The sequence below is a fragment of the Xanthomonas sp. WHRI 1810A genome (assembly GCF_040202885.1).
Lineage (GTDB): Bacteria > Pseudomonadota > Gammaproteobacteria > Pseudomonadales > Pseudomonadaceae > Aquipseudomonas.
The window spans coordinates 170,817-225,031 of the sequence record NZ_JBEGED010000005.1 but is presented as its reverse complement, the minus strand read 5'-3'; the positions used below and the strand labels follow the sequence as shown (position 1 = coordinate 225,031).

Genomic DNA, 54,215 nt, shown 5'->3' with positions numbered 1-54,215 from the left:
AACAAACGAAGAGCCCGCATGAAAATGCGGGCTTTTTGCTGTCTAGCGTTTACCTTTTACGCAGCCGTCTTCGTCGAATGTCACCTGGCTGCTGCGGCCTTTCTTCTCGTTGTAGACGTACCGTACTTCTCCGTTCCTGCTGATGATCTTGTCCGGTTTGCCGAGCATGCTTTCCACGTCTCGCTTGGTCATGCCCGCTGGCGTCTGCAGGTTGATGATTGCGCGGCGTCGTTGATCGGCACTCAGGCGGCTGCCGCAGCCATCATCGTGCTGTCCGACCACCACCAGCTCTTTGGGCGCTATCGCCGGGGTGCGCGTGATGCGCGTCGCGCCTTCGGCCGGGGGTAGGTAGATGGCCGGTGTGCCCGGCGGTGCGTTGAACGCTTCCTGAGCCTGAACTGTCTGCCCCAGCGGGCAGCCGAGCGTGGTAAACGTGATTTTGCCGGCGCTGTCTTCACAGCGATGCACCGTGGTGGCGACCGCTTGAATGGGCAGCAGCAGTAGGGCGCTGATGAGCAAGTGGCGGGTAGATGGCATTTCTGCGTCCTCCGTGACGGGTCTCCCGGCAGACTAGCCAGCCGCTATTTCCAGTGCGAGCGTGTTTTCTTCTCGGGATGTGACGTCGTGGCAGTAACGACTCGGACGCTTGTGAAGATTGCGTTGCAAGCGGTTGTTCCGCGATGAATTTTTAACGTGCAGCGCCACCAAGCGGTGTATGATTGCGCGCGTCAGCCCCGCCGGGGCTTGTGGAAATCCTCCATGGACCTACCCAGTAGTTACTCTGAATTAAGTTGCACCAATCAAGAATCGACTGATTGATCTCTCGGCGTGCTCCACTGCTGGGAGTGGAGTTCGCCTATGACCGAAATAGAAGTAAAGAAAACGCAGGAAAGCCTTCAGGATCGCCTCGCGCAAGTCATCGATTTGCTGCAGCGTCAGCGTATCGTCGAGGACCTGACGCATCGCCAGGAAGGCCAGCACCAGGACCGGGTTGAAAAACTGGTTCACCGGCAGAATCTCGTCGAGCTGCAACGCAAGCTCGAAGATCTTCACTCTGCCGACGTCGCCTATATTCTTGAAGCGCTACCCCTCGAAGACCGTTTGACCGTCTGGCAGCTGGTCAAGGCTGAGCGCGACGGCGACATCCTTCTCGAAGTATCCGATTCCGTTCGTGAAACCCTGATCGCCGACATGGACGATCATGAGCTGCTGGCCGCCGCCAAGGAAATGGACGCGGACGAACTGGCGGACCTCGCGCCGGAATTGCCGCGTGACGTGGTTCATGAGCTGATGGAAGCTTTGGACAGCCAGCAACGCGAACGCGTGCGCTCGGCCTTGTCCTACAACGAAGACCAGGTCGGCGCCTTGATGGACTTCGAGATGGTGACGATCCGTGAGGATGTCAGTCTCGAGGTGGTACTGCGCTACTTGCGCCGTCTCAAGGAATTGCCGGGCCACACCGACAAATTGTTTGTCGTTGATTACGACGGCGTGCTCAAGGGCGTGCTGCCGATCAAGCGTCTGCTCGTGAATGATCCGGAAAAGCAGGTGGCCGATGTCATGGCCAACGACCCGGTCAGTTTTCATCCCGACGGCGATGCGTACGAAGCCGCCCAGGCTTTCGAGCGCTATGACCTTATTTCTTCGCCAGTCGTGGACAAGAACGGCAAGTTGATCGGTCGACTGACCATCGATGAAATGGTCGACCTGATTCGTGAAGAAAGTGAGACCGAAGTCCTGAACATGGCCGGTCTGCGCGAAGAGGAAGACATCTTCGCATCGGTCTGGCGCTCTTTGCGCAACCGTTGGGCCTGGCTGGCGGTCAACCTCGTCACCGCGTTCATTGCGTCGCGTGTGATCGGGCTGTTCGAGGGCTCGATCGAGAAACTCGTCGCGCTGGCCGCCTTGATGCCGATCGTGGCCGGGATCGGGGGCAACTCGGGAAACCAGACCATTACCATGATCGTACGCGCCATGGCGCTCGATCAGGTCAGCACCGGCAATACCTCGCGCCTGATGCGCAAGGAGCTGGTGGTGGGCTTGATCAACGGGCTGGTGTGGGGCGGGGTGATCGGCATCGTCGCCTACCTGCTTTACGGCAGTTGGTCGCTGGGGGTGGTGATGACCGCTGCGATGACGTTGAACCTGTTACTGGCCGCACTGATGGGTGTCTTGATTCCGATGACGTTAGCGCGTCTGGGACGTGACCCGGCCATGGGTGCGAGCGTGATGATCACGGCGATGACTGACAGTGGCGGGTTCTTCATCTTCCTGGGTCTGGCAACTATCTTCCTGCTTTGAATCCAACTACAACAAAACCGCCACCAGGCGGTTTTTGTTTTTCTAGGCTGTATTAAAACCTTCTTTCCACAGTATCTCGCGCACAAAAAAGCCAGCTAAGCGCTGGCATTTAAGTCTCTGGGGAACGACGAGTTATTCGTCTTCGTTAGCCAGGCTAGTGTCATGGGCAATGAGCGAAACCAAAGCATTCTGTTGGCGATGTGCGAGCTGACGGAAGCGTTGCAGCAGTTCGCGCTCGTGGAGGGAAAGCTCAGGGCTGTCCAAGCGCATGCTTAGCTCGTCGCCCAGTGCGCCTTCCTGAATAAGGCTTTGTTCGAGGCGGGCAATAATTTCCGAATTCATGCTGCGGTGGTGTTGTTTGGCGACATCCGCAATACGTTCGCGCATGCCTTCTGGAAGGCGGACAACGAACTTGTCTGCTGTGCGACTTGAATAATTGGCCTGTTTCATAGGGCTCATATAGATAACCGAATTAGTTCAAAGAGGGAGGCGGTTCTTGCATTGGCCGCGAGAGGTGATCCTGTGACTGTCATTTTGGCTAAATGTTCAACCTGCCAACAAATGGCCCGCCATGATGCACCAACATGACGGATCCTTGGCGTCAAATCTGTGACAAATATTGAACGAGATAAAGGCGTTTAGCCAGCACCAATTATCAGGAATGCGCTCCAGTTTGCAAAGTTCCTGCATACCACTGGTCGAAAGCTACCTACAAGAATGCGACTGCATCGCACCATGATGGCTATCTGTCTCCAGCGTAGGTGGGTACGGGGAAATAATCGAGCAAGCGTTTAAGAAAGAGACGAAGGGTCTTTAATGGGTGGCGGGGATTGAGCGAAGAAAGGCGTGTGGCGCGTGTCGGGAAGTGCGTTCAAAGCCTGGACAGTGCCAGACTCAGCGCAGAACTGGGTCGAACTTGAATCGTCTACCCAAGAACAGCGCGACGACAAATAAGCACGCAAAAACACCAGCGGCGGATTTAGCCACCAAATTCAGTGCGCCAGCCGGCGCTGGCAGCAGTTGATCCACAGCAAGGGCCATGATGGCGAGGACAAAAAACGACAGCGCTGTTTTGGACATGTTAAGTCTCTTCAAAGGGGGCGAAACGGCCTGATGCGTGCTTAGAACACCCAGCGTTGTGAACGGTCCACGCTGATTGCTTCGTTGACATCGTTGGCCAGCATCGCGTCAGACCGCTGTACCTGCAGGGTGGCGATGCGTGGACCCTGCTTGAGCAGATAATGAGGCTGAGCCTGTACTAAGACACTCTCGGTTTTATTTCCATCGTCGTGAAAATGGAAAGCGACCAATGTCACCAGCGCCACGGCGTTCAACAGGGAGAGTGTCATATTCATCTCAAGGTACCTTCGCTCTGGCTTGGTGTAATTTTTCTGAAGGAGATTTCTTACAGTGAATATTGCACGGCGCATGCCATTTTTCTTTTATAAAAAAACCTATATAAATCAATGGTTTAAATTTGATTATGGGTTGGCCCGCATTGCACATTGCAATGATGTCATTTTGAACTGTTGCAAATTGCACGATGAAGCGGGGAACTCTCGGCGTCGGGCGGTGTACTACAGCGTTGAGCGTCAATGACGACATGACAAAACAATGGCATGCCGGTACCATGCACGCCGTTCCGTTGGCGCCATCATGCGTGCCGACACCGTGTCCCAGTAGCTCAATTGGATAGAGCATCCCCCTCCTAAGGGGAAGGCTGGCAGTTCGAACCTGCCCTGGGACACCACTCATTCTGCACCGCCCCTCGACAGCATCAGGCAATCATCCCGAAGAATCGGACTATCGTCGCCACGTGACATTTTTCTAGTCTGAACGTGAACGGGCACTCAGCGTTTTTGCCCTCATCCCTCGGAATGGAGCGTCACCATGTCTGATATCTCAGGAAAAGTTGTCGTCATCACCGGTGCCAGCAGCGGCATTGGCGAAGCCACCGCGCGTCTGCTGGCGGAAAAGGGTGCCCATGTCGTGTTGGGCGCTCGTCGTACGGATCTTCTTGAAACGCTCTGCGCCGATCTCGTCGAACGCGGCGCCAGCGCTGTGTACAAGGCCGTGGACGTCACTGTGCGTGCCGACGTGCAGGCGCTGATCGACTATGCCAACGATCAACATGGGCGTGTGGACGTGATCATCAATAACGCGGGCGTCATGCCGCTCTCGAAACTGGAAGCGCTCAAGGTCTCGGAATGGGATCAGATGATCGACGTCAACATCCGCGGCGTGCTGCACGGTATTGCCGCCGGGTTGCCGCTGATGCAGCAGCAGAAATCCGGGCAGTTCATCAATATTGCGTCCATCGGCGCCTACGCCGTCAGCCCTACCGCCGCGGTGTACTGCGCGACCAAATACGCGGTGCGCGCCATTTCCGAAGGGCTGCGCCAGGAGGTCGGAGGGGCTATCCGCGTCACCCTGATCTCACCGGGCGTGACGGAGTCGGAGTTGGCCGACAGCATTTCCGACGAGGGTGGCCGCAATGAAATGCGTGAGTTTCGCAAGATCGCCATCCCGGCCACGGCGATTGCCCGGGCGATCGCGTATGCGGTCGAGCAGCCGGCAGACGTGGATGTCAGCGAGCTGATCGTTCGTCCCACCGCCAGCCCGTTCTGAGGCGGGTGTGTTTGCCGCGGTGCATTCGTGCCGCCGCGTCAGACGTTGTCCTGTTCTCATCTTTGCGTCGCTCCCGCCGATAAACGCTGTAAGCCGCACCTGCCAGGCAACATGCCGCCCGGGTGCAGGCATTTCTTTATTGCCCGGGACATGAATTTCGATGCTGGCATGGAACCAGAGAAGCTTTCTGATCGTTGATGATTTCTCCGATTTTCGCAGCGCTGTGAGGTCGATGCTGCGTGAGCTGGGCGTCAAGGAAGTCGATACGGCAGACTCCGGCGAGCAGGCGCTGCGCATGTGCTCGCAGAAGCGTTATGACTTTATCCTGAACGACTTCAACCTCGGCGACGGCAAGAAGAACGGCCAGCAAGTGCTGGAAGATCTGATGACCGACCGGCTCATCAGCCACGAAAGTGTGTTCGTGATGGTGACTGCGGAAAACAGTCAGGCCATGGTCATGAGTGCGTTGGAGTGGGAGCCCGATGCTTACCTGACCAAGCCGTTCAACCGCGCAGGGCTTGCCCAGCGGCTGGAAAAAATCGTCCAGCGCAAGCACGTGTTGAAACCGATCCTGCAAGCGCTTGATCGCAACAAGCCGGCCGAGGTGCTGGCCGCCTGTGCCCAACTTGTTCAGAACGAGCCGCGCATTGCGCCCATGTGCCTGCGTTACAAGGCCGACGCGCTGCGCGACCTGAAGCAGTACGACACGCTTGAGGCGCTGCTCAAGGCGCTGCTCGCCGATCGTCCCCAGCCGTGGGCGTACGCCGCGTTGGGCAAGTTGTTGTACCGCCAGCAACGTCATCCCGAGGCGATGGCCGTCTACCAGGCAGCGATCAAGGCGTTCCCGATGATGCCGGTGTTGTTTGACGGTCTGGCCGATGTGCTGGTGGCCAGCGGCGACGCCAAGGGCGCGCAAGGGGCGCTTGAAGAGGCGGTGAAATTATCGCCGTACGCGGTTCGCCGCCAGCGCCTGCTGGGCAAGCTGGCATTGGCCAACGAGGACTTCGACAGTGCCTCCAAGGCCTATCGGCAGGCGGTGGCGCAGGGGCAGTTTTCGCGCTTCAAGGACCCGGAAAGCAATCTTGGCCTGGCGCAGTCGCTCATCAGCAAAGGCGGCGAACGCGGGCTGGATGCCCGGTCGCGGATCGAGATCAATCAGACGCTGACCCAAGTCGCCAAGGACCATGCGCAGGACAACGGCCTGCAGGTGCGCGCGCGCTTGATGAAAGCCACCAGTGTGAAAGCCTCCGACCCGGAACTGGCGGCGTCGCTGATCGAACAGGCCGTGGCACGACTCGACGACACCGAGCAGTTTCTGAGCGCCGATGCAGCGCTGGCGGTCGCGTCGCAGCTCACGCAGCTGGGCCGTGAGGATGCCAGTGCAGGCGTTCTGACGAACTGTGCGCAGCGGTATGGCGACGATCCTGCCGTGATGGACCGCATCGCGTTGCAGACCGACGATCCGCACATCCTCAACATCGGCCAGGCGGCCATCGACCTGAACGCCCAAGGTATCCGCCGCTACCGGGCAGGGCATCTCGGCGAAGCGCAGGACCTGTTCCGCCGCGCCCTCGCGTTGCAGCCCAAGAACATCAGCATCGCGTTGAACATGGCGCAGTCGCTGTTGCACATCGGCGTGCAGAATCTCGACGCGGCGGCGTTGCTCGAATGTCAGGCCAGCCTGAAAGAGGTCGGCCAGATGCCTGACACCGACGCGCGCTACTCGCGTTATCAAAAACTGCGGAGCAAGGCGTTCGGCGTATGAAGGAGCAGGGCCCGGGGCTGGATTTTTCGATGGTGATTGCCTCCACCGTCCACGACATGAAGAACGCCCTGGCCAGCCTGATCCATGCCCACGGCCAGTTGCAGGCGCAATTGCCGCAGAACCTGCGCAGAACGCCGGAACAAGGTGTGATCGAGTATGAGTTCGCGCACCTGAACGGCATGCTGGTGCAACTGCTCGGGCTCTACAAACTGGGCGTCAACCAGCTGCCGCTGCGGCCCGATTATCATGAGCTGGATGATTTCCTTGAGGCGCAGTTGGCGCTGCACGAGGAAGTGCTGAACAGTCGCGGCATCACGGCGCGCTATCAGGTGGATGAGCTGGAGTCGCCCGGTTTCTTCGACCGCGACCTGATTGGCTCGGTGGTGTCGAACGTGGTGGTCAATGCGGTGCGTTATGCGCGTCAGCACATCGTGATCGGGGCAGCGCACGTGGGCGGGCAACTGGTGATCAGCGTCAACGACGACGGGCCAGGTTTCCCCGCGCAGATGATCGAGCAACAGACCGAGAGTGAACTGGGCCTCAATCAACGCACGGGCAGCACGGGCCTTGGCTTGTATTTCGCGGCGCAGATTGCCGATCAGCATCAACGTCAGGGCGTGCGTGGCCATATCGAAATCGCCAACGGCGGTGAGCTGGGCGGCGGCCTGTTCAGCCTTTTCCTGCCGTAGCGCTTTATCCAGAGCGGGTGTACGTGTTCGCGCAAGGTCATGAGCAGGTGCACTCAGCAGCATTATTGACGAAGTGGTCAGGACCGCTTCGCCGCGCTTGAAATTCCGGACGCCTGACGTTTAGTGTGTTCGCCTGGCCAATGAACGGCCTGCCACCGAAAAGGATTTGATTCATGAGCAGCGATGGCCACAGTTCACTCGCGCAGCGATTGATGGGCATTGATGAAGTGGAATGCGTGACCCCCGACCTCAATGGTGTACCGCGGGGCAAGGTCATGACGGCTGAGGGGTTCCTCGAAGGTCGTCGGCTGCAGTTGGCGCGGGGTGTGCTGCTGCAATGCATCATGGGCGGATACCCGCCGGCCCGGTTCTATGGCAGCGACGATGGCGATCTGGCGCTGGTGGCCGATCCCGGTCAGATCCACCGCTTGCCATGGAGCGAAGAACCCCGCGCGTTGGCGATCTGCGATGCCGATGAACTGGACGGCGGCCCTTCGCCCCTGTCGACACGCGGCCAGCTCAAGAAGGTCATTGCGGGCTATGCCGCACTGGGTCTGGCGCCGGTGGTGGCGACCGAAATCGAGTTCTTTGTGTTTGCGCCCAATCCCGATCCGACCCAGCCGTTCAAGCCGCCGGTGGGCCTGGACGGTCGCCGCGAGGAGGGCCACAGCGCCTTCAGTGTCAGTTCCAACAGTGGCTTGCGGCCGTTCTTCAGTGAAGTCTATAAATGCATGGCCGCGCTGGGGATGCCCCGCGATACCGTGATGCACGAAATGGGCGTCAGCCAGTTCGAAATCAATCTGCTGCACGGCGATCCGTTACTGCTGGCCGACCAGACCTTTCTGTTCAAGCACCTGCTCAAGGAAGTGGCGCTCAAGCATGGCCTGACGGTGGTCTGTATGGCCAAGCCGCTGGCGCACACACCGGGCAGCTCGATGCACATTCATCAGAGTGTGGTGGACGCGACCACCGGGCAAAACGTATTCAGCGACGATCACGGCGAGCCCACCCCGGTGTTCCGTCATTTCATCGGCGGCCAGCAGGCGGCAATGGCTGACTTCACGGCCTTGTTCGCGCCCAACGTCAATTCCTACCAGCGCCTGTGTCACCCGTTCGCCTCCCCCAATAACGCCTGCTGGTCCCATGACAACCGCGCGGCCGGTCTGCGGATTCCGGCCAGCGCGCCGGTGGCCAGACGGGTGGAGAACCGTCTGCCAGGTGCTGACGCCAATCCATACCTGGCTATCGCAGCGAGTCTGGCTGCCGGGCTGCATGGCATCGAGCACGCGATGGAACCGTGCGAACCGATCCAGGGTGAATTCGTGGTGCCGGACCATTTGTCGTTGCCATGTACCTTGCATGCCGCTCTTGAACGTCTGAAACGCAGTCAGTTGGCCAAGGAACTGTTCGGTTCCGAGTTCATCGAAGGCTACGTTGCATCCAAGACCCTGGAACTGACCAGTTTCCTTGATGAAATCACACCCTGGGAACGCCGCGTTCTGGCGGCTCAGGCTTAAGAACCGTTGTTCGTCCTCTCCTGATGAGAGGGCGATTTTGGAACATTGATGCGCCAAATCTGGAAGTCCTTTCGAGCGCTGTATTTTGCCTCGCTGATGATGTTGATCGGCTCGGGTCTGTTGAGTACCTACCTTGCCTTGCGTCTGGCCGCCGATCAGGTCGATGGCCTGTGGGTCGGTGCGCTGATGGCTGCCAACTATGTGGGGCTGGCCCTGGGTGGCAAGATCGGTCACCGGTTGATCGGCCGCGTCGGGCATATCCGCGCCTACGCCACCTGCGCCGGTATTGTCGGGGCCGCGGTGCTTGGGCATGGCTTGATCAACTACCTGCCGGCGTGGATCTTCCTGCGGATGATTGTCGGCCTGGGCATGATGTGCCAGTACATGGTGATCGAGAGCTGGCTCAATGAGCAGGCCTCGCCCAAGCAGCGCGGCATGGTGTTCAGCGCTTACATGATCGCGTCCTATCTGGGGCTGGTGCTGGGGCAGTTGATCCTGGTGATTCATCCCCAACTCGGCCTGGAACTGCTGATGCTGGTGGCGCTGTGTTTTGCACTGTGCCTGGTCCCGGTCGCCATGACCCGCAGCATTCACCCCGCGCCCATGCACCCGGCGCCGCTTGAGCCGTTGTTCTTCATGCGCCGGGTACCGCAGTCGCTGACCACGGTGTTCAGCGCGGGCATGATCATCGGTTCGTTCTACGGCCTGGCGCCGCTGTATGCCGCGCAGCAGGGCCTGACCACCGAGCACATCGGTGTGTTCATGGGTTGCTGCATCGGTGCGGGGCTGTTGGTGCAATGGCCGCTGGGCTGGCTGTCGGATCGCTACGACCGGGCCTGGTTGATTCGTGGCGTGGCCGGGCTGCTGGTATTGGCCTCGTTGCCACTGGCGATCTTCCCCGATGTGCCGATCGAGGTGCTGTTTGCGGTGGGTTTCGCGGCGTCGTTGCTGCAGTTTTCGCTGTACCCGCTGGCGGTCGCGTTTTCCAACGACCACGTCGAAGGCGAACGTCGCGTGTCGCTGACGGCCATGCTGTTGATGACCTACGGCGTCGGCGCAAGTATCGGCCCGTTGGCGTCAGGCGTGCTGATGAAGATGTTCGGCAGCAACATGCTGTACGCCTTCGTCTGCTTCACGGCGCTGATCCTGACTCTGCGGATCCGTCCGAAAGCGGTCACCAATCTGCACCAGGTCGAAGATGCACCGCTGCACCACATCGCCATGCCGGACAGCATGTCCAGCTCGCCGCTGGTGGTGGCTCTCGACCCGCGTGTGGATGAGCAGGTGGTTCAGGAACAGATGCAGGACACTGTCGAGCCGGAGCCGGAGCCTGAGCCGGAAGTGGAGGGTTCGGAGTACGTGCCGGAGCCACCGCTCAGCGATGACTACATGGCGCCGGCCACCTCGGAAGAGGCCACGACCGAACCGCAACCGGCACGCCCGAACCCCGCGCTCGATGCGTCGCACGATGTGGGGATTGATCGACCGATGTAAGCGGGGGCCGAGCTGCCGCTTTGCGGCAGATCGCAGGCAAGCCAGCTCCCACGCCTTCGGCAGAAGCGGAATTCATTCAGTGTGGTTTTCGGTTCTGGCCGAAGGCCGTGGGAGCGCAACTTGCTCGCGAGGGCTGGCTGCCAGCCCTCGCGGTCGAGATCAGAAGAAGTCGTCGTCTTTGTCGAAGCGGCGGGCTTCGCGCTGGAGCTGGTAGACGAAGCGTTCGACCTGACGCTGCACCAGTCCACTCATGTTGTGGAAGCGCACGCCGGCAAACGTGGTGTTGATCCGCTCTTCGAAGTGCAGATGGCGCAGCTCGACCGGCGCGGTCAAGGCGCCGAAGGGCAGGTCGGCACCGAAGCGTTCGTAGACTTGCCCCAGTTGCAGGCGCTCGGTCACATCGCCCTCGAAGCGCAACTTGCAACCGGTGGCGGAGATGTCCAGCAACTTGCCCTTGAGGGCAGTCCGCAGCCGGTCTCCTGCCAGATCGACGTTGACCAGCGACGCCAGCTTCAAGGCTGCACGAAAGGCACTGCGGCGTTGGTGATAGACGATTTCTTCAGGCAGGGGGCCGCGATAGCCACGCGGTTCGTCAATGACCGTCAGTTGCGCCTTGCATTCCCAGGCGATACGCACACCATCATGGAAACATTCGACCTTGAACGGTTCGCCAGCGGCCAGAAAACGCTCGGCGTCGCTGGGGATCATCTCATCGAACGTCACCTGTTGGCCGTCTCGATCGATGTCAGTGATATAGCTCTGGAAACGCTGGGTGCGCTCGTGAAAGGTGATGATCAGCGGATCATGGCTTTCCAGCAGAAGGCGCAGGCTGGCAGCGACTTCCAGCGGCGTTGTAAGCACCTTCGGGGGCTGCGGAACATCTTCCGCGCTTGAGGCATTCACGGGTAATCATCTCCAGGCAAAATACGACAGCGTAAGGCTTGCAGCATTTTGCCAGCATGTTTCACGCCTTGATACAGGAAGTTACACCTGGCTGAGCGGGCGTGGCCGTGCTTTCCCGGACGTCGATCCGCGGCTGTCATACAGCGTGGGGGTGTCGCCGCCATTGAGGATGGCCAGCTGATGACCGGTCTTGATCTGTTGCATCTGGATCAGCAGACCGTTTTCTTCGTTGATCGCTTTGCACTCATTCATCAACGCGTTCAATTCATCGCCCGCCGTGAGCAGCTCGGCGCCGACCGACGAGTGTTTGGCCACTTCTTCCAACCCATTGCGATTGGTGGGCAGGCCCAGACTGGCCAACAATTTGCTGCGGGCTCGACCGTGCTGGTCCAGAACGATCACCAGCGCCTGCTTCTGCGCCAGGATGTGTTCCATTTCGAGCATATCGCGACCATGCAAAGCGATGGACTCGGCCCTGAGCAGCTCGGCCAGGTGCCGGGTCGGTGCGATATCGTCGTTGATCAGTTGCAGCAAAGTAGTGTCTTGCATCGCATGCTCTGGGATTAAGCGTCCAGAAGCCCCGGCGCGGGCTTAGCGCTGGGCTTCGAAATTGAGAAGTTTGCTGGCAACGCGGTTGCTGTCGACCTTGTAGCTGCCATCTGCAATTGCCGCTTTCAGTTCAGCCACACGGGCGGAATTGACGGCAGGCTGATCGCGCAGCGAATCAGTGATCTTCTGCAACTGTTGAGCTTCACTGCTCAGATGTACTGCCTCACCACTGCTCACACTGGCGGAACTGCTCACCGGCGTTACCGCTTCGGTTTTGCTGGTTTCCTTGGTGGCCGCCGTACGAGTTGTACTGGCGACGGCAGTGGAGCTGTTCAAACGATTGAAGTCGATGACCATGATTGAAAACCTCTGGGTTCTTGGACGCTTGCTTTGCTTTCGGCCCGACTCGGAATAACTTTAGGGCCCATGCGAAACAGTCTCGAATGGACTTCGCACAGGACGCACAGGTCATCAGTCTAGAAAAAGCGCAGGCACAGCGCCAGAGGTCATCGCTTTACATGGGCACCTCCACTTGGCCGGGAGCGGTCACATTGGCCTTGATCACGCGTTGGGAATTCAGGTTTTTCACCCGTATTTGCTCGTTGAAACCGCCATCGGAGAGGGCTTCGCCGGGCATGCGCACGCTCATTGAACCGCTGCGGGCGATGATCACCACCTGATCGCCTTTCTTGACCAATTCCGGTTGTTGGAGGTGTACCGGGGTCAGAATCTGATCGATGACCGTTGGTCGGACAACTTTCTGCCCGACCGCCTGATCGAGGGAATCCAGGAAACCTTGCCCCAGCAGGCCGACATCCCGTTCACGCAGCGCCACGTCGCCGTCGGACACGATCGCATCGCGCTTCATGGGGCGAACCACGGTCACGACGTTGCGAAACAGATGTACCTGCGCCGGTACAAACACGGTCCACGGGGAGCCGCCTTCACAGCGTACGCGCACGGTCACGCGGCCAAGAGGCTGCGCCGGGCTCTCTAGAGATGCCGTCAATTCCTTGTCACAAAACGGCATGCGCAGACGCGGATCCAGCTGTTTGACTTCAATCTCATAGCGGCCGACCGTCTGGCTGGTTGCCAGATAGTCTTCAACCGTGAATTCAAGAAAGCCCTGGGTCACGCCGATAAGTTGTTCAGGCAACGTCACGTTGTCTGCGCGACTGATGCTTGCAACAGCCAACAGGCACAAAGCAGCCATCGCGCAGAGTAATCTGCGGGTCAGGGATGTCAGGCGTCGAAATACTGTCGTTTGTGTCTTCATGACAAGGTAAATAGCAAGGCCCGTGCCGCTTGCCGACAGGTGATGGGTAATTGGTCGTTTTGGGAGGGGTTGGGCATGGCTGGTGTTATGGATTCAGTGAACCAGCGCACTCAACTGGTAGGGCAGAACCGCCTTGAACTGTTGTTATTCCGTCTGGAAGGCAAGCAGTTGTATGGGATCAACGTGTTCAAGGTAAAAGAGGTGCTTCAGTGCCCAAAACTTACCCATCTGCCCAGGTCCAGTCCGATTGTGCGCGGTATTGCCAATATTCGTGGTGGGACCATTCCCATCCTCGATCTGGCAATGGCAACAGGGGCGCCGGCGTTAGCCAGCACGGATAACGCGTTCGTGATCATCACGGAGTACAACACCAAGATTCAGGGTTTTCTGGTGCATTCGGTCGAACGCATCGTGAACATGAACTGGGAAGACATCCATCCGCCACCCCGGGGAACGGGTCGCGATCACTACCTCACGGCAGTGACCCGGCTTGACGACCAGTTGGTGGAAATCATCGACGTCGAGAAAATCCTCGCCGAGGTTGCGCCGGTTTCCGAGAATATTTCGGTGGGTGTGGTCGATGCGGAAACCCAGCACAAGGCGCTGTCGCTCAAAGTGCTGACCGTTGATGATTCTTCAGTGGCACGTAAACAGGTAACCCGTTGTCTACAAACCGTCGGCGTGGAAGTCACGGCGCTCAATGACGGTCGTCAGGCCCTTGAGTTCCTGCGCAAGCTGGTCGACGAGGGCAAAAAGCCTGAAGAAGAATTTCTGATGATGATTTCCGACATTGAAATGCCGGAAATGGACGGCTATACCCTGACTGCAGAGATCCGAAGTGATCCGCGCATGCAAAAGCTGCACATCGTGCTGCATACCTCGTTGTCCGGTGTATTCAACCAGGCGATGGTGAAGAAAGTGGGCGCCGACGATTTCCTGGCCAAATTCCGGCCCGACGATCTGGCAGCCCGGGTGGTCGATCGCATCAAGGCAGCAGACCTAAGCTAGACAAACCGGAGCGTCGTTCCTGGTTGTTCACGAAATTTGAGAGGCGGCATGTCTACAGGTAATTTGGATTTTGAACAGTTCCGGGTCTTCCTGGAAAAAGCCTGTGGCATTTTGCTGGGTGAGAATAAGCAGTATCTGGTTTCCAGCCGCCTCAACAAGCTGATGGAGCAGCAGGGCTTCAAGTCGTTGGGAGAGTTGATTCAGCGTATCCAGTCCCAGCCGCGCAGCGGGTTGCGCGAGCAGGTGGTGGATGCCATGACGACCAACGAAACCTTGTGGTTTCGGGATACCTACCCCTTCGAAGTGCTGAAGAACAAAGTGCTCCCCGAGCAGCTCAAGGCCAGCCCGGGCCTGCGTCCGCGGATCTGGTCGGCGGCGTGTTCGTCGGGGCAGGAACCGTTTTCGCTGTCGATGTCGTTCGATGAGTTCGAGCGCAGCAATCCCGGTCAGTTGAAGGGCGGGGCGCAGATCGTGGCGACGGATTTGTCTGGCGCCATGCTCAATACCTGCAAGACGGGTGAGTACGACAGCCTGGCGATCGGGCGCGGTTTGTCGCCGGATCGGCTGCAGCGTTATTTCGATCAGAAGACGCCGGGTCGCTGGACGATCAAGACGCCGATCAAGAACCGTGTGGAGTTCCGCTCGTTCAATCTGTTGGACAGTTACGCGGCGCTGGGCAAGTTCGATATCGTGTTTTGCCGGAACGTGTTGATCTACTTCTCGGCGGAGGTGAAGAAGGACATTTTGCTGCGTATTCACGGTACGTTGAAGCCGGGCGGCTATTTGTTCCTGGGGGCGTCCGAGGCGCTGAACGGGTTGCCGGATCACTATCAGATGGTGCAATGCAGTCCGGGGATTATTTACCAGGCCAAGTGAGACCGGGTAAGTGATGGATTGAAAGAAACCCTGCTTTGGCGGGGTTTTTTTATGGGTAACCACGGTTCCGTGTAGGAGCATTCGGAGGTTGCGACGGGCGCGATGCGGTCTAGCTGACACGCCTTGGGCCTCGGGTGGTGTGAATATCCGTTATTTGTATGTGCTGTTGTTATGGTTCCGCCCTTACGGCGGGTCACTTTTGTAAAAGCGACAAAAGTAACCAAAAACGCTTTGCTCCTGGTTTGGCCCGACTTCGTCGGGTTCCCTCACTCCGGCGACGCTCCGTGGGCACGCCGCCAACGGCCATCCATGGCCTGGGGCGGCTAGCGCGGCATCCATGCCGCGCTGCCCACTCCGCGCCGCCTGCGTTCGGCCTGCACCCAAGTCGCGATGTGTGGCGTTTGGACTGGCGTGGAAAAAGATCAAAAGCGAAGCGCCCGTTGCGCTTGCTGATCGTTCCAACGCTCCGCGTGGGAATACTGCCCTGGACGCTCTGCGTCCAATGACGCGGAGCGTCATGCTTTTTCTTCTGGCGTGCAGAGATGGTGTGAGCACCACAAATTGCGACTTTGGGAGGCCGAGCGCAGGCATTGCGTAGGGGACAGCGCGGCATGGATGCCGCGCTAGCCGCCCCAGGCCATGGATGGCCGTTGGCGGCGCGTCCCCGGAGCAGTGCCGGAGCGAGGGAACCCCGACGAAGGAGGGGCCGGACACGGGAGCAGGGCCTTTTTGGTTACTTTTTTCTGGGCCGGCAATCCGGGCTCTTGAAAAAAGTGACCCCTTGTAAGAGCGGAACCGATATCAGTCACGCCCCCAATAATGGATATACACACAAACCAACCCTGTCAGACACACTATAGGGGAACGTAGGCAATGCCCAACCCCCCGCAAGCGGCAAAAAAACGGCACGGCCATTGCCGCTTTCCGCCCTGACAGCGGAAATCCCTTGCCGCTTTTCTGGCATGACCGCACCGCACCTGCCCTGCAACCCGCGTAAAACCTGCGTTCCGCGAAGTGGCACGGGGCTTGCTATGACCTAATCATGAAAATCTGGTCAACCGGCAAAGGTTTCCCGACATGAGCATCAGTTTTGAAAACGCCCTGGGCATCCACGAGAAAGCGCTGAACTTCCGCGCCCAACGTGCAGAAGTGCTGGCCAACAACATCACCAACGCTGACACGCCGAACTACAAGGCGCGTGACCTGGATTTCTCCAAGGTCCTGGCCGCGCAGAGCGAAAAGTCCACCAACGGCACCTTCGCGTTGAACATGACCAACAGCCATCACATTGAAGCTGAAGGCTTGAGCGACGACCAGGGCTCGTTGATGTACCGCACGCCGACGCAGCCTTCGCTGGACCAGAACACCGTCGATGCGCAGGTCGAGAACGCCAATTACGCCGAGAACGCCATTGGGTTCCAGGCGAGCTTCACCTTGCTCAACAGTAAGTTCAAAGGGCTGGTTGCAGCCCTTCGCGGAGAATAAGCCATGTCGCTATCCAGTGTGTTCAACATCGCCGGGAGTGGCATGAGTGCCCAGAACACTCGCCTGAACACCGTCGCCAGTAACATCGCCAACGCCGAAACGGTCTCGTCCAGCATGGACGCGACCTACCGCGCACGGCACCCGGTCTTTGCCACCGTGTTTCAAGGGCAGGACGGCAGCAGCAGCGGCTCGTTGTTCGAAGACCAGGGCGCGGCCGGTTCCGGCGTGCAGGTGTCCGGCATCGTCGAGGACGCCTCCAACCTGGAAGCGCGCTACGAGCCTAACCATCCGGCAGCGGACAAGAACGGTTACGTGTACTACCCCAACGTCAACGTGGTGAACGAGATGGCGGACATGATCTCGGCCAGTCGTTCGTTCCAGACCAACGCGGAAATCATGAACACCGCCAAGACAATGATGCAGAAGGTCCTGACCCTGGGTCAGTGATAAGGAACGCCAGCCATGACAACAGTTGATAACAGTACCGGCGCCAGCGCCTACCTCAAATCGCTACAGACCGCCGGTTCTACGACGGCCGGTGATTCGGCCACGGGCGCAAGCAGCCTGGGTAAGGATTCGTTCCTGCAGTTGCTGGTCACCCAGATGCAGAACCAGAACCCGCTCGACCCCCAGGACAACAGTGAATTCGTTGCGCAGCTGGCCCAGTTCAGCAGCCTTGAAACCATGCAGAACCTGAGCACCTCGGTCGACTCGATCAGTGGCATGTATCAGTCGTCCCAGGCCTTGCAGGCGTCGTCGCTGGTGGGCAGTTCGGTGATCGTCGACGTGGGTTCGACCACCGTCGACACCACCGCTGGCCTGACCGGCACGGTCATTGTGCCGGGTGCCGCCACCATGAGTTCGGTCAAGGTGTACGACGCCAGCGGCAACATCGTGCGCACCATCGACATGGGCGAACAGACGGGGGCCAGCAACGCCAAGTTCTCGTGGGACGGCAAGGACGAGACCGGCAACGTGTTGCCGACCGGCACGTACAGCTTCAAGGCGGACGCGACCATCGATGGCACCAGCACATCGCTGGCCACGTACCTGCCAGCCACTGTCAGCAGCGTCACCATGGGCACGGCCACTTCTGCCATGACTCTCAACCTGGCCAATGGCGCGACTATCGCCATGGACAAAGTTAAACAAATCGGAATATAGAGCCGACTCGACGGCGCAGGAGTTTGAAACATGTCTTTCAATATCGGCCTTACAGGGCTCTATGCAGCGAACAAAAGTCTCGACGTCACCGGCAACAACATTGCCAACGTCGCGACCGTCGGTTTCAAATCTTCCCGTGCGGAGTTTGCAGACCAATATTCGCAATCGATTCGTGGCACGTCCGGCAGCACTAACGTCGGCAGCGGCGTGACCACTGCGGCAGTGACCCAGCAATTTACCCAAGGCTCTTTGAGCACCGGTACCGGTCGTGACCTGGACCTGGCGATCAATGGCGGCGGTTTCTTCACGATGAGCAACAACGGCGAGAAGTTATATACCCGCGCCGGTGCTTTTCACACGGACACCGAAGGCAACGTCATCGACAACGCCGGCAATAACTTGCAGGGTTACAGCCTCGATGCCAGCGGCAATCTTGCTACTGGCGTGCTGACCAACCTGCGTGTCGATACCGCCAACATGCCGGCCAAAGCCACGACCACGGTGACGATCGCCTCGAACCTGGATTCCACGTCGCCGGTCATTACCAGCACGTTCAATCCGGACGACGTCACCACTTACACCTCGCCACTGCACACGCCGATCTACGACAGCCAGGGCAATCAGCACACCCTGGATCAGTATTTCTCGAAGACGGGCACCAACACCTGGACCATGTACACGCTGGTCGATGGCCGCAGCATTTCCAACCCGGGTACCACCCCGGTCGTGCCGGACCAGACCACGGTCAGCTTTGACTCGTACGGCAAGCTGGTGACCACCCCTGCGCCAACGTCGACGGCCAACGTCGCGGTCAACGCCGACGGTACGTTCCAGCTCAACAACTGGGTGCCTGCCACGAAGACCACCACCGGCACTACCACCACCTGGACCGCCAATGGCGCCGTCGGTAACCCTGCCGGCATGAAGCTGGACATGTTGGCCACCACCCAGAACAACTCGGCATCGGGCGCCTTGAGCAAGAGCCAGGACGGTAACGCGGTCGGGCAGATGAGCGCGATGAGCGTTGATTCCTCGGGACGTATGTTCGCCACCTACACCAACGGCTCGTCGCGCACGATCGGTCAGGTCGCGCTCACCAACTTCGCCAACGTGCAGGGCCTGTCGCCTGCCGGTGGTACGGCCTGGCGTGAAACCTACGCCTCGGGTATCCCGGTCACCGGCGCGCCGGAAACCGGTACGCTGGGCAACATTACCGGTTCGGCACTGGAAGAATCCAACGTCGACCTGACCGGTGAGCTGGTCAACCTGATCAAGGCGCAGAGCAACTATCAGGCGAACGCGAAAACCATTTCCACGCAAAGCACCATCATGCAGACCATCATTCAGATGACCTGATAACACCGGCCTTATTGCGGTGTACAAAGCCCCTCTTCGGAGGGGCTTTTTTTTGCCTGTTATTTGAGGGTGTCGGCGCAGATATCCGGATGATATTCGGCCGGAAATATATAGAGACGTCCCACTCTATAACTAGAAAATTCCTACTTTCGATACTGCGAGAATCATTTTGCAACCCCTGATGCCGCGCTGTTTATGAGCAGCACGGGGGCGCGCCAATAAAAACGCGTATTCAAAGTGTCGTCGCCGACGGCGTGGGAGTGTTCATGTCTTTCAATATCGCAGTGTCCGGTTTAAAGGCTTCTCATAAACGGCTGGAAGTGGCAGGCAACAATATCGCCAACGTCGGGACCGCAGGGTTCAAGTCATCGCGTCCGGAGTTCTCGGCGGTGTATGCGTCAACTCATCTGGGGGGCGGCGCGGCGGCGGGCAGTGGGGTGCAGGTGGCCAATGTCTCGCAGAACTTCAGCGCCGGCAGCATTCTGGGCGGGCAGGGCAGGCAGCTGGACATGCGCATCCAGGGCAAGGGCTTTTTCGTGATGAGCGACGACGGCGCCCTGAGTTACAGCCGCGCAGGGGCCTTCGAAAAGGACGCCAACGATTTTGTCGTCGACAGCCACGGCAGCCGCTTGCAGGGCTATGGCGTGAATGCCAATGGCGAGATTGCCAGCGGGGTGCGCACGGACCTGAAGATCGACACCGCCAACATGGCGCCCAAGGCCACCAGCAAGATCGGCCAGACCATCAACCTCGATTCATCGGCCGCTTCCCTGGCGGCATTGCCGGTCTTCGATCCCAATGACCCGCGCACCTACACCCGCGTGCGCACGCAAACGATCCAGGATGCCGGCGTTCCGGCGGTCAAGGCAGTCACCGGCACGGACAGTCAGGGCAATGTGGTGATCATCACCCCCGCCAAGGCCGCCGTTCCCCCGCAAAACCATGAGCTCAAGCAGTATTTCGTCCGCACCGACGGCAATCAGTGGACGTCTCACGTGCTGATCGACGGCGTCAATCCACTGGACCCGGCGACCCGTTCACCGCTGCAGATGGCGCTGATCAAATCCCCGGGCGGCAACGTAGTGCTCAGCACGGTCAGCGCGGCCATCGACAAGGTGTCCGACACCGAGCTGGCGTTGCGCAACTGGGTGCCGGCGCACAACGTCAATGGCAACTGGACCGCCAGCGGCGCCGCCACTACCGGGCCGGTCAGCCTGCCGTTGACGGACGGCCCGGCGCCGATGCTCGATGACACCGATCCGCTGATGCCACGACCGGTGCCGCCGTTCGATCGCACGGACATCACCACCTACAACAAGACCTTCCCCAGCACCGTGTACGACAGCCTGGGCAATCGGCACAGCCTTGATCAGTACTTCGTCAAGGACGGCAGCAACAGCTGGAAGCTGCATGTGCTGGTGAATGGTCGTCATCCTGCCGACCCTTCACGCACCGACCCGCTCACGGCGAGTGTCGTGTTCGATTCCAATGGCGGCGTGCAGTCGCTGGTCGGTGGGCCAGGGTTTACGGCCAGCAACGGGAAGTTGACGATCGCAGGGTGGGTGCCGTCCAAGCAGGAGAACGCCCAGGCCGGCGGCCGCTGGGTGGGCAATGGCGCGGCAGGCAATGTCGACGGCATCACCCTTGACCTGAACAGACTGACCCAGCACAACGCCGAAACGGCGCGCGTCTCACCGCAGATCGATGGGCATGCGTCGGGTCATATCGTCGGTTTGCTGATCGACCCCAAGGGGATCATGAGCGCCAGTTTCGACAACGGCCTGCACCGCAAGATCGGCCAGGTGATGCTCGCCACCTTTGCCAACGAGCAAGGGCTGCAACCGACCAGCAACACGCGCTGGAAGGAAACCCACGATTCAGGTGTGGCCGAATACGATGCGGCCGGGACGGGCTCGCTGGGCAGCGTGATTTCCGGTTCGCTGGAAGGCTCGAACGTGCAACTGACCGATGAACTGGTGGAGCTGATCCAGGCGCAGACCTCCTACCAGGCCAACTCCAAAACCCTGTCCACCGAGGCAGAGATGATGCAAACCCTGATCCGCGCGACGTGACCGCCGAAGTCTCACGGCGAACGCATGCGCCTACAGGGTGGTAGCGGATCTCTTGACGCTCAGCGTCATTGGACGCGGAGCGTCCAGGGCTGCATTCCCACGCGGAGCGTGGGAACGATCAAGCGAGTGAGCGCGTGCCTTTTTTGAGATTAAAGAATGAAGACTGATCGCTCCCACGCTCCGCGTGGTAGCGCAATGGATAACGCTCTGCGTCAAGGCACGCGGGGCGTCGGGGGCTGCCCTCCCACGCGAAGCGCGGGAACGATCAAAAGGGCGGTTTACATCGAACAGTCGGACCTCACGTACGGCCCGGCGATCCGGGTCCAGCCGTGGCCGGGGGTGGTCTGGGTGCAGACGGTTCTGTCCTTGCCTTGCCAGATCCAGTAATGCGCAGGCGCTGCCCACGCTAATGCCGAACAGGCGCAGAAGAGCAGGGTGATGGCGAAGCGCAAAGGCATGTCGGTTTTCCGTTGACTAAAGGCTGTTGATCGAGAGTGCTGCAAGGATCGCTCCGCTTGCGCAGTTTTTTTGGCGGCCGCTCGGGGGAATGTCGGGCAAAACGGCGGTCTGCCGTCGCGGCGGGTTTTGTCGGGCGGATTTCGCGGCGGCCTCGGCCCGTAACCATTGGAAAATCAGCGCTTTGTATCACTTCTGAAAAACTGGTTCGATTATTGCTATGTCCTGCTTAGAACAGCTACAGGCGGCAAGCGTCTGTCGGAGGAGGAAGACTGTGGACAAGATGCTTTATGTCGCCATGAGCGGTGCATCCGAAAATGCCATCGCCCAAAAGGCCCACGCCAACAACCTGGCAAACGTCTCGACCAACGGGTTTCAGCGTGACCTCGAACAGGCTCGCTCGATGCCTGTGTACGGTGATGTCATGCCGTCCCGGGCGTACGCCATGAGCGAACGCCCCGGCACCGACTTCAGCGCCGGCGCGATGATTGACACCGGCCGCGACCTGGACGTTGCCGTCAAGGGCGATGGCTGGATGGCGGTGCAGACCGCCGACGGTGGCGAAGCCTACACCCGCACCTCCAGCATGAACATCGACGCGCTGGGCGTGTTGCGTGATGGCAATGGATTGCCGGTCATGGGCAATGCCGGGCCGATTGCCGTGCCGCCTCAGCAACAGATCGAGATCGGCGCCGATGGCACGATCAGCGTTCGCTCGCTGGGCGAGAGCCCGCAAGTCATGGCCCAGATCGACCGCATCAAGCTGGTCCGTCCGGACCTGGCCAACATGGAAAAAGGCCCTGACGGCCTGATGCACACCAAGGATGGCCGGCCTGCGCAGGTGGATGCCAACGTGCAGGTCGAGTCCGGTTTCCTGCAAGCGAGCAACGTGAACGCGGTAGCGGAGATGACCTCGGTGCTGGCGCTTTCTCGCCAATTCGAATTGCACATCAAGATGATGAAGACCGCTGAGCAGGATGACGAGTCGATGGCTCGCGTCTTGCAAATGGGCTAATGACTGACAGCTTGCGCCGATAATCAGGCGCTCGAGGAGATTTAAATGCTTCCGGCACTTTATGTAGCGAAAACCGGTTTGGCCGCTCAGGACATGAACCTGACCACCATTTCGAACAACCTGGCGAACGTCTCGACCACCGGTTTCAAAAGTGATCGCGCCGAATTCCAGGACCTGCTCTATCAGATCAAGCGTCAGCCAGGTGCTCAGTCCACTCAGGACAGCGAACTGCCATCCGGCCTGCAACTGGGTACCGGTGTGCGCATCGTCGGCACCCAGAAAAACTTCACCGCCGGCAGCCTGCAGACCACCAACCAGCCGCTGGACATGGCCGTCAACGGTCGTGGCTTTTTCCAGGTGCGTCAGCCCGACGGCACCCTGGCGTACACCCGTGACGGTACGTTCCACCTGGACAGCAATGGCCAGATCGTGACCGCCAACGGATACGCGCTGGAGCCGGCCATCGTCGTTCCACAGGATTCCCAGACCTTCACCGTGGGCGAAGACGGCACCGTGTCGATTACTACCTCGACCAACACCGCCACGCCACAAGTGATCGGCAACCTGCAGACCGCTGACTTCATCAACCCGGCCGGCCTGCAATCCCAGGGCGGCAACCTGTACCTGGAAACCGCTTCCAGCGGTGCACCGCAAGTCGGTACACCGGGCCTGAACGGTCTGGGCGTGGTCAAGCAGAACACCCTGGAAAACTCCAACGTCAGCACCGTTGAAGAACTGGTGAACATGATCACCACGCAGCGCGCCTACGAGATGAACTCCAAGGTGATCTCCACCGCCGACTCGATGCTGCAGTTTGTGACGCAGAACCTGTAACGCCTGATTCACGCTGTGCCGCTGTTCGAATATGTATGGATCAACCTGATGAGGCGTCTCGACCGCGCCTGCTCCACCGCGAGGTTTTAAGTGTCATGAAACGGCTTCCTGTTCTGCGCCTTTGTGTGTTGGTAGCGTCGGTCAGCGGACTGTCGGTATTGGCGGGCTGCGTTGCGCCTGCGGCCAAGCCCAATGACCCTTATTACGCGCCGGTGTTGCCGCGCACACCGTTGCCTTCGGCCGCCAACAACGGGTCGATTTATCAGTCCGGTTTCGAGCAGAACCTGTACGGCGACCGCAAGGCTTACCGGGTCGGCGACATCATCACCATTACCCTGTCGGAAAGAATGGCCGCCAGCAAAGCAGCGAGCTCCGACATCAGCAAATCCAGCAACACCAGCATCGGCCTGACCTCGCTGTTTGGCGCGGGCGTGAGCACCAAGAACCCGGTGGGCGGCGGCAATCTGAGCCTGAACGCCGGGTACAGCGGTGATCGCGACGCCTCCGGCGACGGCAAGGCCGCGCAGAGCAACAGCCTGACCGGTTCGGTGACCGTGACCGTCGCGGATGTGTTGCCCAACGGCATCCTGTCGGTCCGCGGCGAAAAGTGGATGACGCTCAACACCGGTGACGAACTGGTCCGCATCGCAGGGCTCGTTCGCGCTGACGACATCGCCACCGACAACACCGTTTCGTCCACCCGTGTGGCCGACGCGCGCATCACTTATTCCGGTACAGGCGCGTTTGCCGATTCCAGCCAGCCAGGGTGGTTCGACCGATTCTTCCTCAGCCCGTTGTTCCCTTTCTGATAGCGGGATAGCCATGATCAACTTCAAGCAACTGATAGCGGCAGCCTTGCTCGTGTCCGCAGCCTTCGGTGCTCACGCCGAACGGCTGAAAGACATCGCCAGCATCTCCGGCGTGCGCAGCAACCAATTGATCGGCTACGGCCTGGTGGTTGGCCTGAACGGTACGGGCGACCAGACCACACAGACCCCGTTCACCCTGCAGACCTTCAACAACATGCTGTCGCAGTTCGGCATCAAGGTGCCGGCCGGCTCCGGCACCGTGCAGTTGAAGAACGTCGCGGCCGTGGCGGTGTACGCCGATTTGCCGGCGTTCTCCAAGCCCGGTCAGCAGATCGACATCACCGTGTCGTCCATCGGTAACTCCAAAAGCCTGCGCGGCGGCGCCCTGTTGATGACCCCGATGAAGGGTATCGACGGCAACGTCTACGCGGTGGCTCAGGGCAACCTGGTGGTCGGCGGTTTTGACGCCGAAGGCCGCGACGGTTCCAAGATAACGGTCAACGTGCCGTCCTCCGGTCGCATTCCCGGCGGTGCTTCGGTAGAGCGCTCGGTGCCGAGCGGTTTCAACCAGGGCAACACGCTGACGCTGAACCTCAACCGCTCCGATTTCACCACCGCCAAGCGCGTGGTCGACACCATCAACCAGCTGCTCGGCCCGGGCGTTGCCCAGGCGGTTGACGGCGGTTCGGTGCGTGTCACGGCGCCCCTTGATCCAGGCCAGCGCGTCGATTACCTGTCGGTGCTGGAAAACCTTGAAGTGGATCCGGGCCAGACCTCGGCCAAAGTCATCATCAACTCGCGTACCGGCACCATCGTGATCGGCCAGAACGTCAAGGTGTCGCCGGCAGCGGTGACCCATGGCAGCCTGACCGTGACCATCACCGAAGACCCGATTGTCAGCCAGCCCGGCGCTTTGTCCGGCGGCCAGACGGCGGTGGTGCCGCGCTCGAAAATCAACGCTCAGCAAGAGCTGCACCCGATGTTCAAATTCGGCCCCGGCACCACGCTGGACGAAATCGTGCGTGCGGTTAACCAGGTCGGCGCAGCCCCTGGCGACCTGATGGCCATTCTCGAAGCCTTGAAGCAGGCCGGCGCGTTGCAAGCCGACCTGATCGTGATTTAAGGGAAACCCATGAACATTCCGGGCAGCGGTTCAACGAGTACCAGTGCAACAGGTGATTCCGGGGCGTACACCGACCTCAATCGCCTGACCGCTTTGAAGACAGGCGACCGCGACAGCGATGCCAATCTGAAGAAGGTTGCGCAGGAATTCGAATCGCTGTTCGTCAGCCAGATGCTCAAGGCCATGCGTTCGGCCAACGAAGTGCTGGCCAAAGACAACCCGATGAATACCGCGGCAACGCGGCAGTATCAGGACATGTACGACCAGCAGCTGTCGGTGAGCATGTCCCGCGAAGGCGGTATCGGCCTGCAGGACGTGCTGATGCGTCAGCTGTCGAAAAACAAGGCGGGCGTGGTGCCCGCCGCGACAGCCGAAGCCGGTGCGGCAAAACCCGATACCGAGGTGGCCCAGACCGGTCTGGCCACGCGCATTGCCCAGCGTCCGCTGTGGGCAACGCGTTCCGTGGCGTCGGAGGCCAACACCTCGCTGGACCCGGCGACCCCGCATAATGACGTGGCGGCACTCAATTCCCGTCGTCTGGCCCTGCCAAGCAAACTGGCGGACCGGATCATGGCCGGCATCGTGCCCAACAGCGCGGCCACGGCCGCGACCGAGGGGGCCGCCGGCGCTACCACGCTGAAAAACCGCATCGCGATTTCCAACGCTGTCGCCGCCGCCAAAAGCACCGGCAGCGCCGGCAATGGCGACTGGACCGTCGGGCCGGAAGTGGATTCGTCGTCACGGGCGGCGTCCGCCGTCCCTTACACCCGCAACATGGCCCAGCCGCCGCTGGCGCCGGGCAAGAGCGCGTTTACCAGCCACGACCAGTTCGTCGCCACCATGCTGCCGTTGGCCAAGGAAGCCGCCGCGCGTATCGGCGTCGACCCGAGCGTGCTGGTGGCACAGGCCGCGCTTGAGACCGGCTGGGGCAAATCGATCATGCGTCAACAAGACGGCAGCAGCAGCTACAACCTGTTCGGCATCAAGGCCCAGGGCGGATGGAAAGGGCCTGAAGCGCGGGCGATTACCAGCGAGTTTCGTGACGGGCAGATGGTCAAGGAGACGGCGGACTTCCGTTCCTACGACTCCTACGCCAGCAGTTTCCACGACCTGGTGAGCTTCCTGCAGAACAACAATCGCTATCAAGAAACCCTGAAATCTGCCGATAACCCGGAACAGTTTGTGAAAGAGCTGCAGAAGGCCGGCTATGCCACGGACCCGAACTACGCGAGCAAGATTTCACAGATAGCGAAACAGATGAAGAGTGACCAGCAGTACGCAGCCATATCGGGCTCTTCCACGACTTTATAAGGCTTGAACCATGTCACTGATTTCAATTGGTCTTTCAGGGCTGTACGCCAGCAGCGCTGCGATGAACACCATCGGTAACAACACCGCCAACGTTGATACCGCCGGTTATTCGCGCCAGCAGGTCATGACTGTTGCCAGTGCACAGCAGAACATCGGGGCCGGTTTCATCGGCACCGGTACCACGCTGTCCGACGTGCGCCGGGTCTACAACAGCTACCTGGACAGCCAGTTGCAATCGAGCACCGCCCTCAGCGCCGACGCCACGGCGTACCAGACCCAGGCGAGCAAACTCGACTCGATCCTGTCCGACAGCTCCACCGGCGTCAGCACCGTGCTGACCAACTTCTTCACCAGCTTGCAGGCGGTGAGTAAAGACGGTACCTCGGGCGCGGCGCGGACCACGTTCCTCAAGTCGGCGCAGTCGTTGTCCGCGCAGTTCAATTCCATCTCCGCGCAGATGCAGGGCCAGAACTCCAGCGTCAACAGCCAGCTCACGTCGTTATCCAGTCAGGTCAACTCCCTGGCGTCGAGCATTGCCAGCCTCAACGGCCAGATCACCACGGCTCGCGGCGGCGGTATCGAACCCAACTCGATGCTCGATGCGCGCAATGAAGCGGTGCGTCAGCTCAATGACCTGGTCGGCGCCAAAGTCGTGGAGACCAACGGCAGCTACGACGTGTCCATTGGCTCCGGTCAGCCGCTGGTGGTGGGCAACACCGCCAACAGCATCTCGGCCGGCCCCAGCGACACCGACCCCAGCGTCTACGCACTCAAGATCAACTCCGGCCAGGGCAGCTCGGACATCACCTCGGTGACCACCGGCGGTACCATCGGCGGCCTGCTGCGTTATCGCAGTGAGGTGCTGCAACCGGCCGTCAACGAACTGGGGCGTCTGGCCCTGGTGGTGTCGGATCAGGTCAACAGCCAGCTCAATCAGGGCGTGGACAGCAACGGCGACTTCGGTGCCAACCTGTTCAACAGTATCAACGACCCGAGCCTGACCATCCAGCGCAGCATCGGCGCAGCGGGCAACAGCGCAGGTTCCGGCAATCTGGCGGTGACCATCGCCAACACCGGCGCGCTGACCACCAACGACTACAAAGTGACCTTCACCAGCGCCACCGGCTACAGCGTCAAGCGCCTGCCGGACGGCAAGGACATGGGCGCCTTTGATTTGAGTACAACGCCGCCTCCGGTAATCGACGGGTTCTCCCTGAAACTGGACGGCGCTGCCGTGGCCGCGGGAGACAGCTTCAAAGTCTCGCCGACCCGCACCGGTGCTTCGGGCATCACCACGGTCATGACCGACACCAAGACCATTGCCGCCGCCGCGCCGTTGACCGGCAGCATCGGCACCAACAAAGGCACCGGCCAGTTTGGCCAGCCGACCCTGACCACCGTGGCGGACATCTACAACCCCACGGGCACGACTGATTTGCGCACCGCGCTCAGCGGCTCGATGCCGGTCCGGCTGGTGATGGGCGACGTCACCAACGGCTCGCAAAGCTACAAGCTGGTGGACGCCACGGGCGCCGCCGTCAAGGATGCGTCGGGCAACGCGATCACCGGCAATATCGTGCCGGGTCAAAGCAATGACCTCAGTTTCGAAGTGGGCTACACCGATTCCGCAGGCGCCGCGCAGTCCTACAAGTTCGGCATGACCCTGTCCGGCACGCCGGCCTCGGCCGATACCTACAGCATCGACCTGACCGGCGCCGGTTCGTCGGACAACCGCAACGCCAACACCGCGCTGGCGCTGCAAACCAAGCAGACCGTAGACACCGCAGCCGGCAACAACACGGGCATGAGCCTGAGCGATTCGAACAAGAACCTGATCCAGACCGTCGGCGCCCAGGCCAGCCAGGCCAAGAATGACACTACGGCCACCACCGCCGTGCTGACCCAGGCCAAAGCGGCGCGCGACGGTGTGTCGGGCGTGTCCCTGGATGAAGAGGCCGCCAACCTGATCAAGTATCAGCAGTACTACACGGCCTCGTCGCAGATCATCAAAGCCGCCCAAGCCATTTTCAGCACGCTGATCAACAGTCTTTAAGGAGTCGTAATCCATGCGTATTTCAACTGCCCAGTTTTACGAAACCAGTGCATCGAACTATCAGCGCTCCTACGCCAACGTCACCAAGACCGGCGATGAAGTGGCGACCCAGATCAAACTCAATACTGCAGGCGATGACCCGATCGGCGCGGCGCGCGTCCTTGAGCTCCAGCAGCAGGGCTCGATGCTGCTTCAGTACAAATCCAACATCGAGACCGTCAATACCAACGTGGTGCAGACCGAGACGGCGCTCACCGCCATCACGGCCGCCATTCAGCGCGCTCAGGAACTGACGCTGGGCGCCGGCAACGCGACGTTCACCGACAAGGACCGCCAGGCCAACGCCCAGGAACTCAAGCAGTTGCAGGACCAGGTGCTGGGGCTGATGAACAGCCAGGACGCCGATGGCAATTACCTGTTCTCCGGTTCCAAATCGACCACGCCGCCGTATGCGGTCAACCCCGATGGCAGCTACAGCTACCAGGGCGACCAGAGCCTCAATAACCTGGATATCGGCAACGGTATCTCCATGGCCAGCAACACCACCGGCTGGGACGCGTTCGAGAAAGCGGTCAACACCACGCGTACCTCGGCGACGCTGACCGCGCCTGCCGTGAATGACAACGTCATCTCATTGTCCGGTGGCAGCGTTTCCTCCGACGCGACGTTCAATGCCAAATTTACCGCTGGCGCGCCCTACAGCATCACGTTCCAGAGCAGCACCCAGTACCAGATCCTCGATGCCTCCGGAAACGATGTCACCGCCGAAGCCTCCGGTGGCGGAAAGTTTGCATCTGCCAATGCCTCCAATCAGAGCATCAGCTTTCGCGGTCTGGAAGTGGGCCTGAACGTTAACCTGACCGATGCCCAGTACGCCGACGCTGCCCAGGCCGATACCGCCATTGCAGGTCATACGTTCTCGCTCGGCGTGTCGCCCAGCGCCATCAGCACCGCGCGTCTGCCTGCCAACCCCTCGACCACGGTGATCACCGGGTCGTCGGTGAGCAACCAGACCGCACTCAACGAAAGCTTCCCGTCGGGCGGGGCGATTCTCAAATTCACCAGCGCCACGGCATTCGACATGTACGCCGCGCCGTACGACGCCGCGACCAGCAAGCCGGTGTCGAGCGGCACCGTGGTCGGCAACACGGCCACAGCGGCCGGCGTCACGTTCAACCTCAGTGGCGCACCTGCTGCGGGGGATCAGTTCACCGCCAGTTCGTCGAACCAGCAAAGCCAGAATGTGCTCAATACCTTGTCGTCGATTATCACGGCGCTGAACACCCCGGTAGATGCGGACCCGGTGGCCAAGCAGAAGCTGCAGGCGTCGTTGACCTCGGCCATCGGCAACCTCAAAAGCGCCGGCGAACAAATCAACATTGCCGTAGGCGATGGTGGCGCACGCGCGGCGACGGCCTCAACGCAAGGCACCACCAATCAGGTGCTCATCGATAACGGCACCACCGAGGCCGGTACCATCACCGCTTCGGATCCTGTGGATGCCATCGCTCGTCTGACGTTGCAGAAAACCATGCTGCAGGCCTCGCAACTGGTGTTCACGCAATTGTCCGCGCTGAACCTGTTCAGCAAGTTGTAATCGCCTGGACGGTTGACGGTGCCGGCATCGCCCGGCACTGCCAACGCAGCGCGCCAACCGTTATTATCAGCGGTTACCAGATCCCGCACCGTCGGGAATTGCCCGCCGCTTGTGAGTCATACCCGTGAATTCTTCGCCTCTGGTCAGCATCGTCATCCCCGCCTTTAATCCACAGTTCTTTCAGCGGGCGCTGCAGGATGCGTTGACGCAGCAGTACGCCCATATTGAAGTCATTGTTTGCGACGATTCTCGTGGTGACGAGATCAAGACGATTGTCGACGCTTTTGCCGCCGTCACCCCCGTTGCCCTGCGTTATGTGCGCAATCCCCATCGGTTGGGATTTGTTGGCAATTTGCGTGAGTGCCTGGCCCAGGCCCAGGGTGAATACCTCAAATTCCTGTGCGACGACGATCAGTTGTTTGCCGGCTCGGTGTCGATGCAGGCCGAACAGTTGGACCGGCATCCGGACGTAAATCTTGTGCTGGCGCAACGGCTGTTCTGGGACGCCAACGATGTGCAGTTGCCCACGCGCCTGGAGAACAGCGCGCTGGCGCCGACCAGTGCCGTGTTCAAAGGTGAAGATCTGTTGGCGCTGTTCGAAGCATTCCCGATGAACTTTGTCGGGGGATTGAGCAGTGCGCTGTTTCGCCGCGAGGACCTGCTGGAACTGCTGCCCGCCCTGACCCAGGCAGGACAGGGCTTTACTGCGTTGCTCGATCTGGCGCTGTATGTCTGCCTGATGCGGCGCGGCAATGTGATCGTGCTCAACAACGTGCTGAGTGTCGAGCGCTTGCACCCGGACCGCCTGAGCCGTCAGCAGGCCGTGAAGGAGGCTGCCGATACCGAGCGCAGCTGGCTGGTACAAATGCTCCAGTCGCGCAGTGGCGAGTCCGCGCCTGCTCAAGGCTGGGTTCGCTATCAACCCATGACCGGCGACGAGACGACGGAGCGGGTCTGGGAAGAGTTGCCACTGAGCCGCGCGCTGGGCACCAAGCAGACCACGCAGCAATGGCGGGTAGGCGTTGCCAGCGAAAGTTTTGCCGAGCTGTACGCCCAATGGCTGGCGTGCCGCACGCTCACCTCTGTCCAGCAACTCCAGCTGCCCAATACCCTGGCGCATTGGCCGTCGCAGCCGAACATCGTGGTGATCGTGATCGATGATGTCGGCAGCCCGGCCAGCCTCGATCTCACCCTCGACAGTCTCCAGGCGCAGCTCTACCCGCCAGAGCTGACCCTGGTCCTGTCGTGCGATTGCGAGGCGTCGCGCCTTGATGAAAGAGTCTTTCATCTCCCCCTGCAGGACGATGTCCATTCCCAGCTCAATGAACTGCTACCGCAGCTGGACAATGCTCAGTGGATTTATCTGTTGCGTGCGGGCGACCGCCTGATCAAGCCCGCATTGCTGATGCTGGCCGAGCGCGTGGCCATGAATGAGCACCTGCACTGCGTCTACAGCGACGAAGGCGCGTTGAGCGAAGGTGAATCAACCGAGCCCGTGTTCAAGCCTGATTTCAATCTGGACCTGCTGCGCGGCTATCCCTATGTCGGCCGCAACCTGGCATTCAATCGTGATGCCATGCTGCAGGTGGGCGGTTTTGACCCTGCGTTCGGCATGCTTGCGCCCCATGATGTGCTCTGGCGGATGATTGAAGCCCAGGGCGACGGGGGCGTCGAGCACATCAGCGAGGTCATGGTCGAGTCGCAGTTCCCGCTGTCGCAGTGGCTGGCCAGTGCCGAAGTCGCCGAGCAGAACATTCACGTGGTGCAGGCGCATTTGCAGCGCTGCGGCATTGCTCACCGCATTCACCCGAGCGAGCGGCTGGCGCTGATCAATCGGATTGATTATGTGCACGACGCACAACCGCTGGTTTCCATCGTGCTGATCGTCAAGGATCAATTGCCGGCCTTGCAGCGCTGCGTGGAAGGCCTGTTAAGCAAGACCGGCTATCAGCACTGCGAGCTGGTGATCGTCGACGATGGCAGTGAGCATCCGCAAACGCGCACGTGGCTGGCGGCGATGGGGCAACTGGACCGGGCGCGCTTGCGCGTTCTGCAGGGGCCCGAGCTCGCCACTCACGCGGCGCTGGTCAACTTTGCCGCAGCGCAGGCGCGCGGTGACTATCTGGTGTTGCTCAATCCCTACGCGGTGATCACCCATGAGGATTGGCTCGATGAGCTGTTGAGCCAGGCTCAGCGGCCGGAAGTCGGCATTGTCGGTCCCAAGATGTTCAGCCCGGACGGGCAGGTGGTAAGCGGCGGACTTATCCTCGGCCTGCACGGGCCTGCAGGGGTGCCGTTTCGGGGTGAATCGCTCAACGCCAGCGGTTACATGCAACGGCTGCAGGTGGTGCATGACCTGAGCGCCGTAAGTGGCAACTGCCTGATGGTACGCAAGGCGCTGTTCGTCGACCTGGGTGGCCTGGATGTAACACGCTATGGCCAGAGCCTGAGCACCGTCGATCTGTGCCTGCGGGTGCGTCAGAGCGGTCATCTTGTGGTCTGGACACCGCATGCCTTGCTGGCCCTGGGCTCTCAACCGCCGCTGGTACAGAGTGGCGAATCGCGCCGGCAGCATGCGCAGGAAGAAGAGCAGTTTTACCTGCGCTGGTTGCCATCGGTGGCCCGTGACCCGGCCTATAACCCCAACATGGCGCTCAACAGTCTGGGCGGATCCAGTTTCAGTCTTGAACCAGGCCTGAAAATGGGCTGGACCCCTTTCTCCCGCTCTCATCTGCCCAAGGTGCTCGCATTGCCGATCAACGCCTCGGCGATTGGGCACTACCGCGTCACGCAGCCGTTGATAGAGCTCCAATCGGCGGGCAGGGCCGTCGGGGTGATTAACTACAACCTGCCCAGCATCATCGACATCGAACGCCAATCGCCCGACATCATTGTCCTGCAGGGACGATACAGCGAAGGTCCGATCGATGAGATCGTTGGCCTCAAAACCTACTCCCGTGCGCGACGTATTTTTGAGCTGGACGATTACGTGATTCACGTGCCCAGCAAAAACGCCCATGTGCGCAACATGCCCGACCGCCTGGAAATGGAACGCCTGGTCCGCCGAGGCATCAGCCTGTGCGACCGCGTGGTGGTGTCCACCCAGCCGCTGGCCGATGCGTTGTCTGCCATGCATCACGATATCCGCGTGGTGCCGAACATGCTCTCGCCTCACTGGTGGGGCGGATTGACGAGCAAGCGACGTACCTCCAGCAAACCTCGGGTCGGCTGGGGAGGCGGTACCAGCCACACCGGTGACCTGGAGATCATTGAAGAAGTGGTCAAGGCGCTGGCAGATGAAGTGGACTGGGTCTTCTTCGGGATGTGCCCGGAAGCACTGCGGCCCTACGTTCACGAATTTCACCCGGTGGTCGATCTGTCGCTGTATCCGGCGAAGCTGGCCAGCCTGAATCTGGACCTGGCGGTCGCGCCATTGGAACGTCACATCTTCAACGACTGCAAAAGCAACCTGCGACTCCTTGAGTACGGGGCGTGCGGTTATCCGGTGATTTGCACCGACACCGAAGCCTACCGAGGCTATCTGCCGTGCACTCGGGTCTATTCCAACAGCACTGCCGAATGGCTCGAGGCGATCCGCAGCCACCTGGCGGATCCAGAGGCCAGCTATCGCCAGGGCGATGCGTTGCGTGACGCCGTGTTGCGTGACTTCATGCTGCGGGGCGACAACCTGCAGCACTGGGTCAACGGCTGGTTGGCGGATTGAGCTGACCCCTGCCTCTGCGCCAGTTCGTGTCTTGCGAGCTGGCGCGTTTCCTGCAAGTTCTCTGCAAAGCGCCATAAATCGTGCATTGACGACACGTGGCTGCAGTAGACGAACCCATGACGGACCGGACCTGACGATATCGAACAGGGCCGCCGCTTGAATCCTGCGCAGGAACTAGAGGATACCGATGAAGGCAGTCATATTGGCGGGCGGGCTGGGCACACGAATCAGCGAAGAGTCGCACCTCAAGCCCAAGCCGATGATTGAAATCGGCGGCAAGCCAATTCTCTGGCACATCATGAAGCAGTACTCTGCCCATGGCATTCACGACTTCGTGATTTGCCTGGGCTACAAGGGGTACGCGATCAAGGATTTTTTCGCCAACTACTTCCTGCACACCTCGGACGTGACGTTCGACATGCGCAACAACCGCATGGACGTGCATCAGAACTACAGCGAGCCATGGCGTGTCACGTTGATCGATACCGGCGATGACACCATGACCGGCGGGCGACTGCGACGTGCCTCGCAGTATGTGCGTGATGAGGAGTCGTTCTGTTTTACCTACGGCGACGGGGTCTCTGACCTCAACATCAGTGCCTTGGTGGACTTCCATCGCGGGCACGGCAAGCTCGCCACGGTAACGGCCGTACAGCCGCCTGGCCGCTACGGCGCCCTTGAACGCGACGGTGATCGCGTCCTCGGTTTCACGGAAAAACCTCGCGGTGACGGCGGCTGGATCAACGGCGGCTTCTTTGTCTTGTCCCCTGACGTACTGCCCATGATCGACCGTGACAGCACCTCCTGGGAAAACGAGCCGCTGGTTGAACTGGCGACGCGCGACCAACTGATGGCGTTCCAGCACGAAGGTTTCTGGCACCCCATGGACACCCTGCGCGACAAGAATTACCTGGAAGAACTCTGGCAGCGCGGGGAGGCTCCGTGGAAAACCTGGGCGTGAACCCTACGTTCTGGCAGGGCAAGCGCGTGCTGTTGACCGGACACACTGGCTTCAAGGGCAGCTGGCTGGCGTTGTGGCTCAAGAACCTGGGCGCTGAAGTCACCGGTTTTGCCCTGGCCCCCTGCGACGGCCCGAACCTGTTCGATCTGGCCCGGGTGAGCGACAGCCTGGATGACCGACGCGGCGACCTGCGCGACCTTGGCGCGTTGCTCGCGCTGGTCGCAGACACCCAGCCTGAGATCGTCCTGCACCTGGCGGCGCAGCCGTTGGTGCGTGAGGGTTATCGCGACCCGCTGGGCACCTATTCAAGCAATGTGATGGGCACGCTGAACCTGCTCGAAGCGATTCGCCAGGTTGGCGGCGTGCGCGCCTGCGTACTGGTCACCACCGACAAGGTCTACGCCAATCAGGAATGGTTGTGGCCGTACCGGGAAAACGAACCCCTTGGCGGACACGACCCCTACAGCAGCAGCAAAGCCTGCTGCGAGCTGTTGGCGCAGTCCTACGCCGCGTCGTTCTTTCATCCGGATCGTTACGCCGAACACGGCCTGGCCCTGGCCACCGCGCGCGCCGGTAATGTCTTGGGCGGCGGAGATTTCGCCCCTGAGCGGCTGATTCCCGACGTGCTCAAAGCCTGGTCGGCGAACGAGCCGGTGACCCTGCGTTATCCACAGGCCGTGCGCCCCTGGCAGCATGCGCTGGAGCCGCTGGCGGGTTATCTGTTGCTGGCGCAAAACCTGTTCACCGATGGCCCTGCTTTCGACGGTGCCTGGAATTTCGGCCCCGGTGACCACGCCATGTGCAGCGTCGGCGAGGTGGTGGAAACCCTGGCCGATCACTGGCCCCATGCGCCCGGACTGCAAGTGGAACCCAGCGACCTGCACGAGGCCGGGCTATTGCGCCTGGACAGCACCCGCGCCCGGCAACGCCTCGATTGGCAGCCGCGCTGGTCCCTCGAACAGTGTCTCAAGCACACCCTCGACTGGCACCTGGCCTGGAAAGACGGCCAGGACATGCATGACTTCACCCAGGGCCAGTTGGCCCTGTACACGGAGAGCGCATGATTGACATGCAACTTCAGGCCTTGCCGCTGGCGGGCTTGTTCAGTATCCAGCACCGTCGCCACGCCGATCAGCGCGGGCAGTTCAGCCGACTGTTTTGCGAAGGCAGCCTGAGCGCCTGGGGCCAGCCGTTTCATATTCGCCAGATCAATCATTCGGTGACCGTCGAGCGTGGCAGCGTGCGCGGGTTGCATTACCAGACGGCGGTCAAGCCCGAAGCCAAACTCATCACCTGCCTGCGCGGTTCGGTGTGGGATGTGGTGGTGGATCTGAATCCCGATTCGGCGACCTTTTTACAGTGGCACGCCGAGCACCTGGAGGCGGGTGACGGCCGCAGCCTGTTGATTGCGCCCGGTTTCGCCCACGGCTTTCAGACCCTGACCGACGACGCCGAACTGCTGTACCTGCACAGCGCCGACTACGCGCCGGACCATGAAGCCGGCCTGTCTCCCCATGACCCTCGGTTGGCCATTGACTGGCCGCTGCCTGTCAAGAATCTGTCAGCCCGGGATGCCGGGCACCCCTTCATTGATTCGGCCTTCGCAGGAGTGCGCGTATGAACTGCCGTGGCTGTGGCGCCCCACTGAACCTGCCGCTGATCGACCTGGGCACAGCGCCGCCATCCAACGCCTACCTGCGAGCTGAGCAATTGACTCAAGCCGAGCAGTGGGTGCCGCTCAAGGTCGAAGTCTGCGAGCACTGCTGGCTGGTGCAAACCAACGATTACACCAGCGCCGACAGCCTGTTCGATGCCGATTACGCGTATTTCAGCTCCTATTCCAGTTCGTGGCTGACCCACGCCGAGCAGTACGTGGCGCAGATGGTCGAGCGTTTCGGCCTGAATCATGACAGCCACGTGGTGGAAATCGCGGCCAACGACGGCTATCTGTTGCAGTACGTCGCGGCGCGGGATATCCCGTGCCTGGGCGTGGAACCGACCAGCAGCACGGCGAAAGCTGCGCGTGAAAAAGGCCTTGAAATCCGCGAAGTGTTCTTTGGCAAGGACAGTGCCCGAAAGCTGCGGGACGAAGGCTGGTCGGCGGACCTGATGGTCGCCAATAACGTGCTGGCCCACGTGCCGGACATCAACGACTTCCTGGCCGGTTTTGCCACCTTGCTCAAGCCGTCGGGGGTGGCCACATTCGAGTTTCCGCACTTGCTGGCGCTGATGGCCGGCAACCAGTTCGACACGCTGTATCACGAGCACTATTCGTACCTGTCGCTCAACGCCGTCAAAACGTTGTGCGAGCGCAACGGGCTTTGGGTGTTCGACGTCAGCGAGTTGACCACTCACGGTGGATCGTTGCGGGTGTTCGTGCAGCGCGACGATGGCGTGCAGCCGCTTCGTCCGGCCGTCGCGCAGATGCTGGACAAGGAGCTGACGGCCGGGGTCAAGACCCGGGCGTTCTACACCACGCTGGCTCCAGCCGCCGAGCGCATCAAGCATCTATTGCTCAGCTTCCTGCTCAAGGCCAAGGCCGACGGCAAGCGGGTGGTCGGTTATGGCGCAGCGGCCAAGGGCAACACGCTGCTCAATTACGCCGGGATCAGCGCTGATCTGCTGGCCTGGGTCGCTGATGCCAATCCGCACAAGCAGGGCAAGTTCTTGCCCGGCAGCCGGATCCCGGTGGTCGGACCCGAACGTCTGGCCGAAGAACAACCGGATTACGTGCTCGTGCTGCCATGGAACCTGCTCAAGGAAGTCAGCGAGCAGCAGGCGCAGGTGCGTGACTGGGGCGGTCGTTTCGTGATCGCCGTGCCTGAGTTGATCGTGCTGTGAGCCCTTCAAAAATACTGGTTACCGGTGCGACCGGCTTTGTCGGTCGGCATCTGGTCAGCGCCTTGCTGGCGCGGGGGTATCAGGTGCGAGCCGTGGCGCGAAACCTGGAAACCGCCATGACCCTGCCTTGGTTCGAGCAGGTCGAATTTGTGGTGGCCGATGTGCATGACCTCCATCTCGATATTGGCGCGCTGACCGAAGGCGTTGACGCTATGGCCCATCTCGCCTGGCCGGGTTTGCCCGACTATCGGGCGCTGTTTCATATCGAGCACAACCTGCCGGCAGACTACGCGTTCATCAAGCGGGCGGTACAGGCAGGGATCGCCCATGTGCTGGTGACCGGCACCTGTTTTGAGTACGGCATGCAGAACGGCGAATTGACTGAGGACATGGCGGCCTGTCCCGACAACCCCTACGGTCTGGCCAAACACACGCTGCGATTGTTTCTGGAGACGTTGCGCACCCAGCATCCCTTCACGTTGCAGTGGCCGCGCCTGTTTTACCTGCATGGCCCCGGGCAGAACCCCAACAGCCTGCTCGCCAGCCTGGATCGGGCGATCGACGAACAGGCCGCGTCCTTCAACATGTCCGCCGGGGATCAGTTGCGCGACTATCTACCGATTGAGACCGCCGCCGGGTATCTGGTCGATCTGCTTGAACGTCCGCAGTCTGGTGGCGTTATCAATTGTTGCAGCGGCAAGCCTGTCTCGGTCAGGGCGCTGGTGGAGCAACGCGTTCGGGAGCGCAATGCGACGCTGACGCTGAACCTTGGGCACTACGGTTATCCCACTTATGAGCCCATGGCGTTCTGGGGCAGCGATCGCCGTCTGCGCATGATCAGAGATCAGGCGGCTCAGCCCTCGGCAAATCGACACGGTGAAGGGACGACCGCTGAGTGCGTACAGGCGCGGCAAGGTCGGTAAACAGGTTTCAGCTTTTTGGCGATAGACACAGTTTTAGGAAGCGCTATGCACAGTATTCAGGGTTCTGAAAATAACTTGCCGCTCAACGATCAACTCACCGTCGTGGTGATTACCCATAACAGGCCTGCGTTCCTGCAGCGCACATTGCAGTATTACAGCACGCTGCCATGCCGGGTATTGGTCCTCGACTCGTCGCAACAGACGAATGACGTCGAGGTGAGTTTCTCGAACGTGGACTATCACCACCTGCCGCAGTTTGCCTATCTGGGTCTGCAGGAAAAGGTGAGTCACGGTGTCGGCCTTGTCACCACGCCCTACATGACGTTTGCGCCCGATGACGACTTCCTGATGCACGACGCACTGGTCGAATCGGTCAATTTCCTGGCCGGGAATCCCGACTACAGTCTGTGCCACGGTTACTGCCTGATGTATCTGAGCTACGGCAACCAGGTCGAGTACATGCGCCGGGACAAGAAAGTCTGCGAAGACTTCTCGTCTGATGCTCCCGATCGCGTTCTGAGCTACCTGGATCAGTACATTCCGCCATTTTATGCGGTGACACGCACGCAGATCCTGCAGGACTGGTATGCAGCGTTACCGGAACACACCGGATTTGAACTTCAGGAATTCGGTCACGCCTTTTATCTGCTGGCGCGCGGCAAGGCCCGGATCCTGCCCATTCCCTATGTGGTGCGTGAGGCGAACTATATCGCCTCGGACCACCAAACCGACATCCTGCAGAAAATCTGCGATCCGTCAGCGCCGGCAGTCGCCGAACGCCAGCGCTTCGCCGAATTTCTGGGCGGACTGGAAACGCCGTTTCCAGGGCTGGAACGCGACGCGCTGGAGCAGTTGGTGCATTCAGGTTATGCGGCGCTCAGAACCTGTCTGATCGAGCAGCGATCGCTGACGCTCAAACCTATTTTTACATCGCATTGGGACGAGGTCTTCACCCCGGTGCGACGAATGTTCGGCCCGCACCAGTTCGTCGAAATGCCGTTTTACAACCAGCCCTTTTTCGATGTCCTCACGCAGCTCGAATTTCTGATTCACGCCATGCCGGCCGGAAAGCTGCAGTTGCAACAACTGGAGGGCATCTGGACACGTCAGGAAAACCTGCTGCGCCTGCATGGCAACGACAGCGATGAAACCATCGCCAATCGTCTGTGGGAGGCGATGGCCCTCAATATCTTCAATCCGCACGTGATCTCAAGGCTTGCCGCAGTGATGACCGAGGACGAGCAGGCCAGCGAAGTCGAACAATTGACGGCGTGGCTGGCGCGGATCAATGCGGTCAGAAAGCAGGACTATCGCGAGCGGTTCGCGCAGATGCCGTCAGGGCGACTGCTGGACTGGATGCAGGCGCGCCAGCCGTCAGCGGATGAACTGTCGGCCATCAATCATCATCTCCAGGCCCAGGGCGGGGGACCGGTATTCGGCATTTTCCTGCTGGACCTGGAAGAGGACATGGACAAGTTGCAATCCACCCTCGACAGCCTGGTGGAGGGCTACTGCAAGTCGTTCAAAGTGGTGGTCTTCACCACCGGTGAACCCCCCACGGCGACCTCCGCGCAAAACACGCTGCACTTCGTCAAGGTGAGCAAGACCAACTACATCGACAAACTCAACCAGGTCGCGCAGCAGTCTCGCTGCGACTGGTTGCTGCTGGCCGAGGCCGGCGATCAGTTCACCGGCGCCGGGCTTTTGCGCGCCAGCCTCGAATTGCAGGCGGCGCCGCAGTGTCGAGCTGTCTATGCCGACGAAATTCAGCGCCAGCCCGGTGGCGCGTTGAGCCATGTCATGCGACCGGGCCTGAACCTGGATTTGTTACAGAGTCATCCGGCGCAAATGGCGCGTCACTGGCTGGTGCGTCGCGATGTGTTGGTGGACGCGGGCGGCTACTCGAAAGATTTCGCGCAAGCGCTGGAGTTCGAGCTGGTGATGCGGTTGATCGAGAAAGGCGGCCTCGACTGGTTGGCGCATCTGGACGAGCCATTGCTGATCTGCGAGGCACCGCTGCCAGAGGAAAACGCTCACGAACGCAAGGCCCTCACACGTCACTTGACCGCGCGGGGCTACAAGGCACAGGTCGATGCTGTGCGGCCCGGCACGTGGCGCATCGATTATCGACACAGCGATCGACCGCTGGTATCGATCGTCCTGAGCAGCGGTGACAACCTGGAAACGTTGCAGCGCTGCCTGGCGAGCGTGCTATTGCGGACTCGCTACAGTCACTACGAAGTATTGTTGGTGGACAGCCACAGCCAGTCGCCGGAAGTCGAGATGTGGCTCGGACATCAGGAGCAGGGCCGCGTCAGGGTCATACGCGCCGAGGCGCCGTTGAACGGAACTCAATTGATCAATCAAGCCTGCAGTGAAGCCGCAGGCGACTACCTGGTCCTGCTATCGGGCGAGGCACAGGTGGTGAACGCGAACTGGATCGAGTCGCTGCTCAACCATGCGCAGCGGCCCGAAGTCGGTGTGGTCGGGGCCAAGTTTGTCGACGCGACCGGCATCGTCACCGGTGCCGGTCTGATCCTGGGCATGAACGGCGGGGTTGGATCGGCGTTCGTCGGCGACCACAAGGACGCAGCCGGTTACTTGCAACGTTTGAGCGTCGAGCAGAATTACTCGGCGGTTTCAGGCGCGTGCATGATGGTGCGCAAGGCGCTTTACGACGAAGTCGGCGGTCTGGACACCGAACATTTTGCCGGGGCCTTAAGCGACGTGGACCTGTGCCTGAAAATCGGTCAGGCCGGTTACCTGACGGTGTGGACACCGCAGGTGCTGGTGGTCCATCCCGGCACGCTGCCCCAGGCGCCGGTGGCGTTGGCCGCGCTCCAGGAAAAATGGGCGGGCGCGTTCGGGCATGACCTGGCGTACAACAAGAACCTGGCCCTGAGCGGAAAAGGATTCACCCTCGGCAACGCCTCCAGTGTGAACTGGGCGCAGTTGCTGGCTTAAGGTCGACGATAAAGGACACAGCCATGTTCAACGGCAAATCAGTTTTCATCTCCGGCGCGACCGGCTCGTTTGGGCGGATGTTCATCCGCACGTTGCTTGAGCGCTACCAGCCCAAGCGCGTGGTGGTGTTCTCCCGCGACGAGCTCAAGCAATACGAGATGCAGCAGGAATTCAACGCCCCGTGCATGCGCTACTTTCTGGGTGATGTGCGCGATGCCGAGCGCCTGCATCAAGGCATGCGCGGCATCGATTACGTGGTGCACGCGGCAGCGCTCAAGCATGTGCCGGCCGCCGAGTACAACCCAACCGAATTTATCCGCACCAACGTCAACGGCGCGGAAAACATTATTTCCGCAGCGCTGGCCAACGGCGTCGCCAAAGTCATTGCGTTGTCCACCGACAAGGCTGCCAGCCCGATCAACCTGTACGGCGCCACCAAGCTGCTGTCCGACAAGCTGTTCGTGGCGGCCAACAACATCGCCGGCGAAGAGCAGACCCGTTTTGCGGTGGTGCGCTACGGCAATGTCGCCGGTTCCCGTGGCTCCATCGTGCCGTTTTTCAACAAGCTGATCGCCGGCGGCGCCACCGAGTTGCCCATCACCGATGCGCGCATGACCCGCTTCTGGATCACCCTTGATCACGGGGTGGATTTTGTGCTGCAGAGCTTCGCCCGCATGCACGGCGGCGAAGTGTTCGTGCCCAAGATTCCGTCGGTGCGCATCGTCGACCTGGCCCAGGCCATGGCCGCCGATTTGCCCCACAAGCTGGTGGGCATTCGTCCCGGCGAGAAGCTGCACGAACTGATGGTGCCTCAGGACGACGCGCGCATGACCCTGGAATTCGACGATCACTACACCATCGTGCCGTCGATCCGCTTCAACAACGTCGACGCCGATTTCAGCCTCGACGCCAGCGGCGCTCAGGGCAAGGCGGTGGCGGACGATTTCGAATACCGCTCCGACACCAACCCGGATTTCCTGTCCGTGCGCCAGATCGGCGAACTGCACGCCGACATCGCCCCATGATTCCTTACGGCCGCCAGAGCATCGATCAGGCTGACATCGACGCCGTGGTGCAGGTGCTCGAATCTGACTGGCTGACCCAGGGCCCGAGCATTGAGCGCTTTGAAACCGCCATGGCGGCGCGCTGCGAGGCAGGTTTTGGCGTGGCGGTGTGCAATGCCACGGCGGCGCTGCACATCGCGTGTCTGGCCCTGGACCTGGGGCCGGGCGACCTGCTGTGGACCAGCCCCAACACCTTCGTTGCCTCGGCCAACTGCGCGCGTTATTGCGGCGCCGACGTGGATTTCGTCGACATCGATCCGCTGACCTGGAACCTCGATGCCGTGGCCCTCGGGCACAAACTCGAACGTGCCGAGCAGGCCGGTCGATTGCCAAAAGTGCTGGTGGCGGTGGCGTTTTCCGGCCAGAGCTGCGACCTGCGGGCCATGGCCGCGCTGGCCGAGCGCTATGGTTTCGCGATCATCGAAGACGCCTCCCATGCCGTCGGTGCGTCCTACGCCGGGCGACCGGTGGGCTGCTGTGAATTCGCCGCCATGACCGTGTTCAGTTTTCATCCGGTGAAAATCATCACCACCGGGGAGGGCGGACTGGTGCTGACCAACCGCCCCGAACTGGCCGCGCGCTTGCGTTCGCTGCGCAGCCACGGCATGACCCGCGACCCGGCGCAGATGACCGAGGCCAGCCACGGTCCCTGGTATTACGAACAGCGGGAGCTGGGTTTCAACTACCGCATCACCGACATTCAGGCGGCGCTGGGTCTGTCGCAGCTGAACAAACTCGATGGCTTCCTGGCGCGACGCCGCGAGCTGGTGGCGCGTTATCAGGCAGCCCTGGCGGATCTGCCCCTGACGCTCCCAACCGCGCAGCCCGAGGCCGAATCCGCCTGGCACCTGTACGTGGTCCGGGTGCAGACCGAGCGGCTGACGATCAGCCATCGCCAGGTGTTTGAAGCCCTGCGCGCGGCCGGCATCGGCGTCAACCTGCATTACATTCCCGTGCACCTTCAGCCGTATTACCGCGCGCTGGGTTTCCAGCCGGGTGATTTTCCCGAAACCGAGGCCTATTACGGCCAGGCCATCAGCCTGCCGATGTACCCGGCATTGACCGACGCGCAACAAGATGAAGTGATCGGGCAGCTCAAGCGGTTGCTGCTGTGAACGCCGTGGCGATCATCCCGGCCCGTGGCGGCAGTCAACGCATCCCGCGCAAGAACCTGAAGCTGTTCAACGGTGAGCCGATCATCGTGTGGTCGATCCGCGCCGCGCTGAACAGTGGCCTGTTCGACCGGGTCGTGGTCAGCACCGATGACGAGGACATTGCCCGCGTTGCCCGTGAGCACGGTGCCGACGTGCCCTTCATGCGCCCGGCTGGACTGGCCGATGCCTTCACCGGCACCGCTGCCGTGATCAGCCACGCCATCGCGGCGCTGGATCAGTCATTCGATCTGGTGTGCTGCATTTACGCCACCGCGCCGCTGCTTCAAACCCGCTTTCTGCGCCTGGGGCATGCGGCGCTCACTGCGTCGCCAGATGCCTCGTATGCGTTCTCGGTGTGCAGCTTTGGCTTTCCGGTGCAGCGCGCCTTGCTGGTTGATGAAAGCGGTGCGCTGGCGCCGATGCACCCCGAATACCGCGACGTGCGTTCTCAGGATTTGCCCGCGGCGTATCAGGACGCCGGGCAGTTCTATTGGGGCCGCTCGCAGGCCTGGTTGCGCGGCGATGTGATTTTTTCGCCCCGCAGCCTGCCGGTGATCCTGCCTCGGCATCTGGTGCAGGACATCGACACCGAAGAGGACTGGCTGCGCGCCGAATACCTGTACGCCGCGCTCAAGGCCGGCGGGGAGTTGGAGGCGTGAGGGTGCTGATCCGGGCCGACGCGTCGGTCGCCATCGGCAGCGGGCACATCGCCCGCTGCGTAACACTGGCCGAGGTGCTGCGCAAGAACGGCGCCGAGGTGGTGTTCGCCTGTCGGCAGTTGACGGGTCACTTGTTGCAGCGGCTTCAGGGGCAGGGGTTTGTCGCTCACGCTTTGCCGGGCGCCTATCCAGATGAGCAGGGCGACGAGCAGGGCGCTGACATCGAAGCGCTGCTGCCGTGGCAGGCAGACATCGACGCGCTGGCTGCAGTGTTAACAGAAGACGTGGGGTTCGACTGGCTGATCGTCGATCACTACGGCCTAGACGCCCGATGGGAAACTGCCGCACGACGGTTTGCCGACCACCTGATGGCGATTGACGACCTGGCCAATCGGCCCCATGCCGTGGACCTTTTGCTGGATCAGAATTACTCGGCGCAGGCACTGGATCAGGCCTATTCGCCCTGGGTCGGCGCCGCCTGCCGCACCTTGCTCGGGCCGCGCTTTGCCTTGCTGCGCGAGCCTTTTCACTGCACGCCCGTCGAGATTCGACCGCAGGTCAAGCGGGTGGTGGTCAATTTCGGCGGGTTCGATGCCGCGCGCCAGGTGCACGCTGCGATGCTCGCGCTGGAGGGGTTCGACGCGCTGGAAATCGATTTCGTCGCCGGTCTGCACAACCCCGATTGGGAGGCGATGCGTGCACTGACCGCCCGCCGTCCGAACTGGCGCCTGCACACCCTGGTCAGCGATTTCTTCAGCCTGCTGCGCCAGGCGGATCTGTTCATCGGCGCTGGCGGCGGTACGACGTGGGAGCGCGCGGCGCTGGGGTTGCCGACGATCTGTGTGTCGGTGGCCAACAATCAGCAGCTCAACGCGCAGCTGATGGCGCAGGCCGGCGGGCATCTGTACCTGGGCCCCCATGAACAGCTGGAACCTCAGCGCCTGATCGACGCCATTGCCGTGATGTGCGCCAACCGCGAGCTGCGCCAAAGCTTCGCCAGCCGTTCGTGCAAGTGGGTCGACGGCCTGGGTGCCCAGCGCGTCGCCACGGCGTTGATGGCCCCGGTGCTGGCCTTGCGCCCGGCCACCGACGAAGACGCCACCCTGCTGTTCGAGGGACGCAATGCCGAATCCGTGCGGCGCTGGGCGTTCAACGGCGAGCTGATCGAGTGGGACAGCCACCTACGCTGGTTCAATCAGAGCCTGATCAATGCCCAGCGTCTGCTGCTGATCGCCGACACCGGCCAGGGCCCCGTCGGCGTCTTGCGTTACGATCGGGAAGGCGAGCGCGCCGAGGTCTCCATTTATCTGCTGCAGGGCCAGGCGGGCATGGGCTGGGGCAGGGTGCTGCTGGACAGTGGCGAGCGCTACCTGCGCCAGCACTGGCCGGACGTGCGAATGATCGAAGCCCGGGTCATGGCCGGGAATGAAGTGTCCGTCACCCTTTTCAAAAAGGCCGGCTACGTGCAGGCCGAGCAGCATTTTCAGCGAGTGATCAATGATGAATAGTTTCAAGATCGGTTCACGCACGGTGGGCGCCGACGCCCCGCCGTTCGTCATCGCTGAAATGAGCGGCAACCACAACCAGTCGCTGGATCAGGCGCTGCGCATTGTCGACGCCGCCGCCAAGGCCGGTGCCCACGCACTGAAACTGCAAACCTACACCGCCGATACCATGACCCTGGACATCGCCGAGGGTGAATTCTTCATCAAGGACCCCGACAGCCTGTGGGCCGGGTCGTCGTTGTATTCGCTGTACGAAAAGGCCCACACGCCGTGGGAATGGCACGCGCCGATCTTCGAGCGGGCGAGGGCGCTGGGCATGCTGGCGTTCTCCACGCCGTTCGACGAGACCGCCGTGGACTTCCTCGAAAGCCTCGACGTGCCGGCGTACAAGATCGCCAGTTTTGAAAACACCGACATTCCGCTGATTCGTCGTGTGGCCGCCACCGGCAAGCCGATGATCATCTCCACCGGCATGGCCAGCATCGCCGAACTCGACGACAGTGTGCGCGCGGCCCGCGATGCCGGCTGCACGGACCTGGTGTTGCTCAAGTGCACCAGCACCTATCCGGCGTCTCCTCTTAATAGCCATATCCGCACCATCGCCCATTTGCGCGAGCTGTTCGGCTGTCAGGTCGGGCTGTCCGATCACACCATGGGCGTTGGCGTGTCCGTGGCGGCGGTGGCGATGGGGGCCACGGTCATCGAAAAACACTTCACCCTGGACCGCGCCGACGGCGGGGTTGATGCAAGCTTCTCCCTGGAACCTGCCGAACTGGCCAGCCTGGTGATCGAGACCGAGCGCGCCTGGCAGGCCCTGGGTCAGGTGCACTACGGCGCCACGGCGGCCGAGCAGAAATCCCTGGTGTTCCGCCGCTCGCTGTACGTGGTCAGGGACATTGCGCCGGGCGAGACCCTGACCACCGACAACGTGCGGGCCATCCGTCCGGGGCTTGGTCTTGCGCCCAAACACATCGACGCCGTGCTGGGGCGCAAGGCTCGAACGGCACTCAGGCGCGGCACACCGCTGAGCTGGGAAGGGCTTGAGTAACCCGTGCTATCGGCAGGGCTCCACGTGCGCGACACAAATACGTGACCTCTTCATGTCAATTGCCTGTCTGGCGCACAATCTGGCCTTGCGCAGCGCTGACCGCTCAGCTAAAAGCTTGTAAAACTTTTGGTGACCTATGGGTCATAACGCGCATCTTCACTGTATCGTGCACCGGGGGATGCAGGCATCGGGTTGATTTCAGAGACTTTCTGGAAGCCCCGCACTGCTGCCATTGCCTTTTTTTTCGGCCGCAAGCCCCTGATTTCAATGCCGCACCTTTCTGTTTGCGGTGATGTTCAGCAGTTTTTTATTGGGAAGCCATGATGATTGGCATCAAAAGCATAGCGAGTTATGTGCCAGCAACCGGCGTTGACAATTACGCGCAGGGTGCCAAATTCGGAAAGGATGATGAATTCATCCTCGGCAAGATCGGTTCCGCTTTTCTGCCACGCAAAGATGACACTCAGGAGACCTCCGATCTGTGCGTCGAGGCCGTCAACAAGCTGTTCGCCAACAACCCGCAGCTCAAGCGTGAGTCCATCGATGCGTTGATCGTGGTCACGCAGAACGGCGATGAAGAAGGCCTGCCGCACACCGCCGCCATCGTCCAGGACAAACTGGGCTTGCCGACCCATGTGGCTGCGTTCGATATTTCCCTGGGCTGCTCGGGTTATGTCTACGGCGTCTACGCGCTCAAGGGCTTCATGGAAGCCGCAGGCCTGAAGAACGGCTTGCTGGTCACCGCCGACCCGTATTCCAAGATCGTCGACCCCGAAGACCGCAACACCACCATGCTGTTCGGCGACGCCGCCACGGCCACCTGGATGGGTGAAGACGCCCCCTGGCAGCTGGGCAAGGCCAAGTTCGGCACCGACGGTTCCGGCGCGCCATTCCTCAAGACCAGCAACGGCGTGTTCTTCATGAACGGTCGTCAGGTGTTCAACTTCGCACTGCTCAAAGTCCCGGCGCACCTGCACGAGCTGCTGGAAGAATCAGGCCTCAAGTCCGACGACATCGACGCCTTCTGTATCCACCAGGGCAGCGCGGCGATTGTCGACGCCGTGGCCCGGCGCTTCGAAGGCGAGCCGGAGAAGTTCTTGAAGGACATGCTGGAGACCGGCAACACGGTGTCTTCGAGCATTCCCTTGCTGCTGGAAAAGCACGTGCTGGATTCCAGCTGGAAGCGCATCGCAATCAGCGGCTTTGGCGTAGGCTTGTCCTGGGGGTCGGCAATCATTTATCGTCCCTGACCTGACGCGCTGGCCTGAACGGCGACCTGATCTTCAGGTCGCCGTTTTGCTTTAAGCGCTGAAAAAAGCGCCGATCACAAGGAACGGACTGCGGTCATGAATGAAATCTTCCAGCGCAACCACGCCGTCCTCGCGCAACGCTGGCCGACACTCGCGCAGCGCCTGCTGGCCGAGGCGGTCGACGCCGTTGACGCCGAGCTGGTGGAAGGCCAGACCCCGACCCTGCGGGTGTCCGGCATCCAGCTCACCAGCCGCCATGACCGGATCAAAGAAGCGCAGCTTCAGGCCGACAGCCTGCCCGCCGATGCGACGCAGGTGCATGTCTACGGCACCGGACTGGGCGATCTGCAGCGTGTGCTGTTGGCAGCGCCCACCCTTGAGCGACTGCATGTCCATATCCTTAACGGGGCGTTGTTCGCGCTGGTTCTTACCCTGCTGGAGCAGGAGGACTGGCTGTCCGATCCTCGGCTGACGCTGTCGTATGCCGGGGAGGCGACGGAGATCCAGCTGCCGTTTTTTGCGCTGCCCGCCGAGCTGGTGCTGGCCGATGACGGCAGCGCGCGGATTCGCGATCGACTGATCAGCGAGGTGCACGTGGCGTTCACCAACCAGAGCTTCGACCCCGAGACGCCCGCGAACCGGCACGCACTGCAACAGGGGCGGGCGCTGTTACAGAATGACCCCGACGTGGGCGAGCTGTTCGGCACGCAAGCGGGGCGAGAGGTGTTCGTCATCGCCACGGGGCCGAGCCTTGAGCAGCATTTACCACGCCTGCGCGCCGTGCGGGCCAGCGCTGAGCCGCCGCTGTTGGTCTGTGTCGACACGGCCTTGGGGCCTTTGCGCAGACAGGGCATCGACCCTGATGTGGTGGTCAGCATTGACCATCTGATCAGCGCGCGGCACCTGGCGCCGGAAAACACCGCCCACATCACCCTGGTGTACCTGCCGCGGATTGATGAAAAAGTCCTCAGCGCCTGGCAAGGGCCTCGGTATGTCGGCTATTCCAACAGCGGGTTGTATGAACAGCTGCGCCAGCAGATCCCTCGGGCGCAGTTGTTCGTCGGTGGCAGCGTGATCCATCCGGCCATCGACCTGGCCGTGCAGATGGGCGCCTCCCGCATCACACTGTTCGGCGCCGACTTCGCCTTCCCCGGCGACAAGACCCACACCGGCTGGCAGGACGGAGAGCTGGGGCCCAAGGCTGGCGTGTCCCGGCATTGGGTGCTCGATGGCCGTGGCAACAAGGTCAAGACCCAGCTCAACTTCCGTGGCTATCTGATCGAGCTGGAGCGCTACATCGCCCGGCATCCCGAGGTGACGTTCTTCAACACCAGCCGCGATGGCGCGCTGATCGTCGGCACCGCCTTCGACCCGGACTGGACAGCGCCATGACCGCCCTCGATGCCCTCATCACCGAAGCACGCCGTTGCGCGGGGCTCTTTCGCCTGGGCCGCGACATCGAAGCCGCCCTGGCCATGGTCGAGCTGATCGACTCCGCCATGCCGTTGGTCAACGCTCGCCCAATGGTCGAACAGCAGGGCTGGGGCCAGATATTGAGCGCGATTCTGGATTGTCAGGAACGGCAGGACTGGATCGGGTTGGCTGATTGGCTGGAGGTAGAATTTGTCGTGGCGCTGCAACGTGCGCAGTGACAGCGCTGAAGACCCACTGATCGCCGTGTTCGGCCTCATTCAGGACCGTTTATGAACCCTTCGTTAAACATAACCGGTCTCGGCCGAAATGGACTGCTGGCATTCACCACCCGGCAGATTGCACACATGTTGCCGGACGGCCGGGATGAGCACGTACGACCGGTTATTGACCGCTATCTGGATGAGGCGCTGGTCCGGCTCCAGGTCTGTATCAATGCGGTGAAAACCTGGGCGCCCGATCAGTTTGATTACCTTCATTCCTCTCAGTACTGCACGTATTTGTATTTCCTTTCCAACACGATTTGGCGCGACTGCGGCGACACCGAGGTGCCGACCAAGCTTTTTTTACTTAACAAAATGCTGAACGGTCTGGACCTGTTCTACGAAATCAACATGCCGGACATTTTTTTCATCGGTCATTCCACCGGCATTGTCTTCGCCAAAGCCAGCTATTCAAGGTATCTGGTGGTCTACCAGAACGTCACCGTCGGTAAAAATCATGGCGTTGCGCCGACGCTGGATGAGGGGGTGATTCTTTACCCCGGTTGCGCGGTGATCGGGGAGTGTCATATCGGCAAAGAGGCACTCATCGCCCAAGGCGTCAGTGTGATCAGCACAGACGTAGCGGCGGGCTGCATCGCGTTCGCCGACGCGGGCGGGTTGATTCAGAAGCCATCGCGGCGACGCATCATCGAAGATTTCTTTCGCTTCTGACCTGACCTGACCGACCGAGGAGGGGCGCTCGAACCGCAGCGCGCCCCGCCAACATTCGCCGAGTAACTTTCCCGAAGTATTCTAATTAAAGATTCTTCCTACACTACGAAGTTATTACTTCCTAAACAGTGTGGTTGTACTGCGTTTTTCTCAAAAAAATATTTAAGTTTTTTAATAGTGAGTACAGACACTGACTTAAGCGTGAATATCCCCGACAGTTGTAGTGGGTGCATATGGTCAGCGCGCAGTCAGTGGCTAAAGCCGGTTTTTCACTCGTCGATAACGAAGTTGTAGGTTTTCCGGGAGACATGGACGTCACCTGTTTCGGACAGCCAACCGTTTCCACTACGAGGGATTTAAAAATGGCTTTAACCGTTAATACCAATATTGCGTCGTTGTCTGTTCAAAAGAATCTGAATAACGCGTCTGAGGCTTTAAGTACATCCATGACCCGGTTGTCTTCAGGGCTTCGGATCAACAGTGCCAAGGACGACGCGGCGGGCATGCAGATTGCCACACGGCTGACCACTCAAATTCGTGGCCTCACAGTTGCGGCCAGAAACGCTAATGATGCTATTTCCTTGATTCAAACAACGGAGGGTGCACTGCAGCAATCAATAGGCATTCTTCAGCGTATGCGGGAACTGGCAGTCCAGGCGAAGAACGGTAACAACAGCCCAAGTGATCGTGCGGCATCGGACAAAGAGTTTGGTGAAAAGGTCGCCGAGTTAAATCGTCTTGCGGGCAGTACCAAATTTGGCCAGGACTTGAAATTGCTCGATGGGAGTGCGGGTATCCTGACGTTCCATGTTGGCGCAAACACCGGGCCAGACGAACAGATTGATATTGCGCTGACGCAAAGTTTCTCCGCCACCGCCATGTTCACGGCTAAAGCTGATATCGCGGCTGTCACGGCAACAGCAGGGGTTGCTGCTGCTGGCGGTAACCCGGCAACTCCGGCGGTTGTCGGTAACAAGGCCGTCACGACCGGGGATGACATCACGCCGAAGATTGACGGTACCGGGATCTATGAAGGTCTTGCTCGAGCCAATCCACTGGCACCTACGCCGGAAGAACTGGCGCTGGAGTCGGCAGTGGCGGCGAAGAACATAGACGAGGCCATTCTTCAGATCGATCAGGCGTTGGCCACGGTGTCTGCTGCTACCGCTGAGCTGGGCGCCAAGCAGAACCGCCTGACGTCGACCATTGCCAACATCACCAACATCGTGGAAAACGTCACCGCCTCTCGTGGTCGTATAGAAGACGTCGACTTTGCCGCCGAGACCGCCCAACTCACCAAGCAGCAAACCCTGCAACAGGCGTCCACAGCGGTGCTGGCTCAGGCCAATCAGTTGCCGGCGGCGGTGCTCAAGCTGCTGCAATAACGCCTTATCGTTCTTTAACAACTTCACCCGTTTCTACGCGGCATGCTGATCCCGGGCACTCTCTTGGGAGTGTCCGGTTAAAAATTCTTTGTGAATGAGGAAATTAACGTCGTGATTAAAGCTTGAGGCCTTTTCGCCGAAACCATGGGTATCCCCCGTCAAAAGCAGGGGTGGCGCTCTGGTGGCAAATAAATTTGAAATTGTCCTCAAGCTCCTTGCAGATACGACGATAACTATTACGAAGGTTCTCTAGGCCAAACCCGGCAGTTGCCAGGGCCGGAAAGCCGTAGTACCCAAATCATTGAGGAATTCATCATGTCTTTAGGCGTAAACACTAACGTTGCTTCCCTGTCTGTTCAGAAGAACCTGGGCAAAGCTAGCGACGCTCTGGCAACTTCGATGCAGCGCCTGTCCTCCGGCCTGAAAATCAACAGCGCCAAAGACGACGCCGCCGGCCTGCAAATCGCCACTCGCGAAACTTCGCAAATCCGTGGTCAGACTGTAGCAATCAAGAACGCCAACGACGGCATCTCGATGGCTCAGACCGCTGAAGGCGCTCTGCAAGAATCCACCAACATTCTGCAACGCATGCGTGAACTGGCTGTTCAGTCGCGAAACGACACTAACGGCTCGTCTGACCGTACCGCTCTGAACGCTGAATTCGCTCAGATGTCGGACGAATTGACCCGTATCTCGGCTTCGACCAACCTCAACGGCAAAAACCTGCTGGACGGTTCGGCTGGCACCATGTCCCTGCAAGTTGGTTCGGACGTTGGTTCGGCCAACCGCATCGACCTGGTACTGAGCGGCAAATTCGACGCCACCTCCCTGTCGGTTGCAAGCGGTTCCCTGGCGATCTCCGGCACCAGCTCCACCGCTTCGGGCAACATCGATAACGCGATCACTGCAATCGACGCCGCTCTGGCGAAGATCAACAGCACTCGTGCAAACCTCGGTGCTTCGCAAAACCGTCTGACCAGCACCATTTCCAACCTGCAAAACGTCAACGAAAACGCCACCGCTGCACTGGGCCGTATTCAAGATACCGACTTCGCAGCTGAAACCGCTAACCTGACCAAGCAGCAGACTCTGCAACAGGCTTCCACCGCTGTTCTGGCACAGGCCAACCAATTGCCATCCGCTGTACTGAAGCTGCTTCAGTAATATCGGCAAAGGGTTTTGGCGGGGGAGCGTGCTAGTCATGCTTTCCCGCTTTTTACTTTGTAGAGGTCAACAGACATGGATATGAGCGTTAAGCTGAGCTTGTCTTATCCGGCGGTGCAGCCAATGCCCTTGGTGGCTGACAAGTCGGCGTCGATGTCTCCCGTGATTCGAGCGCCCACGCCGGCTGCATCGGCGGACGCGAATGCCGATACACGTAAGAAGTCAGACTCGGATAACACCGAGGCGTTGAAAACGGCCGTTCAAGACATCCAGAAGTTTGTTCAGTCAGTGCGACGCAACCTGGAGTTCTCTATCGATGAGGCTTCCGGCAAAGTCGTGGTCAAGGTCATTGCCAGTGAAACGGGCGAAGTGGTGCGGCAGTTGCCGTCTGCCGAAGCCTTGAAGATCGCAGACAGTCTGCAGAACGCACACAGTCTGTTGTTTGACGCAAAAGTGTGAATGGCATGCATCACGCAAGCGGTCCTTTCGGGCAGTAACGCCCGTCAACGACCGACCCCACTGAAAGGAGATCCATATGGCGAGTCCAATTACCCCATCAACCGGTCTCGGTTCGGGCCTGGCAATCGGTGACATCGTGACCGCGCTGGTTGGCGCCGACAAGCTGGCCAAACAGACCCAGATTACGACCCAGACCAAACTGGTCACGTCCAAATTGTCCGGTATCGGTACGCTGCAAAGCGCGCTCGATGCGTTCAAGACGTTGATGAAACCCGCGTTGGGCGCCACCAGCAAATTGCAATTTGCCGGTTATGCCGCCAAGTCTTCCGATGAAACCAAGCTCACGGTCACGTCTGATAACACGGCAGTACCGGGCAACTACACGGTTGTGGTCGGTAAAATTGCGACCTCTTCAAGCGTCGCGAGCGCTGCGTTTACCGGCGGCTCCACCAGTGCCATTCCGAGTG

The 54,215-nt window shown here is 60.5% G+C and carries 50 protein-coding genes and 1 tRNA gene (1 of these 51 only partly in view); 41 read left to right on the top strand and 10 right to left on the bottom strand.

The genetic code is table 11. From position 1 onward, the window contains the following. Window positions 1-42: 42 nt before the first annotated feature. Window positions 43-537 (bottom strand): DUF4124 domain-containing protein, encoded by a 495-nt coding sequence (locus ABQX22_RS10340; protein ID WP_349799102.1) that lies wholly within the window; start codon window positions 535-537, stop codon window positions 43-45. Window positions 538-858: 321 nt separating this feature from the next. Between ABQX22_RS10340 and mgtE the strand changes: the two genes are divergently transcribed. Beyond that, the gene (mgtE, locus tag ABQX22_RS10335; protein ID WP_349799100.1) at window positions 859-2,301 is read left to right on the top strand and encodes a magnesium transporter; all 1,443 of its coding nucleotides are present in this window, start codon (window positions 859-861) and stop codon (window positions 2,299-2,301) included. Window positions 2,302-2,433: 132 nt separating this feature from the next. Here mgtE and ABQX22_RS10330 read toward each other — a convergent pair whose 3' ends face one another. The 4 genes from ABQX22_RS10330 to ABQX22_RS10315 form a co-directional block, all read right to left on the bottom strand. Next, window positions 2,434-2,760, bottom strand: coding sequence for an Arc family DNA-binding protein (locus ABQX22_RS10330; protein WP_349799098.1), 327 nt, complete (start codon window positions 2,758-2,760; stop codon window positions 2,434-2,436). 435 nt (window positions 2,761-3,195) lie between these two features. After that, window positions 3,196-3,381, bottom strand: a complete 186-nt coding sequence (locus ABQX22_RS10325; protein WP_349799096.1) for a PA3371 family protein — start codon at window positions 3,379-3,381, stop codon at window positions 3,196-3,198. Window positions 3,382-3,422: 41 nt separating this feature from the next. Further along, on the bottom strand, window positions 3,423-3,656 hold the full coding sequence (locus ABQX22_RS10320; RefSeq protein WP_349799094.1) for a hypothetical protein: 234 nt from the start codon (window positions 3,654-3,656) through the stop codon (window positions 3,423-3,425). 1 nt (window position 3,657) lies between these two features. Further along, the gene (locus ABQX22_RS10315) at window positions 3,658-4,002 is read right to left on the bottom strand and encodes a hypothetical protein (protein ID WP_349799093.1); all 345 of its coding nucleotides are present in this window, start codon (window positions 4,000-4,002) and stop codon (window positions 3,658-3,660) included. On the opposite strand from ABQX22_RS10315, the gene ABQX22_RS10310 reads away from it, so the two are divergent. The 6 genes from ABQX22_RS10310 to ABQX22_RS10285 all read left to right on the top strand — a co-directional run bounded on the left by ABQX22_RS10310 (window position 3,975) and on the right by ABQX22_RS10285 (window position 10,394). Further along, window positions 3,975-4,051 (top strand) — tRNA-Arg (locus ABQX22_RS10310). The genes ABQX22_RS10315 and ABQX22_RS10310 overlap by 28 nt on opposite strands. Window positions 4,052-4,191: 140 nt before the next feature. Next, window positions 4,192-4,929, top strand: a complete 738-nt coding sequence (locus ABQX22_RS10305) for an SDR family oxidoreductase (RefSeq protein ID WP_349799091.1) — start codon at window positions 4,192-4,194, stop codon at window positions 4,927-4,929. Between the two features lie 160 nt (window positions 4,930-5,089). Beyond that, window positions 5,090-6,694, top strand: a complete 1,605-nt coding sequence (locus ABQX22_RS10300; protein WP_349799089.1) for a response regulator — start codon at window positions 5,090-5,092, stop codon at window positions 6,692-6,694. Further along, window positions 6,691-7,383, top strand: coding sequence for a sensor histidine kinase (locus tag ABQX22_RS10295; RefSeq protein WP_349799088.1), 693 nt, complete (start codon window positions 6,691-6,693; stop codon window positions 7,381-7,383). Before ABQX22_RS10300 ends, ABQX22_RS10295 begins: the two co-directional genes overlap by 4 nt. A 173-nt stretch (window positions 7,384-7,556) precedes the next feature. Then, window positions 7,557-8,900 carry a glutamine synthetase family protein gene (locus ABQX22_RS10290; protein WP_349799086.1) on the top strand — a complete coding sequence of 448 codons (1,344 nt, stop codon included), beginning with the start codon at window positions 7,557-7,559 and terminating at the stop codon, window positions 8,898-8,900. Between the two features lie 48 nt (window positions 8,901-8,948). Further along, window positions 8,949-10,394, top strand: coding sequence for an MFS transporter (locus tag ABQX22_RS10285; protein ID WP_349799084.1), 1,446 nt, complete (start codon window positions 8,949-8,951; stop codon window positions 10,392-10,394). Window positions 10,395-10,553: 159 nt separating this feature from the next. Here ABQX22_RS10285 and ABQX22_RS10280 read toward each other — a convergent pair whose 3' ends face one another. The 4 genes from ABQX22_RS10280 to flgA all read right to left on the bottom strand — a co-directional run bounded on the left by ABQX22_RS10280 (window position 10,554) and on the right by flgA (window position 13,008). Further along, window positions 10,554-11,297, bottom strand: a complete 744-nt coding sequence (locus ABQX22_RS10280; protein ID WP_349799082.1) for a flagellar brake protein — start codon at window positions 11,295-11,297, stop codon at window positions 10,554-10,556. A gap of 81 nt (window positions 11,298-11,378) precedes the next feature. Continuing rightward, window positions 11,379-11,846: a flagella synthesis protein FlgN gene (locus ABQX22_RS10275; RefSeq protein ID WP_349799080.1), complete on the bottom strand. Its 468-nt coding sequence runs from the start codon at window positions 11,844-11,846 to the stop codon at window positions 11,379-11,381. Window positions 11,847-11,888: 42 nt separating this feature from the next. After that, window positions 11,889-12,203, bottom strand: a complete 315-nt coding sequence (gene flgM / locus ABQX22_RS10270) for a flagellar biosynthesis anti-sigma factor FlgM (RefSeq protein WP_349799078.1) — start codon at window positions 12,201-12,203, stop codon at window positions 11,889-11,891. A 157-nt stretch (window positions 12,204-12,360) separates the two neighbouring features. Further along, window positions 12,361-13,008: a flagellar basal body P-ring formation chaperone FlgA gene (gene flgA, locus ABQX22_RS10265; RefSeq protein WP_349799076.1), complete on the bottom strand. Its 648-nt coding sequence runs from the start codon at window positions 13,006-13,008 to the stop codon at window positions 12,361-12,363. 189 nt (window positions 13,009-13,197) lie between these two features. Here flgA and ABQX22_RS10260 point away from each other — a divergent pair, with 189 nt between their 5' ends. The 7 genes from ABQX22_RS10260 (at window position 13,198) to ABQX22_RS10230 (ending at window position 21,083) form a co-directional block, all read left to right on the top strand. Further along, on the top strand, window positions 13,198-14,130 hold the full coding sequence (locus tag ABQX22_RS10260) for a chemotaxis protein CheV (protein WP_441005263.1): 933 nt from the start codon (window positions 13,198-13,200) through the stop codon (window positions 14,128-14,130). Window positions 14,131-14,178: 48 nt separating this feature from the next. Next, window positions 14,179-15,006 carry a protein-glutamate O-methyltransferase CheR gene (cheR, locus tag ABQX22_RS10255; protein ID WP_349799072.1) on the top strand — a complete coding sequence of 276 codons (828 nt, stop codon included), beginning with the start codon at window positions 14,179-14,181 and terminating at the stop codon, window positions 15,004-15,006. A gap of 1,077 nt (window positions 15,007-16,083) precedes the next feature. Beyond that, the gene (gene flgB / locus ABQX22_RS10250) at window positions 16,084-16,491 is read left to right on the top strand and encodes a flagellar basal body rod protein FlgB (RefSeq protein WP_349799070.1); all 408 of its coding nucleotides are present in this window, start codon (window positions 16,084-16,086) and stop codon (window positions 16,489-16,491) included. A gap of 3 nt (window positions 16,492-16,494) precedes the next feature. After that, complete coding sequence (gene flgC / locus ABQX22_RS10245) at window positions 16,495-16,938, top strand: flagellar basal body rod protein FlgC (RefSeq protein ID WP_349799068.1); 444 nt, start codon at window positions 16,495-16,497, stop codon at window positions 16,936-16,938. Between the two features lie 15 nt (window positions 16,939-16,953). Next, window positions 16,954-17,655: a flagellar hook assembly protein FlgD gene (locus ABQX22_RS10240; protein WP_349799066.1), complete on the top strand. Its 702-nt coding sequence runs from the start codon at window positions 16,954-16,956 to the stop codon at window positions 17,653-17,655. Between the two features lie 30 nt (window positions 17,656-17,685). After that, entirely contained in the window at window positions 17,686-19,011 is a 1,326-nt protein-coding gene (gene flgE, locus ABQX22_RS10235) for a flagellar hook protein FlgE (RefSeq protein WP_349799065.1), read from the top strand. Window positions 19,012-19,277: 266 nt separating this feature from the next. After that, the gene (locus ABQX22_RS10230) at window positions 19,278-21,083 is read left to right on the top strand and encodes a flagellar hook protein FlgE (protein ID WP_349799063.1); all 1,806 of its coding nucleotides are present in this window, start codon (window positions 19,278-19,280) and stop codon (window positions 21,081-21,083) included. Window positions 21,084-21,361: 278 nt separating this feature from the next. Here ABQX22_RS10230 and ABQX22_RS10225 read toward each other — a convergent pair whose 3' ends face one another. After that, window positions 21,362-21,541 (bottom strand): hypothetical protein, encoded by a 180-nt coding sequence (locus ABQX22_RS10225; protein ID WP_349799061.1) that lies wholly within the window; start codon window positions 21,539-21,541, stop codon window positions 21,362-21,364. 281 nt (window positions 21,542-21,822) lie between these two features. On the opposite strand from ABQX22_RS10225, the gene ABQX22_RS10220 reads away from it, so the two are divergent. From ABQX22_RS10220 to fliD, 27 genes are all read left to right on the top strand, one after another. Continuing rightward, on the top strand, window positions 21,823-22,554 hold the full coding sequence (locus ABQX22_RS10220) for a flagellar basal body rod protein FlgF (RefSeq protein ID WP_349799224.1): 732 nt from the start codon (window positions 21,823-21,825) through the stop codon (window positions 22,552-22,554). Window positions 22,555-22,599: 45 nt separating this feature from the next. Then, a complete protein-coding gene (flgG, locus tag ABQX22_RS10215; protein WP_349799059.1) occupies window positions 22,600-23,388 on the top strand; it encodes a flagellar basal-body rod protein FlgG in 789 nt (262 codons plus the stop codon). A gap of 95 nt (window positions 23,389-23,483) precedes the next feature. Next, window positions 23,484-24,197 (top strand): flagellar basal body L-ring protein FlgH, encoded by a 714-nt coding sequence (gene flgH, locus ABQX22_RS10210; RefSeq protein ID WP_349799057.1) that lies wholly within the window; start codon window positions 23,484-23,486, stop codon window positions 24,195-24,197. Between the two features lie 13 nt (window positions 24,198-24,210). Continuing rightward, on the top strand, window positions 24,211-25,320 hold the full coding sequence (locus ABQX22_RS10205; protein ID WP_349799055.1) for a flagellar basal body P-ring protein FlgI: 1,110 nt from the start codon (window positions 24,211-24,213) through the stop codon (window positions 25,318-25,320). A 9-nt stretch (window positions 25,321-25,329) separates the two neighbouring features. Continuing rightward, window positions 25,330-26,631 (top strand): flagellar assembly peptidoglycan hydrolase FlgJ, encoded by a 1,302-nt coding sequence (gene flgJ / locus ABQX22_RS10200; protein WP_349799053.1) that lies wholly within the window; start codon window positions 25,330-25,332, stop codon window positions 26,629-26,631. Between the two features lie 10 nt (window positions 26,632-26,641). Next, entirely contained in the window at window positions 26,642-28,684 is a 2,043-nt protein-coding gene (gene flgK, locus ABQX22_RS10195; RefSeq protein ID WP_349799051.1) for a flagellar hook-associated protein FlgK, read from the top strand. Between the two features lie 13 nt (window positions 28,685-28,697). After that, the gene (locus ABQX22_RS10190; RefSeq protein ID WP_349799049.1) at window positions 28,698-30,281 is read left to right on the top strand and encodes a flagellar hook-associated protein 3; all 1,584 of its coding nucleotides are present in this window, start codon (window positions 28,698-28,700) and stop codon (window positions 30,279-30,281) included. A 124-nt stretch (window positions 30,282-30,405) separates the two neighbouring features. Beyond that, window positions 30,406-34,005 carry a glycosyltransferase gene (locus tag ABQX22_RS10185; protein WP_349799047.1) on the top strand — a complete coding sequence of 1,200 codons (3,600 nt, stop codon included), beginning with the start codon at window positions 30,406-30,408 and terminating at the stop codon, window positions 34,003-34,005. A 187-nt stretch (window positions 34,006-34,192) separates the two neighbouring features. Further along, a complete protein-coding gene (rfbF, locus tag ABQX22_RS10180) occupies window positions 34,193-34,966 on the top strand; it encodes a glucose-1-phosphate cytidylyltransferase (protein WP_349799045.1) in 774 nt (257 codons plus the stop codon). After that, window positions 34,948-36,030 (top strand): CDP-glucose 4,6-dehydratase, encoded by a 1,083-nt coding sequence (gene rfbG, locus ABQX22_RS10175; RefSeq protein WP_349799044.1) that lies wholly within the window; start codon window positions 34,948-34,950, stop codon window positions 36,028-36,030. The genes rfbF and rfbG overlap by 19 nt, the downstream gene beginning before the upstream one ends. Further along, window positions 36,027-36,587, top strand: coding sequence for a dTDP-4-dehydrorhamnose 3,5-epimerase family protein (locus ABQX22_RS10170; RefSeq protein ID WP_349799042.1), 561 nt, complete (start codon window positions 36,027-36,029; stop codon window positions 36,585-36,587). The genes rfbG and ABQX22_RS10170 overlap by 4 nt, the downstream gene beginning before the upstream one ends. Beyond that, window positions 36,584-37,807, top strand: a complete 1,224-nt coding sequence (locus ABQX22_RS10165; protein ID WP_349799040.1) for a class I SAM-dependent methyltransferase — start codon at window positions 36,584-36,586, stop codon at window positions 37,805-37,807. Before ABQX22_RS10170 ends, ABQX22_RS10165 begins: the two co-directional genes overlap by 4 nt. Beyond that, window positions 37,804-38,730 carry an NAD-dependent epimerase/dehydratase family protein gene (locus tag ABQX22_RS10160; RefSeq protein ID WP_349799038.1) on the top strand — a complete coding sequence of 309 codons (927 nt, stop codon included), beginning with the start codon at window positions 37,804-37,806 and terminating at the stop codon, window positions 38,728-38,730. Before ABQX22_RS10165 ends, ABQX22_RS10160 begins: the two co-directional genes overlap by 4 nt. A gap of 45 nt (window positions 38,731-38,775) precedes the next feature. After that, window positions 38,776-41,694 (top strand): TIGR00180 family glycosyltransferase, encoded by a 2,919-nt coding sequence (locus ABQX22_RS10155; RefSeq protein WP_349799036.1) that lies wholly within the window; start codon window positions 38,776-38,778, stop codon window positions 41,692-41,694. Window positions 41,695-41,717: 23 nt separating this feature from the next. Continuing rightward, a complete protein-coding gene (gene pseB / locus ABQX22_RS10150) occupies window positions 41,718-42,719 on the top strand; it encodes a UDP-N-acetylglucosamine 4,6-dehydratase (inverting) (RefSeq protein ID WP_349799034.1) in 1,002 nt (333 codons plus the stop codon). After that, window positions 42,716-43,873: a UDP-4-amino-4,6-dideoxy-N-acetyl-beta-L-altrosamine transaminase gene (gene pseC, locus ABQX22_RS10145; RefSeq protein ID WP_349799032.1), complete on the top strand. Its 1,158-nt coding sequence runs from the start codon at window positions 42,716-42,718 to the stop codon at window positions 43,871-43,873. The genes pseB and pseC overlap by 4 nt, the downstream gene beginning before the upstream one ends. Continuing rightward, window positions 43,870-44,571 carry a pseudaminic acid cytidylyltransferase gene (gene pseF, locus ABQX22_RS10140; RefSeq protein WP_349799030.1) on the top strand — a complete coding sequence of 234 codons (702 nt, stop codon included), beginning with the start codon at window positions 43,870-43,872 and terminating at the stop codon, window positions 44,569-44,571. Before pseC ends, pseF begins: the two co-directional genes overlap by 4 nt. Then, the gene (gene pseG / locus ABQX22_RS10135) at window positions 44,568-46,079 is read left to right on the top strand and encodes a UDP-2,4-diacetamido-2,4,6-trideoxy-beta-L-altropyranose hydrolase (RefSeq protein WP_349799028.1); all 1,512 of its coding nucleotides are present in this window, start codon (window positions 44,568-44,570) and stop codon (window positions 46,077-46,079) included. Before pseF ends, pseG begins: the two co-directional genes overlap by 4 nt. Then, complete coding sequence (gene pseI, locus ABQX22_RS10130; RefSeq protein ID WP_349799026.1) at window positions 46,069-47,124, top strand: pseudaminic acid synthase; 1,056 nt, start codon at window positions 46,069-46,071, stop codon at window positions 47,122-47,124. Before pseG ends, pseI begins: the two co-directional genes overlap by 11 nt. A gap of 323 nt (window positions 47,125-47,447) precedes the next feature. Then, on the top strand, window positions 47,448-48,374 hold the full coding sequence (locus tag ABQX22_RS10125; RefSeq protein WP_349799024.1) for a ketoacyl-ACP synthase III: 927 nt from the start codon (window positions 47,448-47,450) through the stop codon (window positions 48,372-48,374). Window positions 48,375-48,470: 96 nt separating this feature from the next. Beyond that, window positions 48,471-49,766 carry a motility associated factor glycosyltransferase family protein gene (locus ABQX22_RS10120; protein ID WP_349799022.1) on the top strand — a complete coding sequence of 432 codons (1,296 nt, stop codon included), beginning with the start codon at window positions 48,471-48,473 and terminating at the stop codon, window positions 49,764-49,766. Continuing rightward, complete coding sequence (locus ABQX22_RS10115) at window positions 49,763-50,026, top strand: hypothetical protein (RefSeq protein ID WP_349799020.1); 264 nt, start codon at window positions 49,763-49,765, stop codon at window positions 50,024-50,026. The genes ABQX22_RS10120 and ABQX22_RS10115 overlap by 4 nt, the downstream gene beginning before the upstream one ends. Before the next feature lie 51 nt (window positions 50,027-50,077). Further along, window positions 50,078-50,740: a hypothetical protein gene (locus ABQX22_RS10110; protein ID WP_349799018.1), complete on the top strand. Its 663-nt coding sequence runs from the start codon at window positions 50,078-50,080 to the stop codon at window positions 50,738-50,740. 362 nt (window positions 50,741-51,102) lie between these two features. Beyond that, on the top strand, window positions 51,103-52,125 hold the full coding sequence (locus ABQX22_RS10105) for a flagellin N-terminal helical domain-containing protein (protein ID WP_349799016.1): 1,023 nt from the start codon (window positions 51,103-51,105) through the stop codon (window positions 52,123-52,125). 315 nt (window positions 52,126-52,440) lie between these two features. Further along, the gene (locus ABQX22_RS10100; protein ID WP_349799014.1) at window positions 52,441-53,289 is read left to right on the top strand and encodes a flagellin domain-containing protein; all 849 of its coding nucleotides are present in this window, start codon (window positions 52,441-52,443) and stop codon (window positions 53,287-53,289) included. An 81-nt stretch (window positions 53,290-53,370) separates the two neighbouring features. Next, the gene (locus ABQX22_RS10095) at window positions 53,371-53,748 is read left to right on the top strand and encodes a flagellar protein FlaG (protein WP_349799012.1); all 378 of its coding nucleotides are present in this window, start codon (window positions 53,371-53,373) and stop codon (window positions 53,746-53,748) included. Window positions 53,749-53,824: 76 nt separating this feature from the next. Continuing rightward, a protein-coding gene (gene fliD, locus ABQX22_RS10090) for a flagellar filament capping protein FliD (protein WP_349799010.1) crosses the window boundary here: on the top strand, window positions 53,825-54,215 show its 5' portion. Its footprint extends 1,040 nt past the window's final position; only the first 391 of its 1,431 coding nucleotides appear in the window; it begins with the start codon at window positions 53,825-53,827; the stop codon falls past the right edge of the window.

Excerpts from the sequence above, each read along its gene's own strand:
- ABQX22_RS10205 (WP_349799055.1), top strand. The coding sequence starts at position 24,211 with ATGATCAACTTCAAGCAACTGATAGCGGCAGCCTTGCTCGTGTCCGCA.
- ABQX22_RS10155 (WP_349799036.1), top strand. The coding sequence starts at position 38,776 with ATGCACAGTATTCAGGGTTCTGAAAATAACTTGCCGCTCAACGATCAA.
- ABQX22_RS10320 (WP_349799094.1), bottom strand. The coding sequence starts at position 3,656 with ATGAATATGACACTCTCCCTGTTGAACGCCGTGGCGCTGGTGACATTG.
- flgH (WP_349799057.1), top strand. The coding sequence starts at position 23,484 with ATGAAACGGCTTCCTGTTCTGCGCCTTTGTGTGTTGGTAGCGTCGGTC.
- ABQX22_RS10305 (WP_349799091.1), top strand. The coding sequence starts at position 4,192 with ATGTCTGATATCTCAGGAAAAGTTGTCGTCATCACCGGTGCCAGCAGC.
- ABQX22_RS10300 (WP_349799089.1), top strand. The coding sequence starts at position 5,090 with ATGCTGGCATGGAACCAGAGAAGCTTTCTGATCGTTGATGATTTCTCC.
- pseI (WP_349799026.1), top strand. The coding sequence starts at position 46,069 with ATGATGAATAGTTTCAAGATCGGTTCACGCACGGTGGGCGCCGACGCC.
- ABQX22_RS10125 (WP_349799024.1), top strand. The coding sequence starts at position 47,448 with ATGATTGGCATCAAAAGCATAGCGAGTTATGTGCCAGCAACCGGCGTT.
- pseB (WP_349799034.1), top strand. The coding sequence starts at position 41,718 with ATGTTCAACGGCAAATCAGTTTTCATCTCCGGCGCGACCGGCTCGTTT.
- flgC (WP_349799068.1), top strand. The coding sequence starts at position 16,495 with ATGTCGCTATCCAGTGTGTTCAACATCGCCGGGAGTGGCATGAGTGCC.
- ABQX22_RS10285 (WP_349799084.1), top strand. The coding sequence starts at position 8,949 with ATGCGCCAAATCTGGAAGTCCTTTCGAGCGCTGTATTTTGCCTCGCTG.
- ABQX22_RS10220 (WP_349799224.1), top strand. The coding sequence starts at position 21,823 with ATGCTTTATGTCGCCATGAGCGGTGCATCCGAAAATGCCATCGCCCAA.
- flgG (WP_349799059.1), top strand. The coding sequence starts at position 22,600 with ATGCTTCCGGCACTTTATGTAGCGAAAACCGGTTTGGCCGCTCAGGAC.
- ABQX22_RS10190 (WP_349799049.1), top strand. The coding sequence starts at position 28,698 with ATGCGTATTTCAACTGCCCAGTTTTACGAAACCAGTGCATCGAACTAT.
- ABQX22_RS10295 (WP_349799088.1), top strand. The coding sequence starts at position 6,691 with ATGAAGGAGCAGGGCCCGGGGCTGGATTTTTCGATGGTGATTGCCTCC.
- ABQX22_RS10325 (WP_349799096.1), bottom strand. The coding sequence starts at position 3,381 with ATGTCCAAAACAGCGCTGTCGTTTTTTGTCCTCGCCATCATGGCCCTT.
- ABQX22_RS10315 (WP_349799093.1), bottom strand. The coding sequence starts at position 4,002 with ATGCTCTATCCAATTGAGCTACTGGGACACGGTGTCGGCACGCATGAT.
- ABQX22_RS10240 (WP_349799066.1), top strand. The coding sequence starts at position 16,954 with ATGACAACAGTTGATAACAGTACCGGCGCCAGCGCCTACCTCAAATCG.
- ABQX22_RS10100 (WP_349799014.1), top strand. The coding sequence starts at position 52,441 with ATGTCTTTAGGCGTAAACACTAACGTTGCTTCCCTGTCTGTTCAGAAG.
- ABQX22_RS10275 (WP_349799080.1), bottom strand. The coding sequence starts at position 11,846 with ATGCAAGACACTACTTTGCTGCAACTGATCAACGACGATATCGCACCG.
- ABQX22_RS10290 (WP_349799086.1), top strand. The coding sequence starts at position 7,557 with ATGAGCAGCGATGGCCACAGTTCACTCGCGCAGCGATTGATGGGCATT.
- ABQX22_RS10110 (WP_349799018.1), top strand. The coding sequence starts at position 50,078 with ATGAACCCTTCGTTAAACATAACCGGTCTCGGCCGAAATGGACTGCTG.
- ABQX22_RS10330 (WP_349799098.1), bottom strand. The coding sequence starts at position 2,760 with ATGAGCCCTATGAAACAGGCCAATTATTCAAGTCGCACAGCAGACAAG.
- ABQX22_RS10260 (WP_441005263.1), top strand. The coding sequence starts at position 13,198 with ATGGCTGGTGTTATGGATTCAGTGAACCAGCGCACTCAACTGGTAGGG.
- cheR (WP_349799072.1), top strand. The coding sequence starts at position 14,179 with ATGTCTACAGGTAATTTGGATTTTGAACAGTTCCGGGTCTTCCTGGAA.
- ABQX22_RS10230 (WP_349799063.1), top strand. The coding sequence starts at position 19,278 with ATGTCTTTCAATATCGCAGTGTCCGGTTTAAAGGCTTCTCATAAACGG.
- ABQX22_RS10340 (WP_349799102.1), bottom strand. The coding sequence starts at position 537 with ATGCCATCTACCCGCCACTTGCTCATCAGCGCCCTACTGCTGCTGCCC.
- ABQX22_RS10095 (WP_349799012.1), top strand. The coding sequence starts at position 53,371 with ATGAGCGTTAAGCTGAGCTTGTCTTATCCGGCGGTGCAGCCAATGCCC.
- flgM (WP_349799078.1), bottom strand. The coding sequence starts at position 12,203 with ATGGTCATCGACTTCAATCGTTTGAACAGCTCCACTGCCGTCGCCAGT.
- flgE (WP_349799065.1), top strand. The coding sequence starts at position 17,686 with ATGTCTTTCAATATCGGCCTTACAGGGCTCTATGCAGCGAACAAAAGT.
- ABQX22_RS10225 (WP_349799061.1), bottom strand. The coding sequence starts at position 21,541 with ATGCCTTTGCGCTTCGCCATCACCCTGCTCTTCTGCGCCTGTTCGGCA.
- pseC (WP_349799032.1), top strand. The coding sequence starts at position 42,716 with ATGATTCCTTACGGCCGCCAGAGCATCGATCAGGCTGACATCGACGCC.
- ABQX22_RS10115 (WP_349799020.1), top strand. The coding sequence starts at position 49,763 with ATGACCGCCCTCGATGCCCTCATCACCGAAGCACGCCGTTGCGCGGGG.
- flgB (WP_349799070.1), top strand. The coding sequence starts at position 16,084 with ATGAGCATCAGTTTTGAAAACGCCCTGGGCATCCACGAGAAAGCGCTG.
- ABQX22_RS10105 (WP_349799016.1), top strand. The coding sequence starts at position 51,103 with ATGGCTTTAACCGTTAATACCAATATTGCGTCGTTGTCTGTTCAAAAG.
- rfbF (WP_349799045.1), top strand. The coding sequence starts at position 34,193 with ATGAAGGCAGTCATATTGGCGGGCGGGCTGGGCACACGAATCAGCGAA.
- flgJ (WP_349799053.1), top strand. The coding sequence starts at position 25,330 with ATGAACATTCCGGGCAGCGGTTCAACGAGTACCAGTGCAACAGGTGAT.
- ABQX22_RS10120 (WP_349799022.1), top strand. The coding sequence starts at position 48,471 with ATGAATGAAATCTTCCAGCGCAACCACGCCGTCCTCGCGCAACGCTGG.
- ABQX22_RS10170 (WP_349799042.1), top strand. The coding sequence starts at position 36,027 with ATGATTGACATGCAACTTCAGGCCTTGCCGCTGGCGGGCTTGTTCAGT.
- flgK (WP_349799051.1), top strand. The coding sequence starts at position 26,642 with ATGTCACTGATTTCAATTGGTCTTTCAGGGCTGTACGCCAGCAGCGCT.
- ABQX22_RS10165 (WP_349799040.1), top strand. The coding sequence starts at position 36,584 with ATGAACTGCCGTGGCTGTGGCGCCCCACTGAACCTGCCGCTGATCGAC.
- mgtE (WP_349799100.1), top strand. The coding sequence starts at position 859 with ATGACCGAAATAGAAGTAAAGAAAACGCAGGAAAGCCTTCAGGATCGC.